Annotated in this window: 41 protein-coding genes (2 of these 41 only partly in view); 22 read left to right on the top strand and 19 right to left on the bottom strand. The window is 43.4% G+C overall.

Annotated elements, in window-relative coordinates:
• The 6 genes from P3L47_RS02260 to P3L47_RS02235 form a co-directional block, all read left to right on the top strand.
• Nucleotides 1-511, top strand: the final stretch of a protein-coding gene (locus tag P3L47_RS02260) for a SusC/RagA family TonB-linked outer membrane protein (protein ID WP_122363882.1). Its footprint begins 2567 nt before the window's first position; the window shows 511 of its 3078 coding nt (coding positions 2568-3078); the start codon falls outside the window, past its left edge; the stop codon is at nucleotides 509-511.
• A gap of 12 nt (nucleotides 512-523) precedes the next feature.
• Complete coding sequence (locus P3L47_RS02255; protein ID WP_277782544.1) at nucleotides 524-1981, top strand: RagB/SusD family nutrient uptake outer membrane protein; 1458 nt, start codon at nucleotides 524-526, stop codon at nucleotides 1979-1981.
• Between the two features lie 12 nt (nucleotides 1982-1993).
• The gene (locus P3L47_RS02250) at nucleotides 1994-2593 is read left to right on the top strand and encodes a fasciclin domain-containing protein (RefSeq protein WP_009859660.1); all 600 of its coding nucleotides are present in this window, start codon (nucleotides 1994-1996) and stop codon (nucleotides 2591-2593) included.
• Nucleotides 2594-2672: 79 nt separating this feature from the next.
• The gene (locus P3L47_RS02245) at nucleotides 2673-4610 is read left to right on the top strand and encodes a heparinase II/III domain-containing protein (protein ID WP_233577299.1); all 1938 of its coding nucleotides are present in this window, start codon (nucleotides 2673-2675) and stop codon (nucleotides 4608-4610) included.
• Between the two features lie 21 nt (nucleotides 4611-4631).
• Nucleotides 4632-6533 carry a heparinase II/III family protein gene (locus tag P3L47_RS02240; protein WP_277782543.1) on the top strand — a complete coding sequence of 634 codons (1902 nt, stop codon included), beginning with the start codon at nucleotides 4632-4634 and terminating at the stop codon, nucleotides 6531-6533.
• Nucleotides 6534-6709: 176 nt separating this feature from the next.
• Nucleotides 6710-10693 (top strand): hybrid sensor histidine kinase/response regulator transcription factor, encoded by a 3984-nt coding sequence (locus tag P3L47_RS02235; RefSeq protein WP_158585929.1) that lies wholly within the window; start codon nucleotides 6710-6712, stop codon nucleotides 10691-10693.
• Between the two features lie 190 nt (nucleotides 10694-10883).
• Here P3L47_RS02235 and P3L47_RS02230 read toward each other — a convergent pair whose 3' ends face one another.
• From P3L47_RS02230 to pstC, 9 genes are all read right to left on the bottom strand, one after another.
• Nucleotides 10884-12491 carry a LamG-like jellyroll fold domain-containing protein gene (locus P3L47_RS02230; RefSeq protein ID WP_122363884.1) on the bottom strand — a complete coding sequence of 536 codons (1608 nt, stop codon included), beginning with the start codon at nucleotides 12489-12491 and terminating at the stop codon, nucleotides 10884-10886.
• Between the two features lie 12 nt (nucleotides 12492-12503).
• Complete coding sequence (locus tag P3L47_RS02225; protein ID WP_122363885.1) at nucleotides 12504-14111, bottom strand: RagB/SusD family nutrient uptake outer membrane protein; 1608 nt, start codon at nucleotides 14109-14111, stop codon at nucleotides 12504-12506.
• A gap of 12 nt (nucleotides 14112-14123) precedes the next feature.
• Nucleotides 14124-17423, bottom strand: a complete 3300-nt coding sequence (locus P3L47_RS02220) for a TonB-dependent receptor (protein WP_122363886.1) — start codon at nucleotides 17421-17423, stop codon at nucleotides 14124-14126.
• A 144-nt stretch (nucleotides 17424-17567) separates the two neighbouring features.
• Nucleotides 17568-18572, bottom strand: coding sequence for a FecR family protein (locus P3L47_RS02215; RefSeq protein WP_277782542.1), 1005 nt, complete (start codon nucleotides 18570-18572; stop codon nucleotides 17568-17570).
• A gap of 94 nt (nucleotides 18573-18666) precedes the next feature.
• Entirely contained in the window at nucleotides 18667-19248 is a 582-nt protein-coding gene (locus P3L47_RS02210; RefSeq protein WP_233577303.1) for an RNA polymerase sigma-70 factor, read from the bottom strand.
• An 84-nt stretch (nucleotides 19249-19332) separates the two neighbouring features.
• Nucleotides 19333-20007, bottom strand: a complete 675-nt coding sequence (phoU, locus tag P3L47_RS02205; protein WP_075558906.1) for a phosphate signaling complex protein PhoU — start codon at nucleotides 20005-20007, stop codon at nucleotides 19333-19335.
• Nucleotides 20008-20046: 39 nt separating this feature from the next.
• A complete protein-coding gene (gene pstB / locus P3L47_RS02200; RefSeq protein ID WP_075558905.1) occupies nucleotides 20047-20799 on the bottom strand; it encodes a phosphate ABC transporter ATP-binding protein PstB in 753 nt (250 codons plus the stop codon).
• Nucleotides 20800-20842: 43 nt separating this feature from the next.
• On the bottom strand, nucleotides 20843-21730 hold the full coding sequence (pstA, locus tag P3L47_RS02195) for a phosphate ABC transporter permease PstA (RefSeq protein WP_075558904.1): 888 nt from the start codon (nucleotides 21728-21730) through the stop codon (nucleotides 20843-20845).
• A gap of 7 nt (nucleotides 21731-21737) precedes the next feature.
• On the bottom strand, nucleotides 21738-22925 hold the full coding sequence (gene pstC, locus P3L47_RS02190; protein ID WP_122363890.1) for a phosphate ABC transporter permease subunit PstC: 1188 nt from the start codon (nucleotides 22923-22925) through the stop codon (nucleotides 21738-21740).
• A gap of 245 nt (nucleotides 22926-23170) precedes the next feature.
• Here pstC and P3L47_RS02185 point away from each other — a divergent pair, with 245 nt between their 5' ends.
• From P3L47_RS02185 to P3L47_RS02165, 5 genes are all read left to right on the top strand, one after another.
• Nucleotides 23171-24373 (top strand): glycoside hydrolase family 88 protein, encoded by a 1203-nt coding sequence (locus tag P3L47_RS02185; RefSeq protein WP_122363891.1) that lies wholly within the window; start codon nucleotides 23171-23173, stop codon nucleotides 24371-24373.
• Nucleotides 24374-24379: 6 nt separating this feature from the next.
• Nucleotides 24380-25600 carry a DUF2264 domain-containing protein gene (locus tag P3L47_RS02180; protein WP_277782541.1) on the top strand — a complete coding sequence of 407 codons (1221 nt, stop codon included), beginning with the start codon at nucleotides 24380-24382 and terminating at the stop codon, nucleotides 25598-25600.
• Nucleotides 25601-25647: 47 nt separating this feature from the next.
• Nucleotides 25648-26490, top strand: a complete 843-nt coding sequence (gene kduI, locus P3L47_RS02175; protein ID WP_075558897.1) for a 5-dehydro-4-deoxy-D-glucuronate isomerase — start codon at nucleotides 25648-25650, stop codon at nucleotides 26488-26490.
• Between the two features lie 13 nt (nucleotides 26491-26503).
• Nucleotides 26504-27295: a gluconate 5-dehydrogenase gene (locus P3L47_RS02170; RefSeq protein ID WP_075558896.1), complete on the top strand. Its 792-nt coding sequence runs from the start codon at nucleotides 26504-26506 to the stop codon at nucleotides 27293-27295.
• A gap of 180 nt (nucleotides 27296-27475) precedes the next feature.
• Nucleotides 27476-28603 (top strand): AAA family ATPase, encoded by a 1128-nt coding sequence (locus tag P3L47_RS02165; RefSeq protein ID WP_277782540.1) that lies wholly within the window; start codon nucleotides 27476-27478, stop codon nucleotides 28601-28603.
• Nucleotides 28604-28721: 118 nt separating this feature from the next.
• Here the strand turns inward: P3L47_RS02165 and P3L47_RS02160 are convergent, their stop codons facing one another.
• The 4 genes from P3L47_RS02160 to P3L47_RS02145 form a co-directional block, all read right to left on the bottom strand.
• Nucleotides 28722-30152, bottom strand: coding sequence for a RagB/SusD family nutrient uptake outer membrane protein (locus tag P3L47_RS02160; RefSeq protein WP_075558894.1), 1431 nt, complete (start codon nucleotides 30150-30152; stop codon nucleotides 28722-28724).
• Between the two features lie 15 nt (nucleotides 30153-30167).
• Nucleotides 30168-33335: a SusC/RagA family TonB-linked outer membrane protein gene (locus tag P3L47_RS02155; protein ID WP_277782539.1), complete on the bottom strand. Its 3168-nt coding sequence runs from the start codon at nucleotides 33333-33335 to the stop codon at nucleotides 30168-30170.
• 1013 nt (nucleotides 33336-34348) lie between these two features.
• A complete protein-coding gene (locus P3L47_RS02150; protein WP_277782538.1) occupies nucleotides 34349-35845 on the bottom strand; it encodes a butyryl-CoA:acetate CoA transferase in 1497 nt (498 codons plus the stop codon).
• Between the two features lie 76 nt (nucleotides 35846-35921).
• On the bottom strand, nucleotides 35922-36335 hold the full coding sequence (locus P3L47_RS02145; protein ID WP_277782537.1) for a hypothetical protein: 414 nt from the start codon (nucleotides 36333-36335) through the stop codon (nucleotides 35922-35924).
• Nucleotides 36336-36587: 252 nt separating this feature from the next.
• Here P3L47_RS02145 and miaB point away from each other — a divergent pair, with 252 nt between their 5' ends.
• The 10 genes from miaB (at nucleotide 36588) to P3L47_RS02095 (ending at nucleotide 47173) form a co-directional block, all read left to right on the top strand.
• Nucleotides 36588-37958, top strand: coding sequence for a tRNA (N6-isopentenyl adenosine(37)-C2)-methylthiotransferase MiaB (gene miaB, locus P3L47_RS02140; RefSeq protein WP_122363898.1), 1371 nt, complete (start codon nucleotides 36588-36590; stop codon nucleotides 37956-37958).
• Nucleotides 37959-38107: 149 nt separating this feature from the next.
• The gene (locus tag P3L47_RS02135) at nucleotides 38108-38986 is read left to right on the top strand and encodes a cell division protein FtsX (RefSeq protein ID WP_277782536.1); all 879 of its coding nucleotides are present in this window, start codon (nucleotides 38108-38110) and stop codon (nucleotides 38984-38986) included.
• 12 nt (nucleotides 38987-38998) lie between these two features.
• Nucleotides 38999-39241, top strand: a complete 243-nt coding sequence (locus P3L47_RS02130; RefSeq protein WP_277782535.1) for a DUF3098 domain-containing protein — start codon at nucleotides 38999-39001, stop codon at nucleotides 39239-39241.
• A complete protein-coding gene (locus P3L47_RS02125) occupies nucleotides 39238-40038 on the top strand; it encodes an undecaprenyl-diphosphate phosphatase (protein ID WP_122363901.1) in 801 nt (266 codons plus the stop codon). Before P3L47_RS02130 ends, P3L47_RS02125 begins: the two co-directional genes overlap by 4 nt.
• Before the next feature lie 6 nt (nucleotides 40039-40044).
• Nucleotides 40045-40776 (top strand): tRNA pseudouridine(55) synthase TruB, encoded by a 732-nt coding sequence (gene truB, locus P3L47_RS02120; RefSeq protein WP_277782534.1) that lies wholly within the window; start codon nucleotides 40045-40047, stop codon nucleotides 40774-40776.
• 32 nt (nucleotides 40777-40808) lie between these two features.
• Complete coding sequence (queA, locus tag P3L47_RS02115) at nucleotides 40809-41858, top strand: tRNA preQ1(34) S-adenosylmethionine ribosyltransferase-isomerase QueA (protein ID WP_122363903.1); 1050 nt, start codon at nucleotides 40809-40811, stop codon at nucleotides 41856-41858.
• Nucleotides 41859-41869: 11 nt separating this feature from the next.
• A complete protein-coding gene (folK, locus tag P3L47_RS02110; protein ID WP_277782533.1) occupies nucleotides 41870-42337 on the top strand; it encodes a 2-amino-4-hydroxy-6-hydroxymethyldihydropteridine diphosphokinase in 468 nt (155 codons plus the stop codon).
• A gap of 40 nt (nucleotides 42338-42377) precedes the next feature.
• A complete protein-coding gene (locus P3L47_RS02105) occupies nucleotides 42378-42569 on the top strand; it encodes a hypothetical protein (RefSeq protein ID WP_122363905.1) in 192 nt (63 codons plus the stop codon).
• Between the two features lie 256 nt (nucleotides 42570-42825).
• Nucleotides 42826-44112 carry a methionine adenosyltransferase gene (gene metK, locus P3L47_RS02100; protein ID WP_122363906.1) on the top strand — a complete coding sequence of 429 codons (1287 nt, stop codon included), beginning with the start codon at nucleotides 42826-42828 and terminating at the stop codon, nucleotides 44110-44112.
• 148 nt (nucleotides 44113-44260) lie between these two features.
• On the top strand, nucleotides 44261-47173 hold the full coding sequence (locus tag P3L47_RS02095; protein WP_277782532.1) for a M16 family metallopeptidase: 2913 nt from the start codon (nucleotides 44261-44263) through the stop codon (nucleotides 47171-47173).
• A gap of 36 nt (nucleotides 47174-47209) precedes the next feature.
• Here P3L47_RS02095 and P3L47_RS02090 read toward each other — a convergent pair whose 3' ends face one another.
• The 6 genes from P3L47_RS02090 to P3L47_RS02065 form a co-directional block, all read right to left on the bottom strand.
• Nucleotides 47210-47980: an ABC transporter ATP-binding protein gene (locus P3L47_RS02090; protein WP_277782531.1), complete on the bottom strand. Its 771-nt coding sequence runs from the start codon at nucleotides 47978-47980 to the stop codon at nucleotides 47210-47212.
• A gap of 3 nt (nucleotides 47981-47983) precedes the next feature.
• Nucleotides 47984-48730, bottom strand: a complete 747-nt coding sequence (locus P3L47_RS02085) for an MlaE family ABC transporter permease (protein ID WP_122363909.1) — start codon at nucleotides 48728-48730, stop codon at nucleotides 47984-47986.
• A 146-nt stretch (nucleotides 48731-48876) separates the two neighbouring features.
• The gene (locus P3L47_RS02080; RefSeq protein ID WP_277782530.1) at nucleotides 48877-50946 is read right to left on the bottom strand and encodes a cation:proton antiporter; all 2070 of its coding nucleotides are present in this window, start codon (nucleotides 50944-50946) and stop codon (nucleotides 48877-48879) included.
• A 561-nt stretch (nucleotides 50947-51507) separates the two neighbouring features.
• The gene (locus P3L47_RS02075; RefSeq protein ID WP_277782529.1) at nucleotides 51508-52101 is read right to left on the bottom strand and encodes an HU family DNA-binding protein; all 594 of its coding nucleotides are present in this window, start codon (nucleotides 52099-52101) and stop codon (nucleotides 51508-51510) included.
• A 353-nt stretch (nucleotides 52102-52454) separates the two neighbouring features.
• On the bottom strand, nucleotides 52455-53912 hold the full coding sequence (locus P3L47_RS02070; protein WP_147383027.1) for a hypothetical protein: 1458 nt from the start codon (nucleotides 53910-53912) through the stop codon (nucleotides 52455-52457).
• Nucleotides 53913-53942: 30 nt separating this feature from the next.
• A complete protein-coding gene (locus tag P3L47_RS02065; RefSeq protein WP_122363914.1) occupies nucleotides 53943-54143 on the bottom strand; it encodes a hypothetical protein in 201 nt (66 codons plus the stop codon).
• Nucleotides 54144-54879: 736 nt separating this feature from the next.
• Here P3L47_RS02065 and P3L47_RS02060 point away from each other — a divergent pair.
• Nucleotides 54880-57671, top strand: the 5' portion of a protein-coding gene (locus tag P3L47_RS02060) for a DUF6383 domain-containing protein (protein ID WP_277782528.1). Its footprint extends 1612 nt past the window's final position; the window shows 2792 of its 4404 coding nt (coding positions 1-2792); it begins with the start codon at nucleotides 54880-54882; its stop codon lies off the right edge, out of view.

Genomic DNA, 57671 nt, shown 5'->3' with positions numbered 1-57671 from the left:
CGGACAGCCGGACGTGATCGGAGGTTTCAATAACGACTTTACGTATAAAGGATTCACACTTTCTTTGTTCTTCTCCTTTGCCATAGGCGGAGATGTATTCAATGCTTACGAGCAGAGCCGTTCGGAACATAAATGGTCGGCTATCACCCGCGGTAACCCAGCTAATATCGCTAATTCATGGAAAGCTCCCGGCGATATAGCCAAGTTCCCGAAACCAAATGGTGCGGCAGTCATGGATAATACCCGCTTTGCCAGCAGTCTCTGGATCGAGGATGGTTCGTATATCCGTTTGAAGAATATCCGTCTGGCTTATGAATTGCCTAAAAATATCGTGAAAAAGATCGGTGTTGAATCATTGAGCGTATCAGCTATGATGCAAAACTTCTTTACCTGGTCGAACTATTCCGGTTTCGACCCTGAATTACCAAGCAGCGGATTTGCCGTAGGTTATGATAATAACTCCTATCCGAAGGCAAAAGATATTCTGTTCGGAGTAAATGTTAACTTTTAAATGTATATGAAGATGAAAAAGATATATGCAGTTTTCTTGTCGACTCTTTTGTTCACCTCTTGCCTGAATGATTTTCTGGATGTGGACCCCGTGAGTGATATTGCAACTTCCACTTTCTGGCAGACTGATAATGATGTCCGTGCCGCATTGAATTCTGTTTATGCGGATTTCCAGACAAACTATAATAAGAACAGTGCCGGTAATTATATGACCTGGTTTGAGATGCGCTCCGATAACTTTGTGGGAACAACGGTTTCCAGCAGTATGCCTACCTATGCCGCCAATACCAATAAACTGAATTCATCGCATGTCTCTGCTGATTGGAATGTGTGGTATAAATCTATCTCTACTGTTAATTATGCTTTGCATTATATACCTGATGTGCAGGGACTGACTGCGATTAAGAAAGATAATTATCTGGCTGAGGCTTATTTCTTACGTGCTTTCTGTTATTTCAATCTGGCGAGAATATGGGGAAATGTCCCGTTGGTAGAAAAACCGACTTTATCTTTGGCTGATGTTGAAAAACCGACTCAGTCTCCTCAGTCGCAGGTGTTGGACCTGGTGGGAAAAGACCTGGAAGAAGCTGTGAAATTAGTGGACGAAGGCCAGAATGATGTGTTCCGTTTCAATCCCGGTGCCTTGTATGCCCTTTATACCGATTACGCCATGTGGATGCGTGACTATGACAAAGCAATTCTTTACTCCGGGAAACTGATGGATTTGAAACGCTATTCGCTTCTCAAAGGGACTGAATTTGCCCAGGTTTGTGCAGACGGTACTACCAGCGAAAACATCTGGACAATGAAATGGTCTTACCAGAATAATAAACAGAACTGGATTATCTATATGATGTGCCGGACAGCTGCTCCGCAGATGATACCTTCGGAAGGAGTGAAGAACTTGTGGAATACGGAGGAATATCGTATGGACCTTCGCCGTTATCAGACGATCGATACTACGATTGTCTATGCATCCAACCACATATCCAGCCCGAATGGCGATGCATCCATCTGGAAATGGCAACCGGGTGAACGTGTGATTGAAGCAAATGAAAAGTATGTTCCTTTTTACCGTTATGCTGATATTCTATTGCTGAGAGCGGAAGCGCTGAATAAGCAGCAGAGACAGGAAGAAGCACTGGAATTACTGAATATGATCCGCGAGCGGGCGGGACTGTCACTGAAGACGATGGACGATTTTACAAATGCTTCGGACCGGACTCTGGCTATGGAGGATGCTATCCTTCAGGAAAGGCAGCTGGAACTGTTGGGTGAGGGACGCCGTTGGTTTGACCTGATCCGTACAGGCCGGGCGATGAAAGTGATGAACGATTATTTTGAAAATTACATTGAAGCGCAAACAGGTGACGTATGCCCCCGCTTTACAGATGAATGGCAGCTTTACTGGCCGGTATATTATAATAATATTCTGGAAAATGCGAATTTGGTTCAAAATGGTAATTATTAAAAAGATACAGATATGAAAAAAATACTATTCCAACTAATTGCAGGTTGTTTCATGGCTTCAATATTCAGTTCATGCAACCTGTTCGGACTTGATCTGCAAAAGGATTTTGAATATGAATACAGTCCGGTTGAACTGACAATGGATATGTCGGCCTATGCTTTTATTGAAAGCCGTAAAAATATGGATATGTCTTTGCTGTATGACGCAATTACACTGGCCGGTTACCAGCAGGAATATGAGATCGACGACCGTACTTTTATTATTCTGAATGACGTAGCGTTCACCAGTTATCTAAAGGATAATCGTTATTCCGGTTTGCAGGCAATGAAAGTAGAAGATATTAAGACGTTACTGAATTCATATATTGTAAAGGGACGTTATCATTCTTTAGATCTGACGACTACGCCGGTGAAAGTTGAAACTATGAATCCGGATGCAATCATGTATCTGAGTTTGAGACCTCAGAATAATGATGCACAAAATAAGTTTGAAGTCCGGATCAATGACGTGGTAAATTCGGGAAAGGTTGTTTCGGTAGTGACTTCCAATTTGCAGCCGACCAATGGCATTATGCATGTGGTTGACGCTTATCCGGAGTATAAGTTGAAATAATAAATTTATGGAAAGTGTACCGACTATCCTACGAGCCCGGTACACTTTCTTTTTATTCAGTTACCCAAATAGAGAAAAAATGAAACAGTATATCTTATTGATTGCCTTGCTTTTGCCGATAGTCTTGCATGCACAGTCATTATCCGGGATCTCTTCACATGAGGTTGTCCCGGAGCACCCTCGTCTTCTTTTAACTAAAGGAGAAGAAACGCTGTTGAAGGATAAGATATCTTCTGAGCCTCTGTTGCAAACCTTGCACAACGAGATTATAGAGGAATGCGACCGGATGCTTTCGCTACCGGTCCTTGCCCGTAACCAGAAAGGGCGCAGAATCTTGCATACTTCGCGTGAAGCTATCCGGAGGATTTTTTACTTGTCGTATGCTTTTCGTTTGACGCAGGAGGATACCTATTTTCTGCGGGCGGAAAAAGAGTTGCTGGCAATGGCTGATTTGTCGGACTGGAATCCTAGTCATTTTTTGGATGTGGCGGAGATGACTTCTGCTGTGTCGATCGGATATGACTGGCTATATCCCCGGTTGTCTGAAAAATCGAGAAAACAGATTGCCGCAGCAATCAAGGAGAAAGGGTTGAAGCCATCGTTAGAAAAACAATATAACGGCTGGCTGGGTGGTAATAACAATTGGAACCAGGTTTGTAACGGAGGCATTACTTTTGGAGCACTGGCTTTGTATGAACAACAACCGGAGGAATCTGCCGCTTTGATAAATCGTGCTTTGGAGTCGATACGCCAACCGATGACCGTCTATGTAAATAATGGGGCTTATCCTGAAGGATATGGTTATTGGATTTATGGGACGACTTATAATGTGTTGTTCATTGATCTGCTGGAAACTATTTGGAAAAAGGATTTTGGCCTTTGCGAGGCTCCCGGATTTTTGAATACAGCCTCTTTTATGCAACATATGGAAGGTACAGCCAGGGCAGTGAATGGACTCGCTGTCACAAAATCGCTAGAACGTGTTACAGAATCCAGGCATGCCAGCCTACAATGTTTTAACTTTGCCGATAACGGGAGTTCCACTGTAGTGAATCCGGTTATGTATTGGTTTGCCGGAAAGACGAATACTCCTTCACTTATCTGGAGAGAACTGGATAAATTAAAAGCGCTTGAAGTCAGAAAAGATCCCAGTCTAACTAAAGACCGTTATCTCCCCATGTTACTTATATGGAGTAAGGATATTTTGTTTAAAGACATTACGACTCCTGTTGAACGGATGTATACGGGGCAAGGAAAAAGTGCTCTTGCCATTATGCGGACTTCCTGGGAATCGGATAACGCTATTTACCTGGGGGTGAAAGGGGGAACTCCGAAGGAAAGTCACGGACATATGGATATAGGTTCTTTTGTGATGGAATCGGATGGTATTCGATGGGCTATGGATTTCGGGGCACAAGATTATCATTCGCTGGAATCGAAAGGTATTGACCTGTGGAATATGACGCAGGAATCTCCCCGCTGGGATGTGTTTCGTTATAACAATATGGCTCATAATACATTGACTGTAAATGGAAAGAAACAGATCATAGCAGGGTATGCTCCGGTAGAAAATATTACAGAAAAGGACGGGCAGATGTCTGTTTCAATGGATCTTACGTCTTTATATCGAACAGAAGTCAGTAGCTTGAAAAGAGGTGTCGGAATTATTAATAACGAATATGTCCTGATCCGTGATGAAATCCGGACGGATGACAAGGCGGCTTCGATCCGGTGGAATCTGCTGACTGCAGCTACCCCGCAGATCATAGATGACCATACCATTGTGCTTGTCATGGATGGAAAGAAGTTGACAATAAAAGCTGAAGGGACGGTTGCGATAAAGGGCAGAACCTGGAGTACGGAATCTCGTCATGAGTATGATGCTTCCAATAAAGGAACTATCTTTGTTGGATTCGAATTTGAAGTTCCGGCAAATACCCGGCAGTGGGTAGATGTTTGCCTGATACCCGGAGAAAATATACCGAACGTGAAAAACTCTGGAATACAGTTGTTTTGAAATCTTTAAATACAGTATACCATGGAAAAATACCTTTTAACCTTTTGTCTGTTGCCTTTTGCTTTGCTAGCACAAGTACCGAAAAGTATTCCTTTTGAAGAGAATAACCGGTTTCGAATCAATGAAATTGCCGGTTACCTAGAGGAGGAGCCGGCTGGTTTTGGCGTATCCTATCACAACCGTGCGGAGTGGGAAAAGATCAAAGATAAAATTGACTATCCTTCTGTCTTGAAAAAGGCAGAGGAGGTCTTGAATACGGAAATGCCAGCTTGGGATGATGAGCTCTACCTGGAATTTTCAAAGAATGGTGTCAGGCCTCCCGGCGAGAAAATGCTGAATGCCCGAAAATCACGTCTGGCACCATTGGTTTGGGCTGAATGTATGGAGAATGAAGGACGTTTTGTCCCTAAAATAGAATCGACCTTGAAAGAGCTGATCTCCCATCGTTCCTGGGTACTTCCGGCACACGATACGTATCTGAACGTATTTTATGGAAAGAAACATGAAGTGGATCTGGCAGCGGCAGCTTTTGTCCATGAGTTGGCAGAGACTCTTTATTTCCTGGATGATAAGATCAGTGAACCGGTCAGGGTGGCTGTGATAGACTCCATGTATGCCCGTGCTTTTAATCCGGTTAAAGATGCTTTACAAACGGGGAAAGGATATACTTTTAACTGGTTCAATAATACGAATAACTGGAATGCCGTTTGTCTGGCAGGTGTTACCAGTGCTGCTGTCGGGGTTATAAAAGACAGAAAGGAACGAGCCTTGTTTGTTGCCGCTGCCGAATATTATTCACAGAACAGTGTGCTGGGATATACGGATGACGGATATTGTACGGAAGGGCTGGGATATTTTAATTATGGATTCCAACATTACATCATTTTACGGGAACAGTTGTATCAGCGCACCAAAGGCGCTATAGACTTATTCAAGAGTGAGAAGATGAAAAAGATAGCGATGTATGGCATCAATTTCGAAATTATCAACGGGGTTTATCCGGCTTTTGCCGACTGCCGGATCGGAACGGCTGTTTCTCCACAGATTTTATGGTATTGTAACCATAATCTGGGATTAGGGTTGTCTGCTTATGATCAGATCGACACTCGAGAACTCCAGCCTTCGGTCTTTACTGCGATGTTATTTTTTCAGAATACGGCCTTGCAGACATCCTGCCATGCTGAAAGTGTAGCAAAGACAGAGGGAAAACAACCGGTCAGAATGTTCTTTGACAAAGCCGGAGTGTTGATTTGTCGTCCTGAAAATCCAACGACACATTCCATGGGAGTTGCCTTGAAGGGCGGAAATAATGCCGAACATCACAATCATAATGATGTGGGAAGTTATTCTCTTGTCATAGGGAATGAAACACTGGCGGGCGATCTGGGAGGTCCTTATCACTATGCCGGTGCAATGTGGACGGATAAACGGTATACATTCAAGTCGATTTCCTCTTTCGGTCATCCTGTCGCTGTGATAGACCAGGCGTTACAGGGAGTCGGAAAAGAATACCGGGCAAAAATCATAGGAACGGATTTTACAGCTGCCCGTGATGAATATGTTTTGGACTTAACGAGTGCTTACGATTGTTCGAATCTGAAATCATATACTCGTAAATTTGTGTTTGACCGTAGCGGAAAAGGTAGTTTGCTGATAGAAGATCGTTTCGAACTGGATCAGGCCGGCTCTTTTGAGTCTGCTGTTACGACATTGGCCGACTGGAAGGAAAAGGGAGACAATACAATAAAACTGTCAGGCAAGCAACATACAGCCAATGTAAAAATAGAAGTATCATCTCCGAAGGGATATACTATTATCCCAGAAAAAATACAAGAAAACGGTCCTGAGTTTTCCCGTATCGGAATCCGTCTGAATGAAAAGTCAAAAAAGGGCTACATCCGTATATTTTTCGAAGTTGAATAAAGAACTCTCCCCTGAATATCCTATATTTGGGGGAGTTTTATTTCTATACAAAATGAGGAATTACGATGTTTAGACTCAGAAAAAATCATATTTTATACAAGCTGATATTATTTATTTGCCTATCTTTCAGTTTACCAGTTTTGGCGGGGAATATAAAAAATTACAAATTCCACACCTTGTCGCCTGAGGGTGGCTTTTATTATGATGGGGTAAAGTCTATTCAGCAGGACAACGACGGCTTTATCTGGATCGTCATGGAGAACGATCTTTTCCGTTTTGACGGTTACCAGTTTAGAAGGTATTATTCTTATTTCAGAATGCTGGATACTTCGGATAAATGGTACTTTCGGAATGTGGAACTGGATGCCCGCGGACATTTGTTCGTTTCAACTAATAAAGGGCTTTTCGTTTACGATAAGATTACCGACTCTTTTAAAAGAATGTTCAAGCCGAATACGATGAACATTAAAACGGATTCTCGGGGGAATCTCTGGCTGATAAGTGCCAGTTTAGGCATTTTCGATGTGGAGAAAAAGACCTTTTTCGGAATGGAGTCAGAAAAAGGTTTGTTGTATGATGCCGTGACTCTGTGTGCTGATGAGGATGAACTTATAACCGGAACTTCCCAAGGTGAGATATATCGGTTTGACTATGACAAAATGTTTTTTGAACAAATTTGTGTGCTTTCGGATAACCAGGCAATTATCGAGATAAAAAAACATGGGAATGAGTTATGGGTGTTGACCGAAAGCTATGGACTGTATAAGTTGAATTATCAGACTTTGTCCATTATTAACCACTACAGTTTTTTTTGTACGCAAAATAACGAATATGTTCCGTCGAAAACTTTATATGTCGATAAAAACGGTTATGTCTGGGTTGGTACTCAGAGAGGATTATATATCATGAATCCGGAAACGGAGGAATATTCCCATTTCACAAATTCAAAATCAGATATTTTTTCTTTGCCCAGTAACTCGGTATGGACGATAGAAGAAGATGCCCAGAAAAATGTCTGGATAGGTACTTACTCGGGGGGGGTGTGTTATCTTAATTTTCAGGAGACATCCCGGTTCCGCACGTTTACTCCCCGTGAAAACGGTTTGAACCATAAAGTGGTAAGTGGTTTTGCAGAAGATGATGAATTTCTGTGGATCGCCACGGAAGGTGGTGGTGTCAACCGGATGAATAAGAAAACGGGGGAGTTCAGGTATTATACCCATAATCCGTTACAAAACAGTTTAACCTACGATAATGTTAAATCGCTGGTTATCGACCAGTCTCAGAATCTATGGGTTGCCATGTATCGGGGAGGATTAGATTGTTTTTCTTACAAAACATCGGCCTTTAAGCGATTCAATAAAGATTATCGTTCAGACAACAGAATGCTAACCAACGATTTGAGAAAGGTGATACTGGAAGCGGATTCCGGTTTATGGATCAGCTATCAGTCGGCAGGTATTTCTTTCTATTCGTTTGCAACAGATCGTTTTACTCATTATCTGTCGAAAAGAGATAACAACAATAGTTCCATCTCGGATCTTTGCCGGGGAAGAGAAGATGATTTATGGGTGGTCAATAACGAGGAACTCTATTATATGAATGTTAGGTCTAAGGAGTACAGGAAGATTGCTTCGGATTCGACTTACAGTCTCAGGGCACAGGCGTTATGTCTGGATGAAACGGGGAATGTGTGGATTGGAACGGTTGGGAGTGGGTTGGTTAAATACGATGTGAAGAATAACCGGTTTTATTCCGTCAATGATATTTTGCGCTATGACGTATCCACAATTTATAGTCTTTGTGCGGATGATGATAACGATCTCTGGATGGGCACGGATAACGGTCTGTTTAAATATAATATAGAAAAAAATACCTTTTTCCGTTTTGATAAGAAAGACGGGATACAGGGAATCGTATTTTATCCGAAAGCCTGTATGAAAGGGAAAAATGGTGAATTGTATTTTGGAGGGACCAACGGTTTTACAATTATCAATCCGAAGGAAGTGTTGCTCAGTGAATTTAAACCGACTGCTATTATTACAGATTTCTATATAGATAATGAGATTGTAAAACCCGATTCGACTGGTTCTCCGTTGCACCAGTCGATTTCTACTACCAAAGAGATCATTTTGGATTATAACCAGATAAATTTTGGTTTTAAGTTGTCTTCTGATAATTACCTGATACCGGAGAAGAACCGGTTTAAATACAGGTTGGTGGGATACGATCAGCGTTGGATAGAGATCGATGCCACAAGCCGGATCGTGTCTTATGCCAAAGTTCCTTCGGGTACTTATACATTTGAAGTGATGGCATCCAATAATGATGGCGTATGGAATGATGTTCTAACAACGATCCGGATCAGAAGGTTACCGGCTCCCTGGTTTAGCTGGTGGGCGTATATGATTTATGGTTTCCTGTTTTTTACTTTAGGAGGAACTGTTTTGTATTATTACAACCATCAGAAAAAACTGAAACTAGAGCTTTATATGGATTCTTTGGAAATGGAGAAGAAGGAAGAGAACCATCAGGCTCAACTGCGCTTCTTTACAAATATTTCCCATGATTTCCGAACTCCGCTGTCTCTTATCATGGCTTCTGTCGAGCATATGCAGCAACAGTATGGGAACAATCATTATATCCGATTGTTGAATAGTAATGCCCGCCGCCTGCTGAATCTGGTTAATGAGCTGATGGATTTTAGGACAGTGGAGAATGGGAAAATGAAGCTGAAGGTACATTCATCTAATATTAACCGTTTTGTTCAGGAGGTCGCTTCTGATTTTCAGGAGTATGCTTTACAAAAGGAGATCGACTACACGATTCAGTGTGATCCGGCTTTATCAGTGCCTATTTACTTCGATGAACAGGTCATGGAGAAAGTAATTATGAACTTATTGAACAATGCATTCAAATACACAGGCAATAGAGGGCATATTGTAGTCGAGACCCGGTTGGATAAGGAACCTTTTCGGTCCGGTTTTAAAAACAGCTATAAAATACAATCTAATCCGGAGTTGGTCCGGACTTTCAGTATTTTGGTCAAGGATACAGGTGTCGGTATCTCAGCCGAATCTATAGCCCAAGTGTTTGAACGTTTCTATAAAGTTGATTCGGATGATACGGAGGCTCACATCGGTTCCGGAATCGGGCTTGCGTTGGTAAAAAGTCTGGTATTGCTTCATAAAGGAGCTATTTCGATTTATAGTGAACGCAACAAAGGTACGGAAATGCTTGTGCAGTTTCCTCTGGATAAAGAAATGTATGATGCTGTGGAATTGTTGGAAAATGAAGCATCAGCGAAAAATATGACAATGTCATATTTTATCGAACCGGAACTCCTGTTTGATAAACAGGAATCAGATAAACAGGAATTCTTCTTGTTGAGAGACAGGAAACGAATCCTTTTGGTGGAAGATAATGAGGATTTGCGTGGTTTGATGGCGATGCATCTTCGCTCTTCTTTTGAGATTGTCGAGGCCGGGAATGGGGTGGAAGCATCCGATATAGTGGAAGAAATGGAAATCGACCTTATCGTCAGTGATATTATGATGCCGGTAAAAAGCGGAATAACTTTATGCAGGGAGATAAAGGAAAACATGAACTTTTCCCATATACCATTTATTATGCTGACAGCCAGAGGTGGATTGGAGAATCAGATGGAAGGGGTGGACTCCGGTGCGGATGCTTATTTTGAAAAGCCGGTTGATTTCGGACTTCTGAAATTGACTGTGCAGAATATATTCAGGCAACAGCAAAACCTGAAAGAACACTATGTTCGGAACTATTTCGTTGACAGTCGGGAACTGGCAGCAAACCAGCAGGATAATAAATTTATCAGTCGTCTGATCGAAATTATTGAGAGTCGTATCGACCAGCCGGACATGGATGTCAGCTACATTGCCTCCGAGTTGTCGATGAGCCGGAGTAAACTCTATGCGAAAGTCAAATCGCTGACGGATAAATCAATTGTCGAGTTCATCAGAAGTTACCGTCTGCGAAAGGCTGCTAGATTGTTGATAGAGGAAAATCTGTCTATCCGTGAAACGATGGAGCGGATTGGTATCGAGAGCCAGTCATATTTCACTCGTATCTTCAAGAATGAGTTCGGAATGATCCCTACTGCATTTATTCAGAAGAACAAGGCCGTAAAGTAAAATAATTGGGGGGATCTAGCGGGTTGTTTGGGGCATACAGTGATTTTGTTCCGGAATAGAGTCATTTTCTCTTGATCTTCTATTCATATCACAGTTGTGATACAAAAGAAATCCATCTGTAAAACAAACGGAATCTGACTGTGATATGAAAAGAAGACAGTAGTGATATACAATATTAGCAGTCTGCCTTTTATTTAAAGTAGAATGACGTCACTACGCTTCCATGATCGGAGGGCCACCCTACAGGATGATGGCTCAGGGCTTCCGAACGATAGGGTATTAGTTTCTCCCCTTTGTAATAGATATAGTCGATCCGCTGGGGAAGGCAACTCAGTTTTTTAGCTCCCAGATTGATGAGCGGCGACCAGGTTGCTCCCTGGTTTAACAGGACATCCGGATAAAGATGACGAAAGCTATCGGTGAAACCTTTATCGATGACCTGTTTCGATACTTCCAGTTTGGCAAACGCACCCTGATGGGCCGGCCGGGTCTGCTCGTTCCAATCCAGATGAGAGTCACAGTTGAAATCTCCGACCAGTATGACCGGTGTTTCTGCCGACTGTGCGGTATGAGGTGCCATTTGTTTCAGTATCTCTCTGATTTCCGGCAGGCGGGTCTGCGCTTCATCCTCTTCGTATTTCTTTATCGCCTCTTTTCCTTTATTCAGATCGGCAACGTCGGGTAGGTAATGAAGCCAGATGTCGTAGAAGGCGATTTGCTGTTCCTCATTCAAGCGGATAAATGCTCCTCCCGAATTGAATGAACGGAACAGTTGAATCGTTTCGTCTATCGGGTAACGGCTCATAATGCTGAGATTGGAACTGATCAAGTAGAAATAATACCCGAGGGAGTCTGCAATGATAGCACCGGAACCGTACGTTTCGATCAATCCGATCACATCCGCATTCTCTTTTTTCAGGACGTCTATGACACGGTTTACGCCGACCTGCTTGCCGAAGCGCCTTCCGCCATGCCATATATTCCATACCTGTACTTTTAGTTTGTCGGGCTTGTAAGACGGATACAAGGGAGATAATGGGAAGAACTGTCCGTAACTTTCCCGTACCTCCTGGCTGCTGATCGGACGATCCCACATCTTCACTTCGTCTATTTTTCCGTTGAAGGCCATCCATTCGCCCCGGCACTCCCAATCCTGTTCCTCATCACTCCCTCCTACGATCGTGCGGAATTTACTTTCGAGCGACTGGAGTCCTTCTGTCTGATAAATAGCAACATTGCGTCCATCCAGATACATCCATACTTCTCCCTTTTTCTTATCTACGGATACTGTCAATTGATGCCATTTCCCGTCGTTTATGGCCTGCCGTCCGGCTGTCGGCTGATAGCTGTAACTGTTCTTTCCGTCGTTCAGGCTCAGATACCAAGCTCCGTTTTCCTGCGTTCCGATACACCAGCCCGTCGGGTCGGCAGTCGTTGCATTCGTCATGATTGGCGTACCTAATGGGGCGCCGGGTTTCGTTTTTACCCAGACTTGCAGGGTGAACGAACGGTCTGCTGCAAAAGACGGACGTTCTTTAGCGGTCAGGGAAAGGGGAATACGATAAGCTATCTCATCTGTCAGGTCGAGGGCTTTCCCTTTTAATCCTTCACTATAGGAAGAGGTATGCACCAGGAAAAGGGAGGATGAATCGCGGGTTGCAATTTCTGCCATCCGGATGGCTTCCGGCTGCGGATCATCGAAAGACTGATAGTAGACCAGCCCCTGTTCGGGGCTTTGGGCTACTATGTTTGAGCAAAAGGCTATCAGCGATATGCCTGTGATCAGTTTCTTGAACATAAAATATTGGGGTTAATAACCTTCATTCTGGGGAAGAAGGTTGCTGTTTAGTGTTATTTCATTTGTAGGAACACCGAACAGTTCGTGATAATCCTTTACATTTTTCGCTGCTTCTTTCGGATAGTAAGATTCAGAGAAAAGATATTCGATGTCATTCAGATGAGTAACTCCCTGTATTGCTTTGACCAGGTTATGGGTACGGAATAAGTCAAATTTCCGGTGTCCTTCATAACAAAGCTCCAGGGCCCGTTCCTTGAGGATAGCTTCACGTAATTGTGCTTGCGACAGGCCTTGTAGTTTCCAACCGGGGTTGATGGTCCCGTCTTCGTTGGTGTAAGCTCTTTCGCGGACTTCATTAATATAGGTAAAAGCTTCATTCGTTTTGTTTTGTTCATTCAAAGCCTCAGCAAATATTAATAAGACGTCTGCCCATCGTAAGAGAGGAAAATTCAGGGAAGTTCCTTCGCGGTCGGCACGGCGGTTCTCCACATCACAGAATTTCACAATATAAGGAGTTCGTACAATTTCTCCTTTGTATTTGATACCTGCTCCCAGATGTTGGGCGGTAGTACCTGTTCCTGCAATAAGTTCCTTGTATTTACTTTCCGAAGCCAGGCGGAAATTGAACTTCCAGCGGCTGTCGTTTTCTGTATCATACCACTTGTCTTCATCCGGTACATAATAAGAAGCGAACGGAAGAAGAGGGGCTATTGCTGCACTGTTTTTATACGGACTGTCTGATTCTTCCGTATAATCACCGTAGCAGGTAGTCTGACTGGGTAATTCTGTCTTTTCGATTAATGCCTGGGCTGCAAAAAGACTTTCTTTGCTGTTGTTGTACTTAGAATTGAATACATCGCTGTAATGTGGCAGTAATCCTCGTTTACCTTCAGTATAGAGTTGGCGACAGAGTTCTTCGCATTTGGCATACTCTTTTTCGAAAAGGTATATTTTAGCCATTAATCCGATGGCGCTGCTACGGCTTACCCTTCCTGCATCAGAGGTGCTATACTCGTCGAACTCAGGTAAGTTTTCGGCTGCATATTGCAGATCGGGAAGAGCAACCTCCTTCCGGACCTGAGATGCAGGAGTGCGGCTTAATGTCAGATAGGCATCTATATCTGTTACCGGTTCGAGTATTACTGGCAGATCCCCGAAGAAGTTGGTCAGGTGGAAGTACAGGAAACCACGAACGAAACGGGCTTCTGCCAACAGACGTTCCTTTGGTATCTGTTTAAACAAGCTCTCGTCCATTGCTTCGATATTGGCGATTGCCAGGTTGGCGTTGCGGATATATTTGAATCCGTCGCGCCATGTCCATCCGATACGCTCTGCCGATGCATTATGAGTATAAGTTGCTATCGGGTCGAGAGTTGGCCAGTTGTCTGTCGGGGAACGGGTCCCGATGTCTGTCCCGAATTCCATAACCATCATGGCCTGGCGAGTATATACATTCGCATCGGCAAATGCATTGTATAGGTCGTTAACACAGGAAAGAGCATTGTTTTCGTCGATGAAGAAATTGCTTCCGGCAACATCCCCTTTAGGATTTTCATCCAATAAACCTGAACATGAGCTCAGCAGGAGAAAAACAAACGGTAATATTTTGAAAATTTTCATATGCTATCAGTATTATAAGGTAAATTTAACGCCTAATGTGAAAGAACGGTTCATTGGGTATTGTCCCCAATCGTAACCTCTTAAAATAGGACTACTTGAATATAAGCTGACTTCCGGATCATATCCCCGGTAGTTACAGATGTTGAACAGGTTATTTCCTGTTGCATAGACGCGTGCAGCGGAAAATCCGATGGGGCTCAACCATTTCATCGGCAGGTCGTAAGCCAGTGTCAGGGACGACAACCGGAGGAAACTGCCGTTTTCCACAAATCTTGTGTCGACCGCATAGATGTATTCGTTACTCGGGCGAGCTACCGATGTGTTCGGATTTTCAGGAGTCCAGATCTGTTCTGCCAGATCGCGGTAGCAGTTTACAGCCGAATTACCCGGCAGAAAGTAAGCACTGTTCAGGTTTAAGACATCGTTGCCTACGGAGTATTGGAAGAATGCATTTAAAGAGAGTCCCTTCCAGCTGACCGTCGTGCCGAAGCCTCCGAAGAAATCAGGGTTGGCATTTCCTATGACCGTTGAGTTGTTGGGATCGTCTTTGATATCTTTGAATTTAGCATCTCCCGGACGGGCATTCAATCCTTTGGCATCGATTTCTTCTTGCGTCAGGACACCTTCGTATACTTGTCCGTAAAAAAGTCCGATAGGTTCGCCTACTTTCAGTATACTGCTGTAATAACCACCCCAATGTTCTCCTACGTATTTATATTTATCCGGTCCTAGACTCAGTACTTTACTGCGATTGGTTGAAATATTGAAGTTTGCATCCCATTTCCAATCCTTATTGTCGATCAATGAAGCATTCAGTGAAAGTTCAAATCCTGTATTCTTTAATGATCCCAGGTTTTGTAGCTGTGTGGACTGTCCGATGTATGAAGGGACGGAAATTTTCCAAAGCAAATCGCGTGTCTTCTTATGATAGAAATCCAAAGATCCGCTTAGACGGGAGTTGAAAAGCGAGAAGTCGACACCCAGGTCGAACTGATCGGTCTTTTCCCATGTCAGGTTGGGATTGGGAACTTCGCTCGGGGTATAGGTGACGATTTGGGAACCACCTAGAATCGTACTTCCGGATGAAAAGAGATATTGTGTGGAGTAAATGTCGATAGCCTGGTTACCTACACGACCGTAACTGGTACGCAGTTTCAAATCGTTTATGACGGATTGCTTTTTCATGAAAGCTTCTTCCGTAATGCGCCATCCTACTGATACGGAAGGGAAGAAAGCCCATTTATTTCCTTCTGAGAAACGGGATGAACCGTCATAACGGGCAACGACTGTCAATAAGTAACGATTATCGTACGCATAGTTAATACGTGAAAGATAGGACATGTATCCCCAGTTGTGATAACCGGATTCTACCTTGTCTTTTACCTGTGCGGCATTCAGGTCGTGAAAGCCTGTGATGTCATTGGCAAAATTAGAGACTTCGGTATTCAAGCCTTTGTCATGCCCTTTCTGGGCGGTAAAACCTGCCAGGACGGAAAGTGAATGTACCTCTTTTTTCAGATTATATGTCAACGTATGTTCCGTCAATAGGTCCTGGCTCTCGGATGTGAGGGCCTTTGCACTATTCGTCTTTTCCAGGTACGAACCTTTTCTGGGTGAGAAATAATCTTCACGCTGGTAATTCCACTTTACACCTAATGTCGATTTCCATACCCAGTGAGGGTCGAGTTTGAATTGTAGATAAGAATTGTTCAGCAGATAATATCCGTTTTTTTCGTCGGTCGGCAACAATGCTTCGGCTAACGGGTTACGTCCGGTCGGACGGCTGGGCTCCGTATAGTTGTATGAACCATCTTCATTCACGGCACTCCCTATAGGAGACATACCGACGCCATATACAGCCATTTCGAAATGGTTGTCGGGATCGGAAGGCATGGTCGACAGATCATGGAACTCATGAGAAAGGCTGACGGTCGTTCCCATACTGAACCACGGCTTGATCTCCGCATCCACGTTTGTGCGGAATGTTGTGCGGTTGAATCCGGATCCGATCATAATACCTTCCTGGTCAAAATGATTGACGGAAACAAGATATTTGATCTTTTCAGTACCGCCTCTGCTGGAAAAGTTGAGATTGTAAACCGGAGCAGTACGGAAAAGCTCATCCTGCCAGTCAACACCTGTGACCTTGGATGGATCGGCATAAGGAATTGTCGTCCCGTTGATCTTGGCTACTTTGTTTAAATAGGATGCATATTCGGTTGCTGAAAGTAAGTCGATTTTGTGGGGTAGTTTTTGCCAACCGTAGGAAGCTTCAACATCGAATGTCGCTTTGCCGGCTTTACCGCGTTTGGTTGTTACCAGAATGACACCGTTGGAGCCACGAGCACCGTATATGGCCGTGGATGTTGCGTCTTTCAACACTTCGATGGACTCTATATCGTTCGGGTTTAATGAATTAAGGTCACCGGCATCGACAAATCCGTCGATCACATACAGAGGTTCGTTACTGGCAGAAAGGGAGTTACCTCCTCGGATACGAATGGATGAAGATGTTCCGGGCGTACCGTTTGACTGAACGACCTGCATACCGGCAACACGTCCGCGAAGCAACTGGTCGACACGTGGTACAGGTTGTTCGATCAGGTCTTGTCCGCGAACGGAACTTATGGCGCTGATCAGGTCCGATTTCTTTTGTGTACCGTATCCTACGACAACAACTTCTTCCAGATTTTGTGTGTCTTCCGTCATTTTAATGGATAGGGTCGTTTGTGTACCTGCCTTTATCTGTAAGGGGTTATAGCCGATATAACTGATCTCCAGGATATCGCCGGGAGTAGCCTGAAGGGTGAACTTGCCGTCCAGGTCTGTGACAGTCCCGTTCGTAGTCCCCTTGACCATGATATTGGCACCAATGATCGGTTCCCCTTTTTCGTCGGTGACGGTACCGCTTATCGTTCCCGACTGGCGGGATGATTGAGCCGGTTGAGGTGTTTTCTCCGGTTTGATGATAATGTGCTTGTTCTTGATCTCGTATTTCAGGCCTTTCCCTTTCAGTACCTGGTTTAATACATCGTTGATAGATTCGCTGCTTATTTGCAGACTGACTTTTTGCCGGGTATCGACATCTCCGGTCTCAAAAAAGAAAATGTAATCGCTCTGTTTCCTGATCGTCTCGAAAGCTTCTTTCAGAGTTACATTCTGCAGATTCAACGTGATCTTTTGATTTTGTGGTAATGCTGCAAATGTTTGCTGGATACTGGCTGTAAAGAGTATCAAACATAACAGGGCTACCTGGAGCCTGGAGCAAACAATTAGCGTGATTTTTCTTTCTTTATAAAGAATGTTTTCCATACTTTTGTAATGTGATTAGAATTTAACTATTAAGTTTTAATGAACTCGTGAGTCGGGAAATGGTGCGAACATTTTCCGGCTCTTTTTTTGTGCTTTTCTCTTTCCTTTTCTGGTTCTCCTTTCTTTATGGGGTTATCAACTGTTTTAATATATCTCAATGATATTGTTATTGCGCCTGTAAGTGAATTTTTCACTGGATGACATGATTGTCAGGATATCGTTGAGCGTATCCGTATTGCGGAATTCTCCGAAGAAACGAAGTTGCCGGCGTTCGGGATTACGGAAGATAAATGTTACGTCGAAAGCTTTTTCCAGTTGTCCGGCAATTTCGTCGAAACTGATCTCGTTGAAGAAGTGTGCTCCTGTGGTCCATTGACAGACAGCCTCCGTAGAAACTTTCCGTACTTCTGTTTTTCCCGTCAGTTTGTTATATATAGCTTGCTGTTGGGGTACCATGATAACGGAATTGGAGGGAGCAGCTTTATCGATCATATTCACGGAACCTTCTGCCAGGGTTACGGCGATCTCTTGTTCGTCGGAATAGGCTTTGACATTGAATTTTGTTCCCAATACCTTTACATCGATCTCTTTGGCATTGACGATGAAGGGGAGCTTTTCGTTACGGGCAACTTCAAAATAGCCTTCGCCTTCCAAAGCTACCTGTCGGTTCTTTTGGGAAAATCCGGGCTGACAACTGAATTTACTGCCAGCATTTAACCATACGATAGTTCCGTCTTCCAACTGGAGACGGCTGCGTGAACCGAGCGGTACTTCGATGGTACGTACCATCGCCTGGTCGTCCTGCCGGTCGGATCGGTCGAACAGGTATAATCCGGCACTGCCCAGGAAAACTCCGATTAACAGGGAGGCTGCGATATGGGTATATTTCCGTAAGAACAGCTGCTTAGGCTTCTGTAATCCGGCCTGTTCGGCGAAACGGCGGAATACGGCTTCGTTCTTTCTTTTTTTCTTATGATGTATGTCGTATGAGGATAACCATAACTCGGTCATCTCATAATAGTATTTTTTATGAGACTCGTCAGCGGCTACCCAACGACCGAGTTCTTTCTCCTGTTCACGGGAAAGCGATCGGTTCAGATAGCCGGTAATCAGTTCGTCGTAGTATTCTTGTTGTCTTTTCTGATCCATTTTTATTGCTTCTTACCCTAAAGACAACATTCCAATAGTGCGAGGGTAGTGGAAAATGAAATATTTTTTCAAAAAATAATCCGGCAGTAAATAATCAGAAAAGTAGGGAGGATAAATATCCCTTCATACGACTGCGGAGAGTGGCAAGAGCCTGCTTGATATGATATTTGACAGTATTGACGGATATACCTACTTTATCGGCTATTTCATCATAACCTAGTTCTTCGATCCGGCTACAGATAAAAACCTGCCGGGTTTCGCGAGGCAGTTTATCTATCTCTCGGAGTATTTGTTCACTGAGTTCTTTTTCCAGCAAATGTCCCAATGGATATTCATCAGACAGGAACAGACCCTGAAGGATCGCTTCCGGATATTCTTCATAGTCGTCGAGGCTGATCTCCCGGTCTGCGAATATTTTCTTCTGGTAGTTGAGTGCATAGTTACGTATGCAACAGACCAGATAGGCTTGCAGGGAAGAGGTAATACGGAGAGATGTGCGTGTTTCCCATATATGGGATAATACGTCTCCGACAATGGTATCGGCCACCGTATCATCCCTTACATATTGACAGGCAATACGAAATAGAAGATGATAATAGTTGTCAAATAAAGTACGGTAAGCTTTACTTTCCCCACTTCTTAACCCGTCTATTAATTCTGTTTCATGAATCTCCACGATAGTATTGTAGATGTTGGTCCCTTTTCGGGATACAATATTACGAGATAGAAACGTAAAACACAAATCTTATTTATGCCTATTTTAATTTTCTGTTTTTCCGATATGCTTCATTACTTTAGCATCCAGATAGAAGATCAACTCTTCGGCGATATTCGTACAATGGTCGCCGAAACGTTCCATCTTACGGATCACACCTGCCATATAAAGTCCGACCAGGGCGCTTCCCGGATGTTTCTCGATGTAGTCGGCAATGATCCGGGTGGAGTTATGGTTAATCTCGTCGATCAGGTTGTCTTTGAGGAAAATACGGGAGGCTATTTCCGAACTTTCTTTTTCGAAGGCTTCCTGGCTGAGGGTAAGCATATTGAGCAGTTCTTTCAGCATCTCTTCTACCCGTGTCTCTTTGATCAGTTGCGGATCGACGGGGGCACCTTCCGGCAGGTTTCCTGCAAAACGGGCGATGCTTTCGGCAAAATCACCCAGGCGTTCCAGGTTCGTATTGATTTTGTACATGGCAAGAACGAAACGCAGGTCGACGGCGACAGGAGCGTAAAGGGCGATGATATCTTCGCAATCGCTGTCTATCTTCAACTCGAAAGCATTCACACGACGTTCGCGGCTGATCACTTTATAAGCCAGTTCCTTATCTCCGGTAAGCATCGCTTCGCCGGCATTATATAATTGTTGGTGGACCAAAGCCCACATTTCGCTGATACTGTTTTTTAAGGAGGCAATCTCCTGATCTATAACTTTCATATATATATAATCTTTTAATTTTCAATTCTCGATTTTCAATTACCCGAACCTTCCCGTAATGTAATTCTGAGTCGACTCCTTCTCCGGATTGGTAAATATCTTTCGTGTATTATCGAACTCGATCAGTTCACCCAGATAAAAATACCCCGTTTTGTCGCTCACACGAGCTGCTTGCTGCATATTATGAGTAACGATCACGATCGTATATTCGCTTTTGAGCTCGTGTATCAGATCTTCGATCTTGCTGGTGGAAATCGGGTCGAGGGCTGAAGTCGGCTCATCCATCAAAAGAATAGAGGGGGAGATCGCCAATGCACGGGCAATACACAGGCGTTGCTGCTGACCGCCGGATAATGCGAAGGCTGACTCTTTCAGTTTGTCTTTTACCTCATCCCAGAGAACTACCTGTTTAAGAGTTTTGACAACTGTCTCTTCGATATAATCGTTATCGTTTATTCCGTTTACACGTAGTCCGTAGGCAACGTTTTCGAAGATCGTTTTAGGAAAAGGGTTCGGTTTCTGGAATACCATACCTACGTTCTTACGAAGCTGGTCCACTTTCTCTCCCTTATCATAAATATTACGGTTGTCGATCAGGATATTGCCGGTCATACGGGTATCGGGGATCAGGTCGTTCATACGGTTGAACAATCGCAGGAAGGTGGACTTACCGCAGCCCGACGGCCCGATAAAGGCAACGGAGGTGTTTGCTTCAATTTGCATCGAGATATTCTTTAAGGCATGGAAGTCGCCATAATAGAAATCTACGTTACGGGCATCAATCTTTATCATATTCTTTTTGTTGTTTTTTATTGTTGTAGTTGTAATATATCGGTTAGTTCATTTTTACTTTCTTTGCGAAATACTTTCTCAGTGCATTGGCAAGTAAGTTGACAACTAACACGATTGCAATCAGGACCAATGCTGTTCCGTAGGCCATTCCACGGGATGCTTCGATGTCCGTACCGCTGGTTGAAATTACGTACAGATGGTAAGGCAATGCCATACATTGGTCAAAGATACTTTCCGGCAGCTGAGGCAGGAAGTAGGCGGCTACAGTGAACAGGATAGGAGCCGTCTCTCCCGATACACGTCCCACCGACAGGATCAGCCCGGTAATGATATTCGGAAAAGCCATCGGGAGTACCACTCGCCGGATAGTCTGTAACTTGGTAGCTCCCAGTGCCAGACTCCCGTGACGGAACGAGTCGTCGATACTTTTCAAGGCCTCTTCCGTGGTACGGATAATCAGCGGCAACGACATCAATGCCAGTGTGAATGAACCGGCAATGATCGAGTCTCCCCACCCCAATGTAACAACAAACAGGGACATACCGAACAAACCGAACACCACTGAAGGGACACCGCTCAGATTGTTTGTCATGATACGGATGAAACGGATCAGTTTTCCGTTTGTCGCATATTCATTCATATAAATACCGCTCATGATCCCGATCGGAAAGCTGATCAGACTACTACCCAGTACCAGGTAAAGCGTACCGACGATGGCGGGATAAATCCCTCCGGCAGTCATTCCTTCTGCGGGAGCTTCCGTAAGGAAATCCCAACTGATTACTTTACCTCCTTTTATAATGATAAATCCGAGGATGAGGAAAAGAATAACGACGACCAGATAGCTAAGAAGCGTAAATATGCCGAATGCCAGTTTCTGTGAAGTCCGTTTCTTTATATCGATATTGCCTAGTTTCAGAATAGGTGCCATAACTTATTTAGATTTTTCTTTTGGATGAAATATATTCTACCGTGATACTTAATATCAATGTGATAATGAACAGAACGGCTCCCAGCAGGAATAAAGCCTGATAATGAGCGCCTCCGGCCGGAGCTTCTCCCAGTTCGGCTGCGATCGTAGCAGGGATGGTTCGTACCGGTTCAAAGAACGAGGTCGGTATGACTGCGGCATTCCCTGTTACCATCAGTACGGCCATTGTTTCGCCGATAGCCCGGCCGATACCGAGAACCACTGCTGAGGTGATACCCGAAATGGAGTAGGGAATGATTACCTTATAAATTGTTTGCCATTGGGTGGCTCCTAATGCGAGGCTAGCCTCTTTCATTGCCCGCGGTGTGGTGCGCATAGCATCTTCTGCAACGGTGATAATGGTCGGTAATGCCATGATAGCCAGAACGACACTGCCGGCAAAAGCTGTTTCTCCGACCGGAAGGTTCAGTCCTTTTTGTATCAACGGGACAATTACCACTAGTCCGAAAAAGCCATATACAACGGAAGGAATACCTGCCAGAAGTTCGATAACCGGTTTGAGTATTTCCCGGGTGCGTTTGTTGGCTATTTCAGCCAGGTAGATGGCAACTGCTATACCGAAAGGTAAAGAAAGAACGATTGCCCCGATGCTGACCAACAAGGTTCCCAATAATAACGGGATCAATCCGAAGATAGGAGCTGGTGCTGAGGTCGGGTACCATTTTGTTCCGGCAAAGAAATCGGAGAGTGAGATCTTTTCTTCCGGGAGGACTGTCCCGTCAAAAGGCTCAGCCAGATATTGTTGAGGGAAGAAAGCAATTATTCCCGGCTCTTTGCTGACCAGTTCACTGATCTTTTCGGGGACATACTGGAATTCGTCGCCCAGTTCTTCTTCACTGTAATACTGTGTCAGATCGGAAAAACGGAAAACAAGGATTTCTTCATCTTTGCCGTTCACCTCTTTCCAGTTGGTTATCTTGGCATCGAAAATATCCATGATCGTTTCCGGTGAAAGATGACTTACGTCATTCCCCTTATTCACAGCAAGTACATATCCTTCTTCAACTACCGGACTGCTGAAAAGACCGGATGCTTCTTTAAAAAGAAAAAAGACAATCAATAGAATCGTGAAACTGGTTACACTTCCACTGATCAGGAGTCCTCCTTCTACAATTTTTTCAAAAAACTTTCTCACGTCATTTACCTGTTTGTTCTGAGTGCAAAGTAAGGTAACATGTATTAAGAACAGGTTAAGGCGCTTTGAAGTAAATGTTACATTGGTGTTGCAAAAATATTACAGGCAGAGAATGAGGTTAAGCTTTAGCTCTTTTTTTATCATAAATTCAAGGTTATTGCCTTTTTTGAGCGGTTATGTAGAATTTTAGAATTTAAACCTGTATATTTGCCACAAACTTAAAAACTTAATAATCTATTTTTATCATGAACAAATTTCTTTCGTACGGAGTGTTTGCGTTCACAGCCTTGTTGGCTTCTTGTGATTCGCAACCCAAACAGGAACCTATCGCAGATGTAATCGACCGTGGTCTGAAGGCCTCGACTGAACAAGCTCTTTTAATGGCAAAAGACCTGGAGAATCAGGAAGGTCGTCTGCCGAAAGCGATCAACAAAGAGGGGACACTCGAAACCAGTGACTATAGCTGGTGGTGTAGCGGTTTCTTCCCGGGTGAGTTATGGTATCTGTACGAAAACAATCCGACACCGGAATTGAAAAAATATGCTGAAATGTATACCGATCGTGTAGAGGAAGTGAAAAATATCACTTACAGCCATGATGTCGGTTTTATGTTGTATTGTAGCTATGGTAATGGATACCGCCTGACCGGAAAACCGGAATATAAAGATGTAATGCTGACCGGAGCGAATTCGCTGGCAACTCGCTATGACGAACGCGTAGGAGCCATCCGTTCCTGGGACTTCAATAAAAAGATATGGCAATTCCCGGTCATTATTGATAATATGATGAACCTGGAATTTTTCAGCTGGGCTTCGAAAGCATCCGGTGACGACCGTTTCCGTAAGATGGCTATCTCCCATGCCGATAAAACAATGAACAATCATTTTCGTGATGATTATAGCTGTTATCATGTGGTGTCTTATGATACGATAACCGGTGTTCCTCATAAGAAACAGACGCATCAGGGAGCCGCAGACGAGTCTGCATGGGCTCGCGGACAGGCGTGGGCTTTGTATGGCTTTACCATGATGTACCGTGAAACAGGAAAACCGGAATATCTGGATCAGGCAAAACATGTCGCTGCATTCATCATGAACAATCCGAATATGCCGGCTGATAAAGTGCCGTATTGGGACTTTGATGCTCCGGGGATTCCGAATGTACCGAGAGATGCCTCTGCCGCAGCTATTATGGCATCGGCTTTGATCGAACTGAGCCAGCTGGATAAGAGTGCGGAAGCTAAGAGCTATCTTGATTTTGCAGAACAGCAGGTCCGCTCGCTGACAAGTCCGGAATACCTGGCTGCAAAAGGTACCAATTGTAATTTTGCTTTGATGCATTCTACCGGTCATTTCCCTGGTAACAGCGAAGTAGACGTGCCTTTGAGTTATGCCGACTATTATTATGTGGAAGCATTGATGCGTTTAAAAAAACTAACAGATAAATAAGACCCTATGACTAATCTGATAAAAACAACCGCTTTTTTAGTATGTTTCCTGTGCCTATCTTTCCATGGTAAAGCACAGCAGAGCGGAGTGGAAGACCGTGCTTTTTGGGTAGAAACATTGACCCGTATTGCGGATCCGGTATTGACGAACCTGAGCAACAATACGCTTAAAAAGAATATGCCTTACGAATCTCTGTCGAAAGACAGGAGTGATTTTGCTCACTTGGAAGCTGTAGGCCGTCTGATCTGCGGTATTTCCCCATGGTTGGAATTGGGGCCGGATAATACACCCGAAGGTCAGTTGCGTGATAAATATATCAAACTGGCTGTAAAAGGTCTGAAGAATGCTGTGAATCCGGAATCTCCCGACTATCTGGTGTTTGGAAAACCTTATCAGCCTTTGGTGGATGCCGCTTTTCTGGCACAGGGTCTCTTGCGTGCAAGAACGCAATTGTGGGATAATTTGGATCCACAGGCAAAAGAATGGATGATCACAGAGTTTAAACGCAGTCGTTCTATTAAGCCTTGGGAGAATAACTGGCTGTTGTTCGCATCTATGGTTGAGGCTGCCCTGTTGGAGTTTACAGGTGAATGTGATATGGATCGTCTGACATATGGTGTTAAAAAATTCCGTGATGATTGGTATAAAGGAGATGCACTGTATGGTGACGGGCCGGCTTTTCATATGGACTACTACAATAGTTTTGTGATCCACCCGATGTTGACAGATGTATTGCTGATCATGAAAAAACATAATCTGGAAGGTGCGGATTTTGCTGAAAAACAGTTACCTCGCCTGACTCGTTATGCTGAACAGCTGGAGCGTTTTATCTCTCCGGAAGGAACTTTCCCGGTAGTGGGCCGTTCCATTGTTTACCGCTTTGGAGCATTCCATGCATTGGCACAGGCTAGTTTGATGCAGGTATTGCCGGAACGGGTGAAACCGGCGCAGGTGCGTTGTGCGATGACTGCTGTGATCCGCAACCAGATGAAGTCGCCGAAGAACTTTGATTCAAACGGTTGGTTGCGTGTCGGTTTTACCGGTGAACAAATCGATATGTCAGAATCTTATATAAATACGGGGAGCGTCTATTTATGTTCTGTAGGTTTGTTGGCGCTGGGATTGCCTGCTTCCAACGAATTTTGGTCGGCTCCTTATACGGAGTGGACGAACCTGCGTGCCTGGAAAGGTGAGAGCGATGTAAAAGCAGATCATGCGCTTAAGTAATTGAAAATGGAGAATTGAAAATTGAAAATTAAAGATAGAATAAGAAGATGAAAACAAATTATGAATTGCGTTATGCTGCGCATCCGGAAGATGCAAAGCAATATGATACGAAACGTATTCGTCGGGATTTCCTGATCGAAACGGTTTTCGCACCGAATGAAGTGAATATGGTTTATTCCATGTACGACCGAATGATCGTAGGTGGCGCTATGCCTGTCGGCGAAGTATTGAAACTGGAAGCGATCGATCCGTTGAAAGCTCCTTATTTCCTGACCCGTCGTGAAATGGGTATTTTCAGTGTTGGCGGTCCCGGTATTGTGAAAGCCGGTGATGCTACATTCGAACTGGATTTTAAAGAAGCGCTTTACCTGGGTTCGGGCGACCGTGAAGTAACTTTCGAAAGCAAGGATCCGAAGAATCCGGCTAAGTTCTACTTCAATTCTACCACGGCTCATCGTAACTATCCGGATAAGAAAGTGACGAAGGCGGATGCCGTTGTGGCCGCTATGGGTTCGCTGGAAATGTCGAACGACCGTAATATCAACAAGATGATCGTGAATCAGGTATTGCCGACCTGCCAGTTGCAGATGGGTATGACCGAACTGAAACCGGGCAGTGTATGGAACACGATGCCTGCACACGTTCACAGCCGTCGTATGGAAGCTTATTTCTATTTCGATATCCCTGAAGATCAGGCTATCTGTCACTTTATGGGTGAAGTAGACGAAACTCGTCATATCTGGATGAAAGGCGACCAGGCTGTCTTATCTCCCGAATGGTCTATCCACAGTGCGGCTGCTACTCACAACTATACTTTTATCTGGGGTATGGGTGGTGAGAACCTCGATTATGGCGATCAGGATTTTTCTAAAATTACAGACTTAAAATAAATCGAATACTAAAATGGTAAATTTCTCATTAGAAGGAAAAGTGGCACTTGTAACAGGTGCTTCTTACGGAATTGGTTTCGCACTGGCCACTGCCTTTGCCCAGGCAGGTGCAAAGATCGTTTTCAACGATATCAAACAGGAATTGGTGGATAAAGGTCTGGCTGCTTACAAAGCGGAAGGCATCGATGCAAAAGGATATGTTTGCGATGTAACCAGCGAAGAGCAGGTAAATGCAATGGTTGCCCAGATCGAGAAAGAAGTAGGTGTGATCGATATCCTGGTAAACAATGCAGGTATTATCAAACGTATTCCGATGCATGAAATGTCAGCTGCCGAATTCCGTCAGGTGATCGATGTGGATTTGAATGCTCCGTTCATCGTTTCAAAAGCAGTTATCCCTTCCATGATCAAAAAAGGTCACGGAAAGATCATCAATATCTGTTCCATGATGAGTGAACTGGGACGTGAAACCGTTTCTGCCTATGCAGCAGCTAAGGGCGGTTTGAAGATGCTGACTCGTAATATCGCTTCCGAATACGGTCAATATAACATCCAGTGTAACGGTATCGGCCCGGGTTATATTGCTACTCCGCAGACGGCTCCGCTTCGCGAAACTCAACCGGACGGCTCACGTCATCCGTTCGATTCTTTCATTATCGCAAAGACACCGGCTGCCCGTTGGGGAACTCCGGAAGATTTGATGGGACCGGCTGTATTCCTCGCTTCCGATGCATCCGACTTCGTAAACGGACATGTATTGTATGTTGACGGCGGTATCCTGGCTTATATCGGAAAACAACCCTGATAATTTAGTATATAGTAAAGACAGTTGTCTTTATAGATAAAAAAGATTCCTTCCGGGAGAAATTCAGATTTCTTTCGGAAGGAATTTTTTTTTCTACCGGATGGAACTAAAACCGGATTCCGATTACACTATGATGATTATTATAAGATAATAATTATCTTTGCATAAAAAGGAAATTGTATGACACTGATAAATAATCCATTCGTAACCAGTGGTTACATCGCTCCCGAATATTTTTGTGATCGCGAAAGGGAAACGGAAGAGTTGTTTCGTTGGCTGATCAACGAAAATAATGTGGCTATCATCTCTACCCGGCGTATGGGAAAGACCGGATTGATTCGACATTGTTTTCAATTGAATGAAATAAAGGAGAATTATTATACCTTCCTGATTGATATTTATGCGACTAAAACGCTCCGTGAGTTCGTTTTCCAGTTAGTAAAAGCGATTCTGACTACTTTAAAACCGAAAGGGCGGAAGGCATGGGAAGTGTTTGTTAATAGTTTGGTTTCTTTAAAGGCTGGTTTCTCATTGGATATGTCGGGAATGCCACAATGGAATTTGGAACTGGGAGATATCAAATCACCGGAAACGACTTTGGATGAAATCTTTCATTATCTGGCTGTATCCGATAAACCTTGTATTGTTGCAATCGACGAATTTCAACAGGTCGCTCATTATCCGGAAAAGAATACGGAGGCATTGCTACGTACTTATGTCCAGCATTGTAACAATGCTCATTTTATATTTGCCGGCTCACAACGTCATTTAATGGGAGAAATGTTCATTAGTCCTGCCCGTCCTTTTTATCAAAGTGTATCTATTTTACATTTGTCGGCAATCGATAAACAGAAATACATAGAGTTTGCACAACATCATTTCAGAATGGCTCAAAAGAATATTGATGTTGCAGTCATTGATTCTTTGTATGATCGTTTTGAAGGAATCACCTGGTATCTGCAAAAAATATTGAATATTCTTTTTGCAATGACTCCGAAAGGAGAGGTTTGCAATAGCGAAATGATTGAACAGGCCGTGGACTTTATTTTGGATTCATATTCCTTTACTTATTCCGAATTGCTTTATCAATTACCGGAAAAACAAAAAGAATTGATGATTGCCATTTGTAAGGAAGGAAAAGCAACGGCGCTGACTTCCGGAAAGTTTATCCATAAATATAGTTTGCCGTCGAGTAGTTCGGTTCAATCGGCACTAAAAGGATTGCTGGAGAAAGATTTTGTTATTAAAGAAGGAGCCTTTTATATGGTTTATGATCGCTTTTTCTCTTTGTGGCTAAAACGGAATTAAAAAAGCCGGGACTTATATCACTACAAATCCCGACTGTCAAAATTAATGTGTGTCTTGTAAATAATAGGTTTTTAATTAAGGCTTTATTGATTTATTGAAAAACGGAATATCCTTTTCGTTATAATGGATTCTGTTCCATCAACGGATTGGCGTCCATTTCTTGTTTCGGGATCAGGAACAGAAGTTCTTTTGCTCCTGCTTCAAAGTAACCGGCTTTGTCCCAGAATGTTTCGTTATGTCCTTTGTTGCGTCTGTCCATAGCGATATTCAAACGTTTGATATCGAACAGACGGAAACCGTCTCCCCACAGATCGCAACGGCGTTCCATCAAAATGTGCTGGATTAAAGCTTCACCTGTTACAGTCGGTTTCTGAGCTTCCGGATCACGATTTTTAGTCAGTTCAAAAATAACATCCTGTGCCTCTGTATCTTTATTCTGACGCGCGAGAGCTTCTGCCTCGATCAGATACATTTCTCCGGATTTCATGTAGATGTAATCGTTAGTCCAGTCTCCGAAACCAGTGAATTTGTAGCCTACACGGTCCTCATCAAACAATTGTTTACGCTGATCGGTATCCGCCATATAATCAATGATCTCCGTGCTTCCTAATTTGAAACTGCCCATCGAGGCATATCCTCCGAAATTAGGGTCTACATGTGAGAAGAAAGATGCATAACTAGTCTGTTGCTCATCGATCAAAAGGGCTCCCCAAATCCATTCGCTGTCATTCGAATCATTCCATCCATTTTTATAGTTGCTGGTCAACTCGTAGCCTTGACGTGCCTTGTTTGCCATATCGGCGGCAGTAGCCCAATCACCGGTAGTCAAAGCAAAACGGGCTTTGAAACCTTGTGCCACATTCAGGTTGATATGTGATTTGTTCGGACGGGATTCGTCTGATTCGGTCAGTAATGTTATTGCCTGATCGATGTCACTGAAGATTTGTTCATAAACCTCCTGAACTGTGGAACGAGGCTTGGATTCTCCGCTGTTATCCAATACCAATGGAACTCCCAGTTGGGTATTATTTCCATTATAATCATAGCGATAAGCGAACATTTGCACTAATTGCCAATAGGAGTAAGCCCTGTAAGCATATGCTTGTCCTTTAATATTTTTGACAAGACTTTCGTTTAATGCTGCATCGGAAGCATTGTCTACGTTTGCCAGGAGCAAATTGACATTATCGATAATATCGTAATAGTAGGACCAGGCAAATTCCAGATCAGCAGAGTTGATATTCCGGTTGTTCAGATATTGATACCAGGAAACGAACCAACCATATCCACGTTCCAATTGCAGATAATCATCCGCCATGAAATCAATAATGATATCGATAGATTTTTGACCGAACCGTCCGTGATTGTCATAATAAGCATACGTGGAACGGTGAATGCCATTCAGTGCAGTTTCCGCACCATTTACCGTAGAGAACAGGTCTTCGTCTGTAACACTGTTAGTCGGAACTCTTTCCAGATAGTCCTCGCCGCATCCCGAAGCCATCAGCAGGGATGAACAGATTATAATATAGGAAAATATTTTTTTCATTGCTTGATACATGTTTTAGAATGTGACATTAATACCTAAACTTACTACGCGATTCGGCACGTATGTATAATCGGCTGTTCCGTTGAAGCTCTGCTGCGGATCCATACCTTTGCGTTTACTCAACAAGAACAGGTTATCGCCGGTCAGGAAAATCTTACAGTTCTTCATATCCAGTTTTTTCTGGATAGTTTTCGGTAACGTATAAGAAAGCGTTACGTTCTTCAGAGCCAGATAACTGGCATTTGTCAACCAACGTGAAGATGCTGCATTGGCGGCTGTATAGTTATTCTGCAAGCGGGGAACATCTGTTATGTCACCCGGTTTTTGCCAGCGGTCCAGAATATCCGTAGACCAGTGTGTACCAAATGATCCCGGATGCATCAAGCCCAGGTAATTGGAGTCGTACATCTGACCTCCGATTTGATAGCTGAAGAAAATGGATAAATCGAAGCCTTTATAACTAAAGCTGTTTGTGAAGCCTCCATACAGGTCAGGTATAGCATCACCCATATAATAATAGCTGGCTGCATTCTGGTCTTTAGTTGTTTCACGGCCTGTTACATTGCCGTTGGCATCTTCAATATCTTTGTAATATAGAGCGCTACCATCTTCGGGGTCTACACCTGCATATTCACGTAACCAGAATTCATAAATAGAATGTCCTTCAGAAAGTTTTTTGGTTCCGTTAATGATCTCCTGTGCTTTGCCGTCAGAGTCTTTCGGCATCTTTGTGATCTTGTTTTTGAAGAATGTGGCATTCAGGTCAAGACTCCAGTGGAAATCAGTCTTTTTGAAGATATCGAATCCCAGTGAAACTTCCAATCCGGTATTGCGCATGGTTCCGATGTTCTGCCACATATATTCGATACCGGTAGACTGTGGTCTCGGAGCTTTAAACAACAAGTTGCTGGATACACGGTTGAATACGTCTATTTCACCGCGAAGGAAGTCGAACATGGCAAACTCAGCACCAACATTCAAATTGGAGTTCTTCTCCCATTCCAGTTCCTTATTCAAAAGCTGGTTATGAACGGCACCGTTCAGTGTTCCGTTGTTTTTATCATCAAATGAATACAGGCTCTGCCATCCGAAATAGATCGGATCTCCCCATTCGTCCAGGATATTGTCGTTACCTTGCTGTCCGTAAGAAGCTTTCAGTTTTAGGTTGTCGATCCAATGGATATCTTTGATGAAATCTTCTTCACTCAAGCGCCAGGAAGCTCCCAATGACCAGAATGTACCCCAACGGGCATCTTTGTAAAAACGGGAGGTTCCGTCGTAACGGAATGAACCGGACAAATAGTACTTATTGGCATAATCATAATTTGCCTGGAACAGATAACCTTCCAAACTGTATTCGTTCGTGTAGGAAGTAGAACCTTCCGCTACGGAGCCGGCAACGATTTCTGTTGTCGGAACAGTAAAACCTGTACGGGTAGCTTCCAGATAACGGTATGTATACATGTAGTTTTCATGTCCTCCCAGCAATGCCAAATTATGGTCTCCGAATGATTTGTTCCAGGTCAGGATCTGGTTGAATGTATATGAATTCTTTTTGATATAGTTCTTGGTAGAACGTCCGGATACGCCTTCAGCATCACCATACATATTATTCTGGTAAGTCGTTTTGTAGTCATTGCTGATATCTGTATTACCGGAAATTTTCAAGGTGAAATCTTTCAGGAATTTAATTTCAGCAGATACACGAGCGGAAATCATGTTACGTTCCGTAGAGCGGTCATCGAGCGGTAAGGTAACCATCAGGTTTGAATTGGGCGCATATTGGCGTGTATGGCCGGCCCAGGCATAAGGAGAATTACCTCCACCCATATCATACATAATATCACCGTTCGCATTTCTGACGATTTGTCCATTGCCGTCATATTGATAGATCGGATAGATCGGGGCCATCATGCGTCCATAGTAGAACGGATTGGTTGTGTAAGAACCTTCTGCCAGGAAGCCGTTTTGCTTGGAAGTCGCACCGGATAAACCTGCATCGACTTTCAGCCATGAATTGATTTGGCTCGTTAATCCGACGCGTCCGGTGAAGCGTTCAAAATCAGACCATTTGACCATTCCTTCTTCATTTGTATAGGACGCAGAAGCAAAAAATGTAGAGTTCTGTCCACCTCCATTTACGGAGACATTATATTCTTGACGTAAAGCTGTACGTGATAACTCTTTATTCCAGTCGTCATTATATAACAGACGGGCATTGGGGTTCAACTTTCCATCTGCTCCGATCAACTGGTCGTTTGCTACGTTATAGCTATTATATCCTCCTAATTTACCAACGATACCATTTTTATCGCCTCCGCTAGCCGTTGCAGCAGCTTGTTCGGGTGTATATCCATTGTTGTTTACCAATGCATTACGCCAGCCTTCCCACATTAATTCATAGTATTCTCCTGTGCTTACACGGTTGTATTCCGGAATTGCACGTGAAACGACACCCAAATTTACTTTTGCATTCAATTGAACCTTTCCGGAGGTTCCTTTCTTGGTCGTGATCATAACTACGCCATTTGCGCCGCGGGCTCCATACAAAGCTGCTGAAGTGGCATCTTTCAATACTGTGATACTGGAAATATCTTCTGTATTGATCGTGCTGATATCACCGTCGAACGGTGCACCGTCTACAACATATAACGGATCGTTCGATGCATTTACTGAGCCAACACCGCGGATTTGGATTTTTGCATTATCTCCCGGCATACCGGTACTTCCTGTTACCTGAATACCCGGAGCTGCACCTTCTAAAGCTTTTGTCAATGAAGCAGCCTGAAGATTTTCCAGTTTTTCAGTTTTGATATTTGCAGCGGAACCTGTAAATGAAGATTTTTTGGCTGTTCCGTAAGCAACGATCATAACTTCATCCAACTCGGTTGAAGCTGTGTTTAACACGACATGCATAATGTTTTGAACCGGAACTTCTTTTCCAACCATTCCAACATAAGAAAACATCAGAGTCTTTGTGGTGTTGGGAACTTCCAATGAAAAGGCACCGTTATGATCCGATACTGTGCCGATAGTTGTACCTTTCACTATTACAGAAGCACCAATAATGGGTTCATTGTCTTCTGCGGAAATAATGGTACCTGTTACTTGCCTCGTCTGAGCAATCACCATACTGATTCCTATAAATAGGAATAGCATTGCTAAAGTTAACTTTTTCATCATAGACATCTTATTAGGTTAATAAAAATATATTTTGCCAGAGTCTTTGAAGAACTATGTCTATAAATTAATGTTATAATACCAATTGACGAGATGAGCAAAATGTTACCCAAAATGTTCGTTTTTGATCAGTAAGACATCATAGGGAGGAATATCTACCATCGCCTGGCGATAGTGCGGTTTACAATTTGACTTTTTACAATTTGTTTTTCTCATTGTACAATAAAAATATCTATATCGAAAAAAGAGCTATTAGCCGGTATGACGATTTTTTTTCATGATAATATTTCTTTTTGCATAAAAATAAATTGTAATTATGATATATTTGTTTAAATTGCACAGCTTTTCATAGTGAATTCAAAAATGACTATGGAAAAAATAGCAGTTATAACCTTAAATCCTTACTAGTTTGAGCAAATAATGATTCAGTTCATATTAAACTCAGGATTTAGTCGATATAAGCTGAATATTACTTAAAAATAACTGTTAGTACGATTGTAAACATACAGAGTTCTTCAAAGACTTTGTCAATGTTTTTGTGTATGCTCTTCTTTATCTTTTATTATTAATGACTTCACATCAACAAAAACATCGGATACAAGCGTTTTCGTAGAGGCGGGAGATTGACAGTAGATAAATTATTTGTCTGTAAGCGTCTGTAGCTGATGAAAATCCTGACTTGTGGTTTAAAAGGGTTGAATTGTTATTGCCTGTTAGTGAATTATTTGCGTTGACAAATTTATACAACTCTCTGTTATTATTTTTAATACATACGATTTTGTTACGGTATAAAATCGGTATATCATCTTTTTACTTTGAATATACAATGGCTAAATTTGCTAATGAAAACTCGTTTTAAACGAAGCATAATCTCGTTTAAAACGAAATTATTCTTGTTTAAAACGGGTTAAAGGTTCGTTTAAAACGAGATTTAGGTCGGCTGCAGTTGAAAATAGGGCAAAAAAAATCCCGAAATGAAAACACTTCGGGATTTCCTATATTATATAAGGTAGCAATTACTTGTTGTACTTGCTCCAGTCTACATTGTGCATGTCGCCGCTTGCTGCCAGTTCTTCGTGGAAAGCGAAGCAACATTTCAGGTTCTGCGGAGTATGACCTTTCACACCCATTGCCAGATATTCTCTCAATAACGGCTTGTAATCCGGATGCACGCAATTGTCGATAATGCAGTTGGCACGTTCGATCGGAGATTTGCCACGCAGGTCGGCTACACCGTATTCTGTGATGATGATCTTCACGGAGTGTTCGCTGTGATCCAGGTGGGATACCATTGGAACGAAAGCACTGATCTTGCCTTCTTTTGCAGTAGAAGGTGTTGTAAAGATAGACAGCATAGCTGAACGGGTAAAGTCTCCTGAACCACCGATACCATTCATCATTCTTGTTCCTGACACGTGAGTAGAGTTGATATTACCGAAGATATCAGCTTCCAGCGCTGTGTTGATAGCGATCAGACCTAAGCGGCGGGCAACTTCCGGGTTGTTGGAAATTTCCTGCGGACGAAGAAGAATCTTGTCTTTGAAGAAATCGAGGTTTGCATAAATTTCACGGATCACTTCATTACTTACAGACAAAGAGCAACCGCTGGCAAATTTAACGCGGCCTTCTTTCATCAGGCTGATAACAGCATCCTGGATAACCTCAGTATATACATTGAATGCCGGAATTTCTTCGTTGGCTCCCATACAGCCTAAAACAGCATTGGCTACGTTGCCTACACCGCTCTGCAGAGGAACGAATTCTTTCGGCAGACGACCGGCTTTGATTTCGCTCACCAGGAAGTCGGCAACATTCTTACCGATAGCCATTGTAACGTCATCCAGCGGAGAGAACTTACCGCCTTCGTTCGGTTCTTCTGTTTTAACGATACCGACGATCTTGGCAGGATCAACCTTTACGTAAGGAGTCCCGATACGGTCTGACGGAGTATAAATAGGAATTTCACGACGATAAGGAGGATCTGCCGGTTCATAAATATCATGCATGCCGCGAATCTCTTTCGGGTGGCGGCTGTTCAATTCGATAATGATACGGTCAGCCATCCGGCAGATAGTCGGCAGGATACCGACACCGCTGGTAGGAACGATTTCACCGTCTTCCGTTACATCGGCAGCTTCGACGATCGCTACATCGATTTTTCCAAGGAAACCGTAACGCAGGTCCTGTGCCAGTTCAGAAAGGTGCATATCGAAATACTGCGCTCCGTGTGAATTCAACAGTGCGCGGAGGTCTTTATTTGACTGATATGGAGTACGGAATTTGATTGCATTTGCACGTGCCAGTTCGCCGTCCAGTTTATCGCCTGTAGAAGCGCCGGTAAACATACCGATCTGGAAAGGATTACCTTTTTCGTGTTCTTCCATCGCTTTTTTGGCAATGGCTCCCGGAACAACTTTCGGACATCCGGCAGGGGTGAAACCACTGAATCCTACGTTATTGTCGTGATGTACGAACGAAGCAGCTTCTTCAGCTGTGATGAATTTTAAAGCCATGATATTATTTTTTTATATTAGATAAATACTTGTTAGTCAGCTAAACGGCTGCAAAGGTATTAAAAAAGAATATAGATCAATACTTACGGTTAAGTATTTCTGAGTAAATAACAGCTTTTCTTAACTCTTCAGTATTATTGAACTCAATATCTTCTAAAAGGGCATGTTCCTCTTCGGTCGGAAAATTCGTGATCGGGGATGAACTGACTTTGGATTTGTGGATTTCCTGTTCGGCAGCCAGGAAAGGATTCGGTTGCCGTATCTCTTTTTTCTTTATCTTTTTTTCTTTCTTTTCAGGAGGAGTGGTTACCTCTTCCAGTATTTCCCAAAAGCCTTTGCCAGAGGGAGCATGCTCCTCTTTAGCAGGCTCGTATTCAGGTTGGCCCAGCACCTGAGTCGGGCGTTTTTTCTTGTTCTTGGAACTGAATAAACCGCTCACTGCTGCAACTATCAGGAAAACAATATAGATCCAATCGCCTAAGTTATCCATAACTTTTGATTATTTTTGCAGTCCAAATGTAGGAATAATAATTGAATAGTGAAAGAGAAGAGTAATAGAAACGGTATAAAAGTAAATAAGGGTAACTTCACAGCCACCCTTATTCGATTTAACCAAAACCTTAACTATGAAAAAATTTACGTTTTTCGTATGCAAATATAGCTCTCGGATTTGAACTGTGCAAACCTTTGGAGGTTTATTTTTATAGAATGTAAGATTTTAAATTTTATTAACAAGGACGAAATGACGAATCAGGAAAATGGCGCAGACTTAAAATCTGCAGCCGGATTTGAGGAGAAAAAATTGTTCATCGAGACCTACGGGTGCCAGATGAATGTGGCGGACAGTGAGGTAGTCGCTTCCATAATGAAAATGGACGGATATGCCCTGACTGACAAAATTGAAGAAGCGGATGCTGTTTTCGTGAATACCTGCTCTGTGCGTGATAATGCCGAACAGAAAATTTACGGAAGACTACAGTATTTCCAGTCGCTTAAACGTAAAAAGAAGTCGCTGATTATCGGTGTACTGGGGTGTATGGCCGAACGGGTGAAGGAAGAATTGATCCATGTGCATCATGCAGACCTGGTTGTCGGACCGGATTCTTATATGGATCTGCCGAATCTGATAGGAGCAGTGGAGCATGGTGAAAAAGCAATCAATGTGGAACTGTCTACGCAGGAGACCTATAAAGATGTCATGCCGCTGAAATTGGGAGGCGTGCATATATCCGGTTTTGTGTCGATCATGCGCGGATGCAATAATTTCTGTACTTATTGTATTGTACCCTATACCCGTGGTCGTGAGCGTAGCCGCGATGTGGAGAGTATCCTGAATGAGATACGCGATATGCGTGACAAGGGTTTTAAGGAAGTGACCCTGCTGGGACAGAATGTAAATTCCTATGCTTTTGAAAAAGAGGATGAAACTGTTACTTTCCCGATGTTGCTGGAACGCGTGGCTTTGGAGGCTCCCAATATGCGTATCCGTTTTGTGACATCTCATCCGAAAGACATGAGTGACGATACGCTTCGTGTGATTGCCGCCCATAATAATATATGTAAGTACATACATCTGCCTGCCCAGTCGGGAAGTTCGAAGATACTGAAGGTGATGAACCGGAAATATACCCGCGAATGGTATCTGGACCGTATCGCAGCCATCCGCCGCATCGTCCCCGAAGCGTCTATTGCCACGGACTTGTTCTGCGGCTTCCATTCGGAAACGGAAGAGGATTACCAGGAGACACTTTCACTGATGCGTGAAGTGAGGTATGATGCGGCTTTCCTGTTCAAATATTCGGAACGACCGGGAACATATGCAGCCAAGCATCTTCCGGATACCGTATCGGAAGAAGAGAAAGTACGCCGTTTGCAGGGAATGATCGACCTGCAGAATCAGTTATCCGAAGAAAGCAACCTGCGCGATATTGGCAAGGAGTTCGAAGTCCTGATCGAAGGGTTCTCCAAACGTTCACGTGAACAGTTGTTTGGCCGTACCAGCCAGAACAAAGTGGTTATTTTCGATAAGAAAAATTATAAAGTCGGACAGTTTGTGAAGGTACGGATCACCCGGGCTTCTTCAGCCACCTTATTTGGTGAACCGGTAGAATGATCTGTGTGAACAGGCAGGTTTATAAATGGTTAAATAATCGTAATCCGCTGTCTGTCTCACAATTTATTCGTTCTTTTGCAGAAAAATTGGGAGGTATGCGCTCTGTGCGTATCTCCCCAATTTATTGAATAATAATAAGGTTACGTCTGATGGCTGAAAATAATAAGGTAAACTCGGTTTCTTTCTTTAATTCTCGTCTTACATCTATTATAAGTATAGCCCTGGTATTGTTTTTACTCGGGTTGATTCTGTTGATGGGACTGCTGGGGAATCAGTTATCGGTTTATGTGAAGGAAAATATATCCTTTTCCATTGTTTTGAAAGATAACCAGAAGGAGGCCGACATCAAGAAGATGCAGAAAAGCCTGGACGCACTTCCTTTTATTAAATCCACAGAATACATTTCGAAAGAACAGGCTGCGAAAGAACTGGAAGAAGAACTGGGAGAAAATCCCGAAACTTTCCTGGGCTTTAACCCTCTGCAAGCTTCTATAGAAGTAAAGTTGCATTCCGAATATGCCAATCCGGACAGCCTGCAGCATATTGAAAAGAAAATTAAAACATATACATCCGTTTCTGACCTGTTCTATCGTAAGGATATGATGCAGATGGTGAACGATAATATGAAACGCCTGGGCATTATCCTGCTTACGCTGGCAGTTATGCTGATGGCTATATCGTTTGTCCTGATCAGTAATACGATCCGTTTGCTGATCTATTCCAAACGTTTTTTGATCCATACGATGAAACTGGTCGGGGCTACTTCCGGTTTTATCAGGCGTCCTTTTGTCCGCTATAATGTCGTTAGCGGTATTTTTGCATCCATCCTGGCAATATTCATGCTGACCGGTTCGTTATATTATTTACAGCACGAATTGGACGGTTTTATTCAGCTTTTGGATGTGAAGGCTTTGCTGGTGGTTTTTGGAGCAGTGTTCTTGCTCGGAATCCTGTTGTCGGTGACGGCTACCGTGTTGGCTGTAAACAAGTACCTCCGTATGGGTGTTGATAAGTTGTATTATATATAATAAACAGAAAAGATGGCTAAGAGAGATTTTGCTTTCGGAAAAGAGAATTTTATTCTGATCGCAGTTGCTGTGGCAGTGATCATTATTGGTTTTATGTTGATGAGTGGTGGTGGATCAGGTGATACAACCAGTTTTAACCCGGAAATATTCAGTACGCGCCGTATTGTAGTTGCTCCGGTAGTAACGATGATCGGTTTCGGCCTGATGATTGTAGGAATCCTGAAAAACAGCAAAAATAAAGAGGCGGTAGAATGAGTTGGTTTGAAGCCTTGGTGCTGGGGATCGTACAGGGACTGACAGAGTATCTTCCTGTAAGCAGCAGCGGACATCTGGCAATCGGATCGGCGCTGTTCGGAATTGAAGGAGAAGAGAATCTGGCTTTTACAATCGTAGTCCACGTGGCTACGGTATTTAGTACATTAGTTATACTCTGGAAAGAGATCGAATGGATATTCCGCGGATTGTTCAAGTTTCAGATGAACAGTGAAACACGCTATGTGATCAATATCCTGATTTCTATGATACCGATCGGTATTGTCGGAGTATTTTTCAAAGATACAGTCGAAGCGATCTTCGGTTCGGGTTTGCTGATAGTCGGTTGCATGTTGCTGGTAACGGCGGCATTACTGTCTTTCTCCTATTATGCAAAACCCCGGCAGAAAGAAAATCTTTCGATGAAAGACGCTTTTATTATCGGTTTGGCTCAGGCTTGTGCCGTTCTGCCCGGACTTTCACGTTCCGGAACAACGATCGCTACAGGTTTGCTGTTGGGTAATAATAAAGCTAAACTGGCTCAATTCTCTTTCCTGATGGTTATTCCCCCGATTTTGGGTGAAGCCCTGCTGGATGTGTTGAAGCTGGTAAAGGGCGAAGATATTGCCGGAGATATTCCGACGCTTTCGCTGGTTGTCGGTTTTGTAGCTGCTTTCCTTTCCGGTTGTCTGGCTTGTAAGTGGATGATCAATATCGTGAAAAAAGGAAAGCTGATCTACTTTGCTATTTATTGTGCGATAGTCGGGCTGATCACTATTGCATGTACATTGATGAAGTAATATAGAATGGATTTTATAGCAGGAGAGGTTTTATATTTTAACAAGCCGCTGACGTGGACTTCGTTCGATCTGGTGAACAAGTTCCGTTATAAATTATCGCGGAAGCTGAAAGTAAAAAAGATAAAAGTCGGACATGCGGGAACGCTGGATCCGCTGGCTACCGGGGTCATGATCGTTTGTACCGGGAGGGCAACCAAGCGGATCGATGAATTTCAGTACCAGACCAAAGAATATGTGGCAACCCTGAAACTCGGGGAAACGACACCTTCGTTTGATCTAGAGAAAGAGATAGATGCCGTATATCCGACGGAACATATTACCCGGGAGATGGTAGAGGATGTGCTGAATTCGTTTGTAGGGACGATCCAGCAGATCCCTCCTGTTTTTTCGGCCTGCAAAGTGGATGGGAAGCGTGCCTATGAACTGGCACGTAAAGGTGAAGAAGTGGAGTTGAAGTCAAAGACGCTGGTGATCGACGAGATGGAACTGTTGGAATGCAGCCTGCCGGTCATTAAAATCCGTGTGGTATGCAGTAAGGGTACTTATATCCGTGCTTTGGCGCGTGATATCGGCGTTGCTCTGCATTCGGGAGCCCATCTGATCGGATTGGAGCGTACCCGGATCGGAGATATTACATTGGATAAATGCATGAATCCGGAAGATATCGATGCTTTTCTGGATGAAGCGGTTGGAGATCGTGTGGCTGATGAAGCCGGAACGGCTCCGATAGAAAAATGATAAGAATAAAAGAAAATAAATAAAGTAACATTATGAAGCTATCTAAATTCAAATTTAACTTACCGCAGGAACAGATCGCTCTTCATCCCGCAAAGAACAGAGATGAATCCCGGTTGATGGTTGTACACCGTAACACCGGAGAGATCGAGCACAAAGTCTTTAAAGACCTGTTGGAATATTTTGGAGAAAAAGATGTATTCATCTTCAACAACACGAAAGTTTTTCCTGCCCGTCTATATGGTAATAAGGAAAAGACCGGGGCACGTATCGAAGTGTTTTTGCTGCGTGAGCTGAACGAAGACCTTCGTCTTTGGGATGTGTTGGTTGATCCGGCCCGTAAGATCCGTATCGGTAATAAACTTTATTTCGGAGAGGACGATTCGATGGTTGCCGAAGTAATCGACAATACAACGTCACGCGGCCGTACTCTGCGTTTCCTGTATGACGGAAACCATGATGAGTTCAAAAAGGCATTGTATGCGCTGGGAGAGACTCCGCTGCCTAAATATATCGATCGCCCGGTAGAAGCGGACGACGAAGACCGTTACCAGAATATCTTCGCCAAGGAAGAAGGTGCGGTAGTGGCTCCGGCTGCCGGTCTGCATTTCAGCCGCGAATTGATGAAGCGTCTGGAGATCAAAGATTGCCGCTTCGCTTTCCTGACAGTTCATTCCGGATTGGGTAATTTCCGTGAAATCGATGTGGAAGACCTGACCAAGCATAAGATGGATTCCGAACAGATGATCGTGAATGCAGACGTTGTGGATATCGTAAATACAGGTAAGGACGACGGTCGCCAGATCTGTGCTGTCGGAACTTCCGTGATGCGTGCGGTAGAGACGGCTGTAAGCACGGACGGACATCTGAAAGAGTTTGAAGGATGGACGAATAAGTTCATTTTCCCTCCTTACGATTTCAGTGTGGCTACCAGCATGATCACCAACTTCCATATGCCGTTGTCTACGCTTCTGATGATGACTGCTTCATTCGGCGGATATGACCTGATCATGGATGCTTATGAGGTGGCATTGAAAGAAGGATACCGTTTCGGTGCTTATGGCGATGCAATGTTGATCATTTAAGACGTACGTTTATGGCTATTGCATACCTGGCTTTAGGTACGAATATAGGAAATAAAAGACGGAATATGATAACAGCCGCTGCGCTGTTAGCTGAAAGGGTGGGAGATGTTCTCGCCCTTTCCGGTTTTTATGAAACCGAACCCTGGGGATTTCAGTCGGAGAATACGTTCCTGAATGCCGCTTTACGGCTCGAAACCTCTTTATCCCCGCTGGAGCTGCTGAAAGCGACCCAGCAGATAGAGGTGGAAATGGGACGTACGCAGAAAAGCAACGGTACTTATCATGACCGCATCATCGATATCGATATTCTGCTGTATGACGATCTGATCCTGCAGACGCCGGAACTGACATTGCCGCATCCGTTGATGCAGGATCGCCGGTTCGTGATGGAACCCTTGCTTGAAATAGCTCCGAACGTGGTTCATCCGGTGTTTAAAAAGACAATTGTATCCCTGATTCGGGAACACAACATTTTGTAACTTCATACTGTTTTCAAATAGAACTATAAAAGATAAAGCAATGAATGACATAGAAAAGATCCTGACCGGTGGAGGAATGGTTTTCAAGAAGAAAGCCTCAGAAGAAAATGTCGGAGAAAAAAAAATAAAATACTCTGATTTTCTGAAAGGTACACATAAATCGGGTTCGGCAAAGATGAAAGCCGAATACAAGTATAAAAAAGCACTTCGTAACACAAAGAAGAAAAAATAATTGTCAATTATCAATTATCAATTGTCAATTATTTATATCTTTGCCTCCGAATTGATGTGGATAGATTTGTATTGCTTGCAACCACAGGAAAAAATGCTAAAAACAAGTTCTTTTCTTAGCCGTTCCGGCGAACAGATTCCTTCCGTTATCAATTCATTATTAATAATCGATTGTCTGTTGTTGATTGATTCTAGGTATGTCTGATATCTAATTCTCAATTCTCAATTTTCAATTTTCAATTTTCAATTAAAAAGTAATGAGTTATTTATTCACCTCCGAATCGGTGTCCGAAGGGCACCCCGATAAAGTAGCCGATCAGATATCGGATGCTTTGCTGGATGAGTTTCTTGCCTATGACAAGAACTCGAAAGTTGCTTGCGAAACCCTTGTTACAACCGGACAGGTTGTCTTGGCTGGAGAAGTTAAATCAAGTGCTTATGTAGACGTGCAGGAAGTGGCACGCGGTGTGATCGAAAAGATCGGTTACACGAAGAGCGAGTATCAGTTTGAAGCCAAATCGTGCGGCGTATTCTCTGCTATCCATGAACAGAGCGGTGATATCAACCGCGGTGTTGAACGCGAAGACCCTTACAACCAGGGTGCGGGCGACCAGGGAATGATGTTCGGATATGCAACGAATGAAACTGAAAACTACATGCCTTTGGCTCTCGACCTTTCACACAGTTTGTTGTGGGAGCTGGCAGACATCCGCAAGAACGAGAACGAACTGATGCCTTACCTCCGTCCGGATGCAAAGAGTCAGGTTACTATTGAATATGATGACAACGGCAAGCCGTTGCGCATCGATACGATCGTTGTTTCTACGCAGCACGATGAGTTTATCGGTCCGAAAGGCATCAGCCAGGAGGAAGCCGACATCGCTATGCAGAAGAAGATTGCAGCTGATGTGAAGAAGATCCTGATTCCGCGCGTAAAAGCCCAGTATCCGGCTCATGTGCAGGCTTTGTTCAACGACGATATCATCTATCATGTCAATCCGACCGGTAAGTTTGTGATCGGCGGCCCTCACGGTGACACAGGTCTGACAGGACGTAAGATCATCGTGGATACATACGGTGGAAAAGGAGCCCACGGCGGTGGCGCATTCTCAGGGAAAGACCCTTCGAAAGTGGACCGTTCCGCAGCCTATGCTGCCCGTCATATTGCGAAAAACCTGGTGGCTGCCGGGGTTGCTGATGAAATGCTCGTACAGGTTTCTTATGCGATCGGTGTAGCCAAACCGATGAATATTTTCGTCAATACGTTTGGACGTGCCAATGTGAAACTGTCGGACGGCGAGATCGCAGAGAAGATATGGAATCTTTTCGATATGCGTCCGAAAGCAATCGAAGAGCGTCTGAAATTGCGTAATCCGATCTATCTGGAAACAGCTTCTTACGGACATATGGGACGTAAGCCGGAGCTTGTTACCAAGACATTTACTTCCCGTTATAACCCGGAACCTACTATTTGCGAGGTGGAGTTGTTTACCTGGGAGAAACTGGATTATGTGGATAAAGTAAAAGAAGCATTCGGACTCTGATATCCGGATAACAATAAGAGGGAGCGGTTATAACGTGAGTTATAATCGCTTTTTTTTGTTTATAAACCAAGAATTTAGTCCTTTATGAAATCTTTTTATTTATAAATCCCTATATTTGGCACCTAAGTAATCCCTAAATCTAAATCTTATGCGTAGAATTATTCAGCTTCTCTCGCTCGCCATGATTATATTACTGGCGGCAGCATGTAAGGAGACCTCTCCGTTCAAGTACGAGTCGGTCCCTAATGATCCCATGAAAGCACGTATCTATACGCTGGATAACGGCTTGAAAGTGTATTTGACCGTGAACAAAGAGACCCCGCGTATTCAGACTTACATTGCTGTCAGGGTGGGCGGAAAAAATGACCCGGCTGAAACGACCGGGTTGGCACATTACTTTGAACATCTGATGTTTAAGGGTACACAAAAGTTCGGAACTCAGAACTATGAGGCGGAAAAACCGCTGCTCGACCAGATCGAACAACTGTTTGAAGTATACCGGAAGACTACGGATGAGGCTGAAAGGAAAGCTATCTACCATCAGATCGACAGCGTATCCTATGAAGCATCCAAATATGCGATTCCCAATGAGTACGATAAGTTGATGTCGGCTATCGGAGCCAACGGAACCAACGCTTATACGGGATTTGACATGACTGTCTATACGGAAGATATCCCTTCCAATCAGATAGACAACTGGGCTAAAATCCAGGCAGACCGTTTTGAGAACAACGTGATCCGCGGCTTCCATACGGAACTGGAGACTGTCTATGAAGAAAAGAACATGTCTCTGACCAGCGATGGCCGTAAGGTGTATGAAGCTGTACTGAGTGCTCTTTTCCCGGATCATCCGTATGGAACACAGACTGTTTTGGGAACTCAGGAAAATCTGAAAAATCCGTCTATCACCAATATCAAGAACTATCATGCTACTTGGTACGTACCCAATAATATGGCAATCTGTATGTCAGGTGATTTTGATCCGGATAAGACGATTGAGGTGATCGATAAATATTTCGGTCATCTGCAGCCGAACCCGAATTTACCGAAATTGCCGGTGACTCACGAATCGCCGATCAAAGCACCGGTTGTAAAAGAAGTGTTGGGCGTAGATGCTGAAAATGTGACTCTGGGATGGCGTTTTCCGGGCGCATCGTCTCCGGAAGAAGATTTGCTGAACCTCACCGGCGAGATCGTGAATAACGGCAAAGCAGGTTTGTTGGATGTGGATCTGGTTCAGCAGCAGAAAGTGCTGAGTTGTTACGCCGGAACATATGGTATGGCCGATTATAATGCTTTTGTAATGAGTGGCCGTCCGAAACAGGGACAAACCCTGGATGATGTAAAAGACCTTTTCCTGGCAGAGATAGAGAAACTGAAAAAGGGTGATTTCGATGAAGGATTACTGGAAGCGGCGATCAATAATTATAAGTTGATGCAGATGTATCGGCTGGATAATAACAACAGCCGTGCGGATATGTTCGTTTCTGCATTCATAAACGGGGTGGACTGGAAAGATGAGGTAGCCCAGTTGGATCGTTTGAGCAAGGTTACCAAACAGCAGATTGTCGAGTTTGCCAATAAGTATTTCGGAGATAATTATGCCTTAATCTATAAAAGAGAAGGAAAGGACCCGAATGAAAAGAAAATCGACAAGCCTAAAATTACTCCTATCGTAATGAACCGTGACAGTTCGAGTGTATTCCTCAAAGAGATACAGGCTGCCGAGGTGGCTCCGATAGAACCGGTCTTTCTGGACTATGACAAGGATTTGCAGAAGCTGACAGCCAAATCGGATATTCCTGTCCTTTACAAACAGAACATGACGAACGATATTTTCTCTCTGATGTATGTCTTTGAGATGGGCACCAACAACGATAAGGCGATGGGTACGGCTTTTGAATACATGAAATATCTGGGAACTTCAAAGAAAAGCCTGAAAGAGATCAATGAAGAATTTTATCGTCTGGCATGTTATTTCAACGTTTTCCCCGGCTCGGACCGTACATATGTCATGCTGGAGGGATTGAAAGAAAATATGCCGAAGGCAATGGCTCTCTTTGAAGAAATTTTGGCGGATGCCCAGGTGGATAAAGACACTTACGGTAATCTGGCTGCTGATATTCTGAAAAAACGGGCGGATGCCAAATTGAACCAGGGACAGAATTTCAACAAACTGATCCAGTATGCCATCTGGGGGCCGCAGTCTCCGTCTACGCATGTCCTGACCACTGCCGAGTTACAGCAGATGGATCCTCAGGAGCTGGTTGACCGTATCCGCAAGATAAATACCTACGAACATAAGATCCTGTATTATGGTCCTGAAAAAACACAGGCATTGCTGGATATCGTTAATCAGTATCATAATGTTCCGGAGAAACTGGCTCCTGTTCCGGCAGCAACCGAGTTCAAACAACAGGAAACACCGGAAAATAAAGTGCTGTTGGCTCAATACGATGCCAAGCAGATTTATTTCTCTGCTGTATCCAACCGGGGAGAGAAATTCGATCCGTCGGTTCAGCCCACATTGAACATGTATAACGAATATTTCGGTGGTGGCATGAATGCTATCGTTTTCCAGGAGATGCGTGAAGCCCGTGGTCTGGCTTATTCTGCCGGGGCATTCCTGATCACTCCTTCCAAATTGAAATATCCGTATGTATACCGTACGTTTATTGCCACCCAGAATGACAAGATGATCGATGCGATGAAAGCATTCGATGATATCATCAACAATATGCCGGAATCGGAGAAAGCGTTTAATCTGGCAAAAGACGCTCTGATAACCCGTATGCGTACTGAACGTATTACGAAATCGGGCGTGTTATGGTCATATCTGAATGCTCAGGATTTGGGATTGACTACCGACAGCCGGAAGGAACTGTATGAAAAAGTCCCGTCCATGACTTTGGCGGATATTAAAGCATTCCAGGAAAAATGGGTGAAAGGACGTAAATATACGTATTGTGTTCTGGGAGATGAAAAAGATCTGGATCTGAAATCCCTGGGCCAGTACGGACCGGTTACCAAACTGAGTAAAGAGGAGATATTCGGGTATTAAATAAAAAAACTCCGGTCATTCGACCGGAGTTTTTTGTTATCCTTCTTCTTGTTGCATTTCTATTTCCTTCACTTTCCGGAACAGGTCGGAAGCGAAAATGAAGTCATTCAGTGCTTTATTGTTGGAGGTGATAACCTGTTCTTTCGTGCCCTGCCATTCTTTTACGCCTTCCTTGATGAAGATGATGTTTTCTCCGATATTCATTACGGAGTTCATGTCGTGGGTGTTGATAACGGTCGTCATCTTATATTCCGTCGTAATATCATGAATCAGGTCGTCTATCAGTAACGATGTTTTCGGGTCCAGTCCGGAGTTCGGCTCGTCACAGAAAAGATACTTCGGGTTCAGCGCAATCGCACGGGCAATGGCTGCACGCTTCATCATACCGCCGCTGATCTCCGACGGGTATAAATGTTCTGCTTCCGAAAGGTTGACACGTTCCAGGCAAAACATAGCCCTCTTTTCTCTTTCCTTAGAGGAGTCTTTTGAGAACATGTTAAGTGGAAACATGACATTCTCCAGAACAGTCATACTGTCAAACAGGGCGGATCCCTGGAACAGCATTCCCATTTCCCTGCGTAGCATGTTCAGTTCCAGTTTATTCATGGATGTCAGGTCTCGTCCGTCATACAGTATTTCTCCCGAATCCGGTTTCATTAAGCCGATAATGTTCTTGATCAGAACGGTTTTACCCGAACCGCTTCGTCCGATGATCAGATTCGTCTTTCCTGTTTCAAAGACAGCGCTGATATCATTCAATACCTTACGGCCCTCAAACGATTTCGTTATATTTTTTACTTCTATCATTTTTTACGTAAGCATTAAATGGGTTAATATTACGTCTGCGAGCAGAATCATGATGCTGCTCATTACCACTGCATTCGTACTCGCTTTACCGACTTCGAGTGCTCCTCCTTTCACATAATAACCGAAATAAGCGGCTATGGATGAGATAATGAAAGCGTAAACGACAGATTTAATAATAGAATACCAGATATAGAATTCATTGAAATAAAATTGCAATCCATATTCGAAAGAGGCTGGTGTCATACCCGTACCTGTCGAATGGCTGGCAGCAATACCTCCCAGGATACCTGTGAACATACTGAATATAACCAGTACCGGTATAAAGATCATCAGGCCGGCAATCTTCGGCATGATCAGGAAATTCGCCGAATTGACACCCATGATCTCCATCGCGTCTATCTGTTCCGTGACACGCATCGTTCCGATCTCGGAAGCGATATTACTGCCGACTTTACCGGCGAGGATCAGACACATGATAGAAGATGAAAATTCCAGCAGGATAATTTCACGGGTCGTATATCCGATCGTGAATTTCGGGATCAGCGGGGAACTGATGTTCAGTGAAATCTGAATGGCGATAACCGTACCGATAAAGACTGAGATAATAATTACAATCCAAAGCGAATCGACTCCCAGTTTATAAATTTCTTTTATCAATTGTTTGAAGAACATGCTCCATCTGTCAGGGATCGATAAGGATTTCCCCATCAACATGACATATTCTCCCATTCTTTGTAATGCTTTGTTCATTATTTTATTGATTACTTATCTGTTCCAGTCTGCAAATATAACTGAAATATGTCAACAACAGTTCACGGTTTATGATTTTATAGCTTACTAAACTGTCGACCATCCACCCGTAATTTTCAATTTTCAATTCTCAATTTTTAATTTCTTCAAGTCAGATACCGTGTACTTTCATCCATGCTCGCCTGTATCGGGTAGGAAAGGACGAAGCTGTTGCCCTGAAAATATTTGTTCAGATATCCGGGAATACGCGGCATTACGGGATCGTAGGACAGCCCTTCTTTCCGACTGAATATCACCCACATGCTGTCGTCTGCTTTCACATCCCGGAAGACAATCAGGAAATCGTCCCAGTCGCTGAAGTTCGTATACGATATTTCACCGGCTCTTTTGGCAAAGACTTTTTTTATCGCTTTCAGCGTGTCTTCCGAGCCGTAGAATACCACTTTGGCTCCGGTGTTCTGCAACACGTTCCATATCCGGTTCATGATCGCTATAAAGCCGATTTCTTTTTCTGCCTGGTCCGGTATGAGAATCAGATGGCGCTTGATGGTGGCAAGCGGTTGTACGGGCTTGTAGATAAAGGTGGTAACACTGCTGTGTTGTAATACGTTTTCAACGATATTGCCCAGGAAGGCTGCCGGAATATCCTTTTCTTTATGCAGTCCGAGAACCAGGTCGGTTATCTCCCGTTCCTTTACTACGCTGGTGATGGCATTGGAAATGCTCAGGTCGTAGCGGAGCAACCCTTTCAGTCTCGTGTCGGTAGCTGCTGCCGTATCGATAGCTGTTTGTAACACCCGTTTGGACGCTTTCAGTGTCTTGTCGTCCGAACTTTGGTTGTCGATGACTTTCATGGCATATAAGCCGCTGGTGTTTGTTTTCGATTTAACGGCGAGGCTGAGGTTGACCAGTTCTTCTACCGTCTCTTCATTGCTGACAGGTATCAGGATATGTTCGTCTTTCGTTTCATTCTCTTCCGTTTCTTCTTCTGATTCTTTTATGGCGATATTATGTGCCCCCTTTTGTGCGGAGAAAGAGGCAATTGCACAAGTCACCAGGATCATCAGGATCGTTCCGTTCAGGACGCTCTCGTTCAGAAGGCGGATAGGATCTCCATTAGCATCGGTCCCGAGGATCACATTATATCCGACCATGACAGCTGCCAGGGTTGCCGCCGCCTGTGCATTGCTCAACCCGAAGATGACGCTTCGCTGGTCTACCGACAGCCGGAATGTTTTTTGTGTCAGCCACGCGGCTGCATATTTGGCAGCCGTAGCGACAACGATCATCACTATGCCGACCTTGATCGTCTCGAAGCTGGTAAAGAAAGCCCTGTAGTCGATCAGCATGCCGACGCTCAATAGGAAGAACGGAATAAAGATCGCATTACCGACAAACTCGACCCGGTTCATCAGCGGTGAGCTTTGCGGTATCAGCCTGTTCAATGCCAGTCCGGCGAGGAATGAGCCGATGATCGCTTCCATCCCTGCCAACTGTGCCAGGAATGCTCCGAAAAAGACCATCGCCAGTACGAAGATATACTGTGAGATATTATCATGTACCCGTTTGAAGAACCACCGTCCGATAAAAGGAAATACCAGCAGGACTATCAATGCGAAAACAATGATGGAAATCCCCAGGCGTATCCAGAAAGCATCATCGGCATTCCCTGTTGCCATTCCCACGATGATGGTCAGCACCAATAAAGCCAGTGTATCCGTGATCATGGTTCCCCCGACAGTGATGCTGACCGCGTTGTTTTTACTGATTCCCAGTTTGCTGATGATCGGATAGGCAATCAATGTATGTGAGGCGAACATACTGGCAAGCAATACGGATGTCTCCATGCTGAATTTAAGTACCCATAATCCTACCGCCGTTCCCAATATCATAGGAATAAGGAACGTGTACATTCCGAAAACGAGGCTTTTCCCGCTATTCTTCTTGAAGTCTCCCATGTCGATTTCCAGCCCTGCCAGAAACATGATATAAAGCAAGCCTGCCGTACCTGACAGAATGATGCTGCTGTCGCGCAAAACAAGGTTAAACCCGTTTGGTCCGATAATCGCACCGGCAATGATCAGCCCCAGCAGAGGCGGTACTTTAAGTTTGTTCAACAGGAGCGGAGCCGCCAGGATGATCAGCAGTATCAGCAGAAACTTCAATACCGGATCTGCCAGCGGCAGTGTGAAATCTATGTTCGAGAGTAGTATCATATCGACGGAGGTTTAGTTTATTCAATGTTTTCGTTTGACTATTTACATGTCCTGCATTGACAATCCTTTTATTTCCAATGTGTAATGCGATAATTGTTTTTTTATGGAGGCAACTTTCTCATATAGGCGAGCTATATTGATCTTATTTGGATTTCGCTTAACTTCAGCTATCAATGCCTTCTCTTCAAAACGGTTGAGGGCGATAAGATCGATTTCATGCACATCTTAATTTAATCCCCGTTAATTTAATGGTCATTACATTAACGGCTGTTACAAAGGTAAAAGAAAGGATGTAGAATAACAAATTTTACAGCGACAAAAATGGCTGTATGTCCTTGTGAAACGGTTAAATCCGAATTATTCGAATCGAATAATTCAAATGAAATAATTATAACAGCATATGATGCAAGAGATGTTTCTGTCTGCTGCCCGTCCTTTTTATCATAGTGCGGATTATTTTGTGTGGATAAATCAGTGGATAAATCAAATGTATGGGAATAAAGCTATTTTGGCTTGAATCTGAAATTTCGCGGCGGTTATTTTTGCCGCGAAATTTCAGATTTACACTGAGCGTATATACATTGTCTGTTTGCCTCCGCCGATCTGTATCAGTTGTTTGCTGTCTATCAGCTGTTTCAGGTCGTTTAGTGCCATGAACTGGCTGCAGTGGTTCAGTTTCATGCAGGTACTGCGGTTGATGCACTTGTTTTCTTCCACTTCAGCCATGATATTTTCCAGGCGTTGTTCTTGCGGGAGCTTTTCCGTATTCGTTTTTTTCACCAGTTCGAGTCCGGCTTCCCGTACCTGTTCTTTCAGAGAGGTTGCACAACGGAAACTGACGGAATCTATTTCTGCCTGTACCTTGTTTTTACCGTTTTCATCGGTGGTTATTTTACTTTTCAGTGTAGGGGTAAAGTAACCCAGTCCATCCAGTTCGATACTGTTCCCTTCCGACAGACAGAATCCCATCCAGAAGTTCAAAGCTTCTAATACCCCTTTTACATCAGCCGAAGAAATGGTACTCGACATCGAGATCATTTTACACATATACTTTGTGTCGAGTGTCCCTTGTGAAATGATGCGTGCATGGGGAACTTGTTTATCCTCCCTGTCTCCCGGAACCGGAGTTTTGTACCAACCGAATTTTAAACTCATTGTTATCGTGTTTTAAATTAATACCAGCCAAACCCAATTTTCATCCCGAACAATGAATCGTTCTATAAATATCGAATGAAAGTAGAACGATTACCAAGTGAAAGAAACATATATGTGTTCTATTCGTTTGATATATGTTAAACGTATATTTGATTGAATACAAATATACAGCAGAAAGGAAGGAATTGTACCGAGGGATAGCATCTTTCTGATAAATATAGGGTACTTGTGACTCAAGTAGCTTCTTCGTACCTTGTTTTTAGTGATGGCATTAATGGCAAATCCCGGCAATGATTGGAGAAAATGTCTGCCAGTGCCGGGATTTACATATTGAGGAACTTCAGGTGTGAGAATTATTCACCCGGTTCAGGTTCAGGCTGGTCGCCTCCACTGATATTTTCTTTTGGATAGTATTTCTCCAGCCAGGCTTTAAGCGTCGTGGCTTTATCCAGCGACTTCAGATAATAATTGATCGGGACACCGATATTATCATCTCCCGAAGAGCACTTCTGAACATAATCATCCATGGCTGTCATCAGCGAGTTGATATCGATCATGCCGTTTTGTCCGTCGTCGATCTCAGACAACCCGGTCAAGGTAGACTGGATCGTGGCGTTGTGCAGCGAAATCATTTGCTTTCCGGTGCGTGCGGCACTGGCCGACGATTCGAGCGTATTATTTTCAGTGGCGGTCGCCCCTTGAAGGGTAGCCAGTTTCTGCATCTCTTTGTCGGGATCGGAATCGGCAAATTGCTTCACACCCATTTTTACCTGGTTGGATTTGATCGAAGGAATCACTCCCATGGTGGCAAGCGAACAATGCGACTGGATGTTTTGCGAACTGATCAGGTTTTTCACACTGTTGGCAAAAGAATCTTCAACACCGAAACCTCCCTGTAAATCGGCAAACCAGCCGCCCAACTTAAACTGGGTCTGCAATTTCTGAGCCACACCTTCCATATTTTGTACCGTATTCATCGAATCGGACTTCAGGACATGGATCATCCCGACAAAGCTCGACCCGTATGTGGCTCCCGAGAGAACATAAACCAGCTTGTTGCAGGAAGATTTCTCCAACTCTTCCCATAACTTCAGCGGAGACTTTTTGGTATCGATCACTTCATCCGGAAAGGCCTTATTCCAGGCAGCCACCATTTTATCCGGATCCAGTATCAACGGCGAGAAGATGCGCGCATTTTTATGCGTACAGGAAATACTGATAACCAGCGTCCCTTCCAGCTCATGATTGGCATTTTGCATACCGAATTGCTTTTGTACGGATTTAGACAGCTGCATGGCATGGGCTTGCCCGAAGCCGCTCATCGCTTCGCTCACAAAACCTCCGATGCTGGAGGCTTGGCTTTCGCTTCTCTCTTTATTGGAATCGACCGAAAAATAGCGTACGTTCAACTGCATGGAATCGGAAGAGACCCCCATCGATTTGACTTCGCTTTTCGTATAATCGAGAGGACTCTCGATGTCATCGCTCATCATCGACATCGTCGCACGCAAGGGTTGTATGTTTTTCTCTGTTTCCAGCTTCACCTTTCCGTATTCGGCGGCGGCAGTGGAAATTTGCTTATTCAGTTCTTTGATCTCAGCCGTTATTTCGGGTGTTTCAACCCCCAGGTTGGTGAGTTCCTGAACAGTCATATCCAGATTTGTACGCAGAGCGATAAGTGAGTTCATGGTGACTTCCTTTGCATCGGCTTCTGCCTGATATGCAGCAATCAGCTCCGCATTATCGAGCTTTTCCTGTTTTACGATGTTCCCCAATACGAGGGACGGTTCGTAAGGTATTGTTGATGGCATAACGATTAGTATTAAAAGGTTGAATAATTATCAGAAATAAACAATATTTCCCACGGCACGGCTGCGGGTAAGACCTGGAATCAGAACTCCGTGCGGATCGGTTACCGACACGACTTGAGCTCTCATTATAGCGATCGCGATATCTACATTGGGAAACTGCAAGGCAAAACCTGCCTGCGAATCATAATATGAGCCCATGTAATTTACTCCATCTGCTGTTACTGTATACATAAATAAAAGGTATTAAAGGTGGCTGCCTACTCTTTTCAGTTTTCGGCATCTCTGCTGCGGGGAAGGAAGGGCTTTGGATTATCATACATAGCTTAGGGTGGTAAATGTAAAAATTATTATTGAATAACCAAACGTTTTTCTGATAAAATATCAACTGTTTTTATAGTTGTTCTATCGCGTACATTATATATAAAACAACACCTCAGGGAACACAAAACAGATATTAAAACTTAATATGCTATTATACAGTAATTTACACTTGCTGAAAAGAGAGTAGTGAAAATCAAGCTTAACTTTCAGTACAGCAGTCTTTTATCATTAAATAAACGGGAGTGTTAAAATGATAGTAAAATGAGGCGTAAAATGATGTTTAATGGATTGGTATACAGTGAATTAAAATGTTAAAATAGAATGACTAATTTAAACGATCCTTTTTTCTAGTCACAAAGGTACGACTAGTTTTTAAACCTGCAATTCTTTTCAAATTTATTTTTGCAAATATATAGTCTTTCTTATCAACTACATAACAAAGTTTGTATGAAATTATCGCTTTTCAGTATAAAATAAAAATTCACTCAAGAAATGACTAGAAAAAAGGATCGATTAATCTCGTCATTTTACTAAACACCTTTTAACAGATACATAGTTAGGGGAAGAAAGGGAAAAAGGTGTAGAGTAAGATTCACAAGGTTTGTGACAGCATTTTAACACTATTATTAATATTAAATTTTAAATTATGAACAAAAAGTTTTCTACTTTGGTGGCGGGTTTATTGCTCGCCTCAAGTGTTGGAACGGTGGGGGCTGTAACTCCTGACTATTCTAAATTCACTGCAGCGGGTACGCTTGCAACAAACTTGAAGCAGAACGGAGCTTTCCAGTTGGCTGATAGCGAAGGCAACGTACTGGCTATGGTAAAAGAAGCAGATGGTAAATTGGTTCTGAAAATGGTTGCAGCCAATACGGGTGCAAACCTCGCAGAAACTCTTTGGACAATCCGTTGGACTACTTATGATGATACAGTAAAGAAATATTATTTTACTTTCGAAAGTGCTGCTTATCACATGCCTTTGTCTTTCTCTACGGAAAATGCGGGTAATGGTGATTTGACATCTGAAATCAACTACGAATTCCCCGGTAAGATCGGTACATGGGAATGGCAGGAAGGAATTGAAGGAAAGGGTATTAATGGCGAAGCTGCTTTGAAATACCGTTTTGCAAATCCTGACTCTGTTATGACATTGGCCGTTAATAACGGTGAAGTAGGTGCTATCAAGTACGCACAGTCAAAGGGTGACGGTGGCAAAGCACTTACTTTGAAACCGATGGTTGTTCAGGGAACAGTTCTGACTGCTGATGATCTGAACTCAACGATGCTTTCCAATACAAAAGCCGGTAAATTCCGTTTGGGTTTCTTTGGTGATGTAGTAGGTTCAAAGATCGGTAATATGTGGACGGCTAACGACCTGATCGCAGAGCCGGTTGTTGCTTATTCTACAAGCATGTACAAAAAAGGAAATGTTCCTGCTGAAGATACTTATAATGCAAACCAGAAAGCTGCGGCGCAGGCTGCAAAGGATGCTGCTGATAAATTGTTAGCTCCGGCAACTGTTGAAAATGCTGTTCAGACTGCAATTACAGCCGGTTCAGCATGGGATCAGGCTGCTAAGGATTGGGCTGCTACAGTAAAAGCTGCTGCAACAACAACAGAAAATACTTTTGATGCTTCTTTAAATGCAGTGAATGCAGAAGTAGCTAAAAAAGACGGTGAAGTGAAAGAGGCTGCTGCTTTGGCTGCTGCCGCTAGTGCTATCAATACTGTTGTGGCTGCTTACGAGATGGATGAAATAGTAGGGGAGAACAACGATAAAGCAACTGTTGATGGTGTAATTGCTGCTGTGTCTTTGACGGATGTTGACGCTGTAAAGGATGATCTTGTAACTCTTTTCAAAGGTAAGGTTGAAGATATAGACAATAATGAGGAATTGTTTGATGCTTCAAAAGCAGCGGTTGCTGCGTTGAATGCTAAATTCGATGTAACAGTGCCTGATTATGTTGCTGCCGATAACGATAAGATTAAAGAATGGGTTAAAGCTAATGTCGATGCAGAAGTTGAAGCATTGGTTACTAGTATGGTTGGTTCCGAGACAGTTGTTGCTACTGTTAATACTAATATTGCTAAATTAACTACTGCTGCAGGATTAATCAATACAGCTGTTGATAACTTGTCTTTCACTGCTCATGTTGATGCTTGGGATTTAGCAAAATTCAAAGAAGAATATGCAAAATTGGCTTATGGTCAGGTAGAAGCTTATACTGCTGATCAGTACACTGAAGTGAAAGATGCTATTAAAGCTTTGATCGATGAACTTCCTATTACTGTCGATGCAGCTGATCGTGCAAAGTCATTGGTTGCTGATCAAAAAACGAAATATGAGGCTGCTTCTACGGCTGCTGAAGTTTATGCAGATGCTGTAACAGGCATTAAAAATGCTCTTACAGCTATGAACAGTGCTCAGGCAGTTAAAGATGCTATCGACGCATGCAAAGAAGATTTCAATAAGGAAGGTGATGATATCATTGTAGAAATCAGTAGTGCTGTAAAAGGTGAAAACTTACCAGCAGCTGTTGCTTCTGTCAATATCGAAAAATATCTGGCTGCCGGTTCTCAGGAAGGAGAAGTAGTGGATCAGGATGTTGTATCTAAATATGTATCTTTATATTTAGGTAAGAAAGACAGTAAAGAAAACAAACTGTATCTGGCTGTCGATACTAACTTGCTGACAGGCGTATCCGGTAACAGACATCTGAAATTTGATGCATGGAAATATACCGAAGGTATCACGAACAGTAATGGTAAATTACTAAGTGAAACTAATGTTCCTTTGTTCAGAGACTATAACGGTCACTTCAACTTCAAGTTCACTTATTATCCTACTGAAGACTCTTTGAAGATCGAAACTGACGGTTATGCAATGAAACCGGCTGTAGGTGTTGAAAACTGGGTGGATATTACAGATGTAAATGCCGCTCACGGCTATGAAGCTAACGGTAAATTTGTCAAACTGGCAGTTTTGGCTGACAATCATAAAGAAGTAACTGTCGGTAAATATGAACAGATCACTGGCTCTGAACTGACAACTATCAATACTCGTATCGGTTTCGGTATCAACTTCAAAGATTATGCAGCTATTCCTGCTGGTGTTTACACAATCAAATACGTAAGCAACGAAGAGAAAAACGCTAACCGTAATGGTCGTTATATCACTTACAACTGGTTGTATAATAATTACCAGGTAATGGCTTCTGTTGAAGATCAGGAACTGAACCATATTCCGGCTGCACAGTGGATCGTAACTCAGGCTAAAGGGGAAAAACTGAATTCTATCGTGAATCGTGAATCTAACAAGGCTCTTGTATATACAAATGAATTCGGACAGGTGCAGCAGCAGTATATGTATGCTACAAGTACGGCGAATCTTTACACGAACATGGAAGGTGACTCTCTGTTGTTCACTTCCGTTCCGAA

Origin of the sequence: Parabacteroides chongii, from assembly GCF_029581355.1 — a bacterium.
Lineage (GTDB): Bacteria > Bacteroidota > Bacteroidia > Bacteroidales > Tannerellaceae > Parabacteroides > Parabacteroides chongii.
The sequence above is the reverse complement of the archived record's forward strand: the minus strand, read 5'-3'. Positions and strand labels throughout refer to the sequence as shown.

Coding starts and splice junctions, on each gene's coding strand:
- P3L47_RS02125 (WP_122363901.1), top strand. CDS start 39,238: ATGAGTTGGTTTGAAGCCTTGGTGCTGGGGATCGTACAGGGACTGACA.
- P3L47_RS02245 (WP_233577299.1), top strand. CDS start 2,673: ATGAAACAGTATATCTTATTGATTGCCTTGCTTTTGCCGATAGTCTTG.
- pstA (WP_075558904.1), bottom strand. CDS start 21,730: ATGGCACCTATTCTGAAACTAGGCAATATCGATATAAAGAAACGGACT.
- P3L47_RS02165 (WP_277782540.1), top strand. CDS start 27,476: ATGACACTGATAAATAATCCATTCGTAACCAGTGGTTACATCGCTCCC.
- folK (WP_277782533.1), top strand. CDS start 41,870: ATGGCTATTGCATACCTGGCTTTAGGTACGAATATAGGAAATAAAAGA.
- P3L47_RS02145 (WP_277782537.1), bottom strand. CDS start 36,335: ATGGATAACTTAGGCGATTGGATCTATATTGTTTTCCTGATAGTTGCA.
- P3L47_RS02250 (WP_009859660.1), top strand. CDS start 1,994: ATGAAAAAAATACTATTCCAACTAATTGCAGGTTGTTTCATGGCTTCA.
- P3L47_RS02075 (WP_277782529.1), bottom strand. CDS start 52,101: ATGAGTTTAAAATTCGGTTGGTACAAAACTCCGGTTCCGGGAGACAGG.
- P3L47_RS02065 (WP_122363914.1), bottom strand. CDS start 54,143: ATGTATACAGTAACAGCAGATGGAGTAAATTACATGGGCTCATATTAT.
- P3L47_RS02220 (WP_122363886.1), bottom strand. CDS start 17,423: ATGGAAAACATTCTTTATAAAGAAAGAAAAATCACGCTAATTGTTTGC.
- P3L47_RS02170 (WP_075558896.1), top strand. CDS start 26,504: ATGGTAAATTTCTCATTAGAAGGAAAAGTGGCACTTGTAACAGGTGCT.
- queA (WP_122363903.1), top strand. CDS start 40,809: ATGAAGCTATCTAAATTCAAATTTAACTTACCGCAGGAACAGATCGCT.
- P3L47_RS02230 (WP_122363884.1), bottom strand. CDS start 12,491: ATGTTCAAGAAACTGATCACAGGCATATCGCTGATAGCCTTTTGCTCA.
- P3L47_RS02085 (WP_122363909.1), bottom strand. CDS start 48,730: ATGAACAAAGCATTACAAAGAATGGGAGAATATGTCATGTTGATGGGG.
- P3L47_RS02240 (WP_277782543.1), top strand. CDS start 4,632: ATGGAAAAATACCTTTTAACCTTTTGTCTGTTGCCTTTTGCTTTGCTA.
- P3L47_RS02095 (WP_277782532.1), top strand. CDS start 44,261: ATGCGTAGAATTATTCAGCTTCTCTCGCTCGCCATGATTATATTACTG.
- P3L47_RS02160 (WP_075558894.1), bottom strand. CDS start 30,152: ATGAAAAAAATATTTTCCTATATTATAATCTGTTCATCCCTGCTGATG.
- truB (WP_277782534.1), top strand. CDS start 40,045: ATGGATTTTATAGCAGGAGAGGTTTTATATTTTAACAAGCCGCTGACG.
- metK (WP_122363906.1), top strand. CDS start 42,826: ATGAGTTATTTATTCACCTCCGAATCGGTGTCCGAAGGGCACCCCGAT.
- P3L47_RS02225 (WP_122363885.1), bottom strand. CDS start 14,111: ATGAAAATTTTCAAAATATTACCGTTTGTTTTTCTCCTGCTGAGCTCA.
- P3L47_RS02215 (WP_277782542.1), bottom strand. CDS start 18,572: ATGGATCAGAAAAGACAACAAGAATACTACGACGAACTGATTACCGGC.
- P3L47_RS02255 (WP_277782544.1), top strand. CDS start 524: ATGAAAAAGATATATGCAGTTTTCTTGTCGACTCTTTTGTTCACCTCT.
- pstB (WP_075558905.1), bottom strand. CDS start 20,799: ATGATAAAGATTGATGCCCGTAACGTAGATTTCTATTATGGCGACTTC.
- P3L47_RS02180 (WP_277782541.1), top strand. CDS start 24,380: ATGACTAATCTGATAAAAACAACCGCTTTTTTAGTATGTTTCCTGTGC.
- phoU (WP_075558906.1), bottom strand. CDS start 20,007: ATGAAAGTTATAGATCAGGAGATTGCCTCCTTAAAAAACAGTATCAGC.
- P3L47_RS02185 (WP_122363891.1), top strand. CDS start 23,171: ATGAACAAATTTCTTTCGTACGGAGTGTTTGCGTTCACAGCCTTGTTG.
- P3L47_RS02090 (WP_277782531.1), bottom strand. CDS start 47,980: ATGATAGAAGTAAAAAATATAACGAAATCGTTTGAGGGCCGTAAGGTA.
- P3L47_RS02130 (WP_277782535.1), top strand. CDS start 38,999: ATGGCTAAGAGAGATTTTGCTTTCGGAAAAGAGAATTTTATTCTGATC.
- P3L47_RS02080 (WP_277782530.1), bottom strand. CDS start 50,946: ATGATACTACTCTCGAACATAGATTTCACACTGCCGCTGGCAGATCCG.
- P3L47_RS02105 (WP_122363905.1), top strand. CDS start 42,378: ATGAATGACATAGAAAAGATCCTGACCGGTGGAGGAATGGTTTTCAAG.
- miaB (WP_122363898.1), top strand. CDS start 36,588: ATGACGAATCAGGAAAATGGCGCAGACTTAAAATCTGCAGCCGGATTT.
- P3L47_RS02070 (WP_147383027.1), bottom strand. CDS start 53,912: ATGCCATCAACAATACCTTACGAACCGTCCCTCGTATTGGGGAACATC.
- kduI (WP_075558897.1), top strand. CDS start 25,648: ATGAAAACAAATTATGAATTGCGTTATGCTGCGCATCCGGAAGATGCA.
- P3L47_RS02135 (WP_277782536.1), top strand. CDS start 38,108: ATGGCTGAAAATAATAAGGTAAACTCGGTTTCTTTCTTTAATTCTCGT.
- P3L47_RS02150 (WP_277782538.1), bottom strand. CDS start 35,845: ATGGCTTTAAAATTCATCACAGCTGAAGAAGCTGCTTCGTTCGTACAT.
- P3L47_RS02155 (WP_277782539.1), bottom strand. CDS start 33,335: ATGATGAAAAAGTTAACTTTAGCAATGCTATTCCTATTTATAGGAATC.